We start from the raw sequence: 57,671 nt of genomic DNA on the forward strand, positions 1-57,671 counted from the left end.
AATGACTAGGCTACTTCCCCCTCGCCGCGATTAAAACGCTTTTATCTCGAACAAAGTTTAACCGCGAAAGGTCAACACGCCCTAAACAAGTGTTCCTTATTGCTGACCTCTTCGTAATGTCAGTTTTAAGTAAAGACGCTTGCGATCACACTCCGTAGGCCCAATAGTAATAATATTCACCATAACTGGAATGCTCTTATGTTTAACTCACTTACCTCGTTATTTAAACAATTAGTTGACGGCTCTGATTTAGGCAAAACGCCCACTGCCTCACCTAACTTAGCCATCGCCAGCTTGTTATGCGAAGTCGCTGGTGCAGACCACGCGATCAACGAATCAGAGCAACAAGCCAAACTGCACTTACTTCAGCGTTTACTGAACATAACCGAAGAAGAATCAAAAGCTTTATTAACACAAGCTGAGCCTCAAGTTGAACAATCTGTTTCTCTGTACGATTTCACTTCTCAACTGCGAGAGCTTTCGCAGCCGGTTCGCATAGAATTAATCAAAGCTATGTGGGAAGTCGCGCATGCGGATGGAGAGATTGACCCACTTGAAGATTCAGTGATCCGTAAAACCGCAGAACTGCTCTACGTTGACCACAGTGACTTTATCAAAACTAAGCTGAACGTCATCGGTAAAAGCTAACCAAAGGCTCGATACTCACGTTAAGTGACTGGATCAACGTAAACGGTCGCCATGCATGATGCCTTTGAGCTCTAACGGCGTGCCCTTCTTAGTGACATAAAGGCCGCGCTGATTTGATACCAACACACTGCGCTTGCCTTGTGTTTGTTGAATGTATAAGTGCTTGATATTAAATGTCTGCTTATCTTGGGCCTGATCTTGATCCAATTGATAAAAGTAGTAATGATTCCCCCAGCGCAAGAACACGCCAAACATCTGCTTAGTTTGAGCGATATTCCCATCGATATCGTAACCAATGTACTGCATTTTGACTCGACCATTTTCCAATCGAAGTGATATTTTTTCCCAGCCTACCATCGGGTATTCTGCGGAAAATTTATAAGTACTTTTGGTTGCGAGCCCAGAAATTAAGCCTACATTTAGAATCACAAAAAACGTGAGTAAGATAGGCATCCAAAACTTACGATTCATATCACTCACCCTCGCTCATCGTCATTATCGTCATCGCAAGACAAAGATTTAAACTGGTGACTCATCTCTTTCCAGCGCCCGTTTATCAATGCGACGGCTTGGATATTCTGGCACCCAACTCCGATGCGATGCAGATAAAGCGAATCAACACCGAGTTCTGAGACGGTATTGAGTTCGGTTAATAATTCTTGATCAAAATTCAAACTGTCGTGATAAACATCCATGCCACGATAGCTCGTTTTATCCATAAAAAAAACGAACTGATAAAACAGCACGAGAAGAAGCGCGCTGACGACCATCCCTACGATACGAGATTGGTGACGAGTGAGAAAACTCTTAACCCTTCGCTGTTTATGAAGTTCCCGTTGTTGGGGTAATACAGACTCGCTTTTACTGTCATCACTGCGATCACTGTCAGTATTAAAAACCTCTAGCTCAACGGTTTCATTAGGAACATTAACTTGAGCTACTTGAGTTTGAATAGCAGAAATGGGTGTTGATAGATAACCACCAAGCTGTTGAGGCCTGCTAAAACTGTACCCTTGCTTCTGAACCGTTAAAATTTTGCACTCACAGTTCAGTTCATTCAACGCTGTACGAATGTTCTTTATCGCTACGTTTAGCGAGCTTCCTGTCACCACCCGCCCAGGCCAGCAATGTTCAAGAAGGAAGTCTCGGCCAATCGCTTTCGGGCTATTCATCACCAAATGTTCAAGGATCAAACTTTCGGATGAAGACAAGGTGACCTGCTTGTTAGAGCTCGAATTAATGAGAGTATTGTTATTCAATTCGATACCCGAAGCGTCTAAGGTGATCTTATCAGGGCTATTGGCGTTCATTTCGGCGAGGCGTTCATAAATAAAAGGTCATCAAAAAGGTGTTTATTTGGTCGAGCTAATACCAAACCATACATGGAAAAGAAGAGTAATAAGTTTAGTCAATAATTAAGCCAAATATAAGCTCAGCAAGTAACAAGATAAAATAACAACAAGGTGAGCCAGTCACGAAAACTCACTCACCTATGAACATAGCCAAGTTTAACTCTAAACTTGTCATGGTCCTATATTAAGACCTCGTCGTTACGCAATCTGAAAACGAGGTCACAATTCTGTTCTAGCGAAATTATAGTTCCAGTTTGAATCCAAGTTCACTAATCATAACTTCAGCGAAGCCTAACTTTACTGCATTCAACTGACTGGCAACTCCGCGAGCTTGTTCTTCGTTTTTAGCCAATATTGCCATTGAGTAAATGGGTCTGATCATCGCTTTTTGGTTTGGCTTCTCTTGAGCTATTTCTTGATGTTTTAAGTAAGCAGAAGTAATCACGCCTTGAGCGCTCCAATCGACAACCATTTGTAAATCTTGGCTGATAATCTCATCGACAATGAATTGATTCTCAGGCTCTGTCCAAGCGAGTTCGACTGCGTAGTTTTTGAAAGCGACGTCAGTGTTTAACCACTTATTACCGATGTCTCTGATTTCAGTCACCTCGACAAGCTCTTTAAATTGGAATGGTAGGTTACCAATCAACTCTCGAACGTGCTGTTCACTGTCCGCTTCAATCACAAACTTAATCATCGGAAATTTCTTGTCTCCGATAAAGCTTTCCGATACGAACATATCGTGTACCAAGCCCGCGTCAATTAAGTTAGCAAATGCTTTTTTCTGATGAGGCATCGCCTCAAATACCGCTTGAGCATCGTCGGTTTTCCAAGCGACTGACACACCGTATGCCGCAGCATGGGCATGGGTTGAAAAAAGAGTCGCTGAAAGTAGAAAGCTAAAAATAGCTAAAAAGGTTCCTAGAGTTGTTTTCATTATGTGGTTTCCTGATTAGTCGCGAATAATTTCATACAAGTTAGGGTCAGCAGAAACCCCTTCGATTTTTAAAGGTGGTAGCTCTTTTCTCATCACTTGTATTGCATCATGGAATTGCTTCTTACTCTCCCATTCAGCGACATTGATAAAGCGGTATGTCGCGTCCGAGCTTAAAGAGCGGTGCAGTTTGGTCGATAGGTATCCGGGTTGCTTCATCAATACGTCTCGCGCATTTTCCCAATACGTTAATGTAGCGGCCTCATGGGCCGGCTCGACTGAAAAGGTATTTATCAATACAACGGGTTGTGCCGAAACCAACGCACTTACGCTTAGCGCCCCCAGTGCCAATCCATACTTAATAATGTTCTTCATCCTATTCTCCTTGTTTTGGGTGAGCTAACGCTACCACCTAGCCCTACCCAATCAAGGTCGAGACCTGCGATTTAATATTAATTAAAAAGCTAAATTTCAAACCAATATTATTCACTCGTAAAATAAGCGATGTAGCCATTCACTATTGATAAACCACTTGTTGAAATTAGGTTTCTTGGGATAGTCATTGCCCTTAACGTGAATAGTCATTACCCTCAATTTGGATCGTCATTACCCTCAAATAACAGGCACAAAAAAACCACCTAATAAGTAGGTGGCTCTTCATTTTAATAACTCACAAGATTCAGGCTAACTTTAAGTGTTTAACCTTTCAGTATTTAACCAAGCGCCTCTCTGAAATACAAACGATTACAACATAGTCAGCGCAAGCTTTGCCAAGTTATAAGCGTCAACATAACCTGAGTGCTGACGACCTTCCCACTCAATGTTTTTCGCTTCTTGAGCAGCACGGTGACCAATACGTTTTTCTTTCAATCGATTCTGAACTCGATAAAGCGTGGCGATATTCAAGAACTCGCTGAACGGAGGTTCGATGCCTTTCTCAATACACTCTTTGTGTAAGATAAGGTCGTCACGTCCCCACGCTGCATAGATTTTTTTTGGTCCACCGAAGTTCTTAATCATCGACTTGATGACCGATTCTAATGGACGACCTTGCTTTTCGATTTTACGAGGTGTTATGCCCGTTAGCTCGGCGCAGAACAGAGAGACTTCATCTTTCTCTGGCTTAACGTAGTATTGTGCTCGCTTGACGATAGTGCCAGATGCTAGATCAATTTCAGCAAGACCAACTTCAATGATCTCGCCTGTTGTTCCCACACCGTCTTCGCTCCAACAGCACATTTCCAAATCGAAACATACCACTCGATTGTGATTCATACGTCGCCTAATTCTCTCGTCAAAAATTTTGTCAAATTGTACATGAGCCCAATACAGAACTCGACCCTAGTTGCATCAAGTGCTCATTTAGCCTGCAATTGTAACGCGATTTCGGCCATTTGACTTACTTAGGTAAAGCATACTATCGGTTTTTTGAAGGAGCTCTTCGATGTCTTCTTTACTGCGGATGGTAGCACCGATACTTAGAGTACAACTCAATAGTTGACCTTTATGCTCACAGTGAGACTCGCTCACCGTATCTAAAATACATTCTAAATAACGTGCCAGCGCGTCGTGTTCAATGACGCTCGAAATGATACCAAACTCATCTCCTCCCATACGGAAGACATGATCGCCCTCTTTCAAACTGCCTGAAATCAACTGAATTACATGAACCAGTAAGGCATCACCAGCCGGGTGGCCAAATTGATCATTAATCCCTTTAAATTTATCGACATCAAATCCAATCAAGCTAAACGGCTTGTCACCTTGTATCGCTTTATCGAGCACCTTATTAAAGGCTCGTCGATTATAAATCTCTGTGAGGCTGTCATGATTGGCAAGAAAACGGAGTTCTTCCGTTCTTTCATCAATCATTTTATACAGGCGTACTTTTTCTTGGACTTGCAGTTTAACGATATAAGAAAGCAACAGTGAAATAGTCGTGCCCACGAGGGCAATCCCGGCCAACACCAGGTAACCATTAAACGAAATGCATGAGTCTATCTTGAAGTCGACAACCCATTCACGGTTAGTGAGTGTGATTTTCTTGGTGATATGTTGTCCAGTCACACCCTCATAACCTTTCGTTTCGAACAAGACAGGTGCATCTTCGGCTTCAAAACCGACATCACTAACGCGGACATAAACATTCATATCCCCAACCGTCGAAGCCAGCAAGTTCTCAAAATAGTATGTGGTGCGAACCACACCAATTACAACGCCGAGTAAGTTGTCACTCTCTCCCTCAAAGACAGGGTGATACACCAACATGCCACTCTTTTTTGTGTCTTTATCTAGCCCATCTTGTATCAAGCGAACTTTGTCTGAAATATTCGCCTTACGTGTCTGTTTGATATTATCTAGAACGAGATCAAATCGCTCTCTAGAAGAGTAAAAGCCAAGAACTTTGTTGTTTGGTTCTGTGTTGGGGAAAATATCGCTAGCAACGAAAGCTGGCTGACCATCCAAAATGTAGCCATAGGTTTTTGCTTGGTTCTTAGGAATGGTATACAGCTTAAAGAATGGGTACTTTTCTTTCATTTTCGCCGTGTGCTCAGCTATCTCGTCTGCGGGCACTTTTTGCATCCACTGCAAGGCAATTAAACTCTTTGAATCATCTATGGTTTGCTTAGCAAAGCGATCAAACTTATCCCAATTTTCAGGGTCATTTGCGTAGAAAAAATTAGCACCAGACCCAATATATGCAACATCATTATCTATAAAGGCTTCCAAGCTCAATGTCTGGTGAGTAGCAAAACTATCCAAATTCATATTCAGCGCACGCTTTTGATTAAGCATGACTAATACAAAGCACAAAACAGTAATCAAAAAACTGACCGAAAATACGACCAACGGGAGAGTTTGTCTCTTCAACCCTGTTAGTGGGGCAGTAGTTTGGGGCATGCGGGTTCCAAATAGGCTCTATTGAATGAAAAGTATATAACGGACGGAAATAATGCTCCATTCATGTTTAGTCCTAAATGTCACATTAAACGGGCATTTTGTAAATTTTACTGACCCCCATGACCAATAACCAGACAAATCTCGACTAAATTTCAAGCTAACACACTAAAAAGCCACTTGTTTGAAAACATTAAATACACCTCTTAAGCCTTGAATATGCTAGTATCCACCCATATTTATAGCTTGAAAGCGACCGTTTCAGTCTCGTGCTACCGAGTTTCTTTCCAATCTGTATATTCCTTTAAACCGACGAATATACCGTTAAATCAATTTTAAAGAGAAATCACTATGATCGTTGATTTGAACCTAATCCCACAAACGTTTGATATGCTTCACGCAGGCCTAACTGCATCAAGCGTTTTACTACTGCTTATTGCCGTTTCTCGTAAAACCCAAGTGGTTGAGAAAGTCGTAGAAAAACCAGTAGAAAAGATCGTTGAAGTTGAAAAGCCAGTTGAGAAAATTGTCGAAGTAGAGAAAGTTGTTGAAGTTGAACGTGTGATCGAAAAAGTAGTAGAAGTTGAATCTAAGCTGGCAACAGCACCAACAGATTCTGCAATGCAGCTACTGTCTATCATGCAGCAAGAAGCTCGTTTAATTGACTTCCTAAAAGAAGACCTAACGTCATTCTCTGATGAGGAAGTTGGCGCGGCAGCTCGTGTTATTCACACTGGCGGTCAAAAAGTATTAGCCGATTACGTAACGCTGTCTCACATCCGCACTGAAGATGAAGAAACACGTATCACGGTTGTTGAAGGTTTCAACCCTCAAGAAATTCGCCTAACAGGCAACGTAACGGGTAATGCGCCATTCAACGGCACACTGGTTCACAAAGGTTGGAAAGCAACTGACATGAACCTGCCTAAGCTTGCTGAAAACTACGATGCATCTGTAATTGCACCGGCAGAGGTGGAGCTATAATGGAACACCAAACTCAGCCATCATCACACGAGTCATCTGCACAGACGCATTCACAAGAGCTATCTTCTCAAGAGCAACAGCAAGCGCCTAAGTTCAGTGTCGGTATCGATTTAGGTACTACACACTGCGTTTTGTCTTACATCGACACAAGCAATGAAGATGCTCGTGTAGAGGTGATGCCAATCCCTCAATTGACGGCTCCAGGTACCGTAGAAACTCGCAGCCAACTTGGCTCGTTCCTATACCAGCCGCACGAACATGAAATGAATGCGGGCTCTCGCGTTCTTCCTTGGTGTTCTGAACCTAAAGCGCTAGTCGGTGCGATTGCTCGTAACCTAGGTTCGAAAACCCCTATCCGTTTGGTCGCAAGTGCAAAATCTTGGCTATGCCACGGTGGTGTTAACCGTCGTGATGCGTTCCTTCCAGCAGGCAGCCCTGAAGAAGTTGAAAAGGTATCTCCGCTTAAGACAACTGAGTTGTACCTTGAGCACCTTAAAGATGCTTGGAACCACGCTAACCCAGAACACAAACTGGCAGACCAAGATGTAACGATCACCGTTCCAGCTTCGTTCGATCCTGCGGCTCGAGACCTAACGGCTGAAGCTGCGCGTAATGTTGGTTTTACTCACCTAACGCTTCTTGAAGAGCCACAAGCAGCTCTTTACAGCTGGATTGATAACAGCAACGATACTTGGCGCGATGAAGTGAACGTTGGCGACATCGTTCTTGTTGTCGATATCGGTGGTGGTACAACCGACCTTTCGTTAGTTGAAGTAACACAAGACGAAGGCAACCTAAGTCTGAACCGCATCGCGGTAGGTGAGCATATCCTACTTGGCGGCGACAATATGGACTTAGCGTTAGCTTACCGTCTGAAAATGAAGTTAGCTCAAGAAGGTAAAGAACTGGCTCCTTGGCAGGTTCAAGCGATGACTCATGCGTGTCGTGATGCGAAAGAAGCATTGCTAAATGATGCTGAACTTCAATCTGTGCCCATCGTTGTTCCAAGCCGCGGCTCTAAGCTACTTGGCGCAACACTGAAAACAGAACTGACTCAGCAAGAAGTACAACAAACATTGGTTGATGGCTTCTTCCCACAAGTCGCTGTAACGGATCACCCGGTACAGAAAACTCGTGGTGCATTGACTCAAATGGGTCTACCTTACGCTCAAGATGCGGGTATTACTCGTCATATTGCCGCGTTCCTTTCTAAGCAAGCCAATGCGCTTTCTGGAAATAGCGAAACCGCTCAACAAGATTTCAACCCGTTTGCAAACATGCCCGGTACAGAAGCGCAAGGGTCAGAAGCGCCAGCAGCAGACTTCATCAAACCAACAGCGGTACTGTTCAATGGTGGTGTTCTAAAATCTAACCTACTTGCTGATCGTCTTTCAGACACGATCAATGAATGGCTAATTAATGCCGACGCTGAATTCGCTAAACAGCTTTCAGGCTTAGACTTAGATCTAGCGGTTGCAAGTGGCGCTTCTTACTACGGCGCAGTACGTCGTGGCCAAGGCGTTCGTATCCGCGGTGGTATCGCTTCTTCTTATTACGTAGGAATTGAAAGCGCGATGCCAGCTATCCCAGGTATGGCTCCTCCAATGGAAGCACTGTGTGTTGCACCATTTGGCATGGAAGAAGGCTCAAGCGTTCAAGTTCCGAGTCAAGAGTTTGGTCTAGTGATTGGCCAGCCAGTACACTTCCAATTCTTCGGTTCAACAACACGTCGTGAAGACCAAGCAGGTACGCACCTTGATCACTGGGCTCCAGAAGATCTTGATGAGCTTCCTGAAATCCAAGTGACACTGCCTGTTTCTGAAGGTCGTCGCGAAGGTGAAGTGGTTCCGGTGACTTTGGCGTCTCGTGTTACTGAATTAGGCACGTTATACCTAGAAGCGATAGCCACTGACAATGGTCAGAAATGGCATGTTGAGTTCGACGTTCGTGAAGACTCGAATAACGACTCAAACGTAGAAGCATAATGAATCAACGGCACCTTAGCGGGTGCCGTTACTTTATCAATGCGATTCCCTAGCCCTGTATTAAAAGCATTCCAAAGACAATAATAAGACCAAAATTATCCATTAACTGGTCATCACTTTGGCAGAATAAGGTTTTGTATGGCATCTCCTCGTTTTTTAGTCGGCATTGACTTAGGCACAACCAATACTGTTGTCGCTTACTGTGAAATCAACGACGACCTACAACATGCTCCCGTTTCTCTTTTCGATATTGACCAACTCATCGGCCCCGGTGAAGTGGTTCGCAAGCCTCTACTTCCATCATTTCGTTATCATCCCGCACAAGGTCAGATCTCCCCTTCCGATCTCACCATGCCTTGGGAACCGAGCTTAGTTGAAGGCGATATTCAAAATGTCATCGTTGGTGAATGGGCTCGCGAACTGGGCGCAAAAGTCGAAGGCCGCCAAGTATCCAGTGCTAAGAGCTGGTTATCTCACCAAGCGGTTGATCGTAACTCCGACATTCTGCCTTGGGCAGGCGCAACTGACGTCGATAAGGTGTCTCCTGTTGTCGCAAGCGCAAGCTACCTTAACCACATCCGTCAAGCATGGAACTACCGTAACCCAAGCAATAAGCTTGAAGACCAAGACGTTGTAGTCACCGTTCCTGCTTCATTCGATGAGACAGCACGTAAGCTGACACTCGAAGCGGCAGCACTTGCTGGTTTAGGTAAGATTCTATTGCTCGAAGAGCCGCAAGCCGTTTGTTATGACTGGTATGCCCGTCACCAACAAACCGCTACAGACGAACTTCAACAGATCCCGCTGATTCTAGTGTGTGATGTTGGTGGCGGTACTACCGATTTAAGTTTGATCGAAGCGAGCTTCAAATCGGATAACGGTGGCAATCAAGAGCTCGCACTCGACCGTATCGGCGTTGGCGAACACTTGATGCTCGGGGGTGATAACCTCGATTTAGCTCTTGCCCACCTTGCAGAGCAGCGCTTCAATCAAAACAAAAAATTGAATGCTTCGAGCCTAACCAAGCTTATTCAGCAGACTCGCGCCGCAAAAGAGAGCCTGCTTTCTGCTAATGCGCCAGACGATGTGAAGATCACCATGCTGGGCAGCGGTTCAAAACTGCTTGGCGGTACCAAGAGTATTGGTTTAACCAAACAAGAAGTTCATCAGATTGCACTAGAAGGTTTCTTCCCGCTTTCAGAGTTTACGGAAGTACCCGACAAACGACGTAGCGCGGTTGTAGAGTTCGGTCTACCCTACGCAGCAGATCCTGCTGTAAGTAAGCACGTTGCCGAATTCCTAGCGACACATCAGCAAGTATCTAAAGCCGCATTGGAAAAGTCAGACTCTGTTAAGTTTGATGATACCAAACCTGCAATTCCTGTTGGTGTGCTACTCAATGGTGGTGTGTTCAACAGTGAACTGGTAACAGAGCGAATTACTCAGTTACTTGGCAATTGGAACGGTGCACCAATCACCGTCTTAGATAACCCTCACCCTGACTGGTCTGTAGCCCTTGGTGCTGTAGCTTTTGGTAAAGCACGCCGTGGTGCACAACTGAAAATCGGTGGTGGTGCCGCTCGTTCTTACTTTTTGCATCTACAAGAGAAGAACAAGATGGGCAAAGCGCTTTGTTTGCTTGCCAGAGGGACAGAAGAAGGCCAAGAGATACGCTTGAACAGCCGTCGTTTCTCACTGACTTTAGGCGAACCGGTACGATTTAATCTTCTGACTTCAACACACGATCAAATTGCTCATGACACCGCTATTCAAAATGGTGTGATGGTCAATGTCGACGCTGACTTGTTCTCCCCTCTTCCGCCGTACATTTCTACACTGGAAGGTTCAGGTACTGCAGAGCTCCAAGCCAACCAAAAAGAACGCGTCGAAGTATTGCTCGCGTGTCAATTAACAGAAGTCGGCACACTGAAAATGGAGTGTGTGAGTACAGAAGATGACTCTAAACGTTGGTTGCTCGAGTTTGAAGTCAGAAACAAGCAAGGCGATGAGTCCGATAACTCTAAACTTCATCCAAGACTGGACGAATGTAAGGAGTTGATTTCTCGCCTGTACAGCGGCAACAAGAAAAGTGCGGAATCTAAAGAGATCAAAACGCTGGCCAAAGATCTTGAGAAACGACTTGGTAAGCGCGAAGAGTGGGACTTTACTACTCTCCGTCACCTGTTTGATTCGTTCTCATTAGGTCGTAAACGACGTCGTCGCTCTGAAGCACACGAGAAAAACTGGCTCCGTTTAGCGGGTTACTCTATGCGACCTGGCTTTGGTGATCCAACCGACTCATGGCGTATCGAACAAATTTGGGGCCTCTACCAACAAAATATCCAATTCCAGAACCATCAAGGTTGGACAGATTGGTGGGTATTCTGGCGTCGAGTTGCGGGTGGCCTGAATCAAGAGCAGCAAGAGACCATCTTGGCTGATATCGCGAAATACCTTCACCCCGGTGCAATGAAGAACCCTAAAACGGCTAAAGATGCACAAGACAATGGTTATGAAGCCATGGTGAGATTGGCAGCGTCCCTTGAGCAACTCGAGGTGGAAGATAAAGTTCTATTGGCTACATGGTTCTTGAGCAAAGCAATTAACCATAATCAGTTCGAACAGGCTCACTGGTGGGCTCTGGGTCGCTTAGCGTCTCGTACACCTTTATACGGAAGCCAACACAGCGTCATTCCAAGAGAGCAAGCAGAACAGTGGTTACCAAAGCTGCTTGACCAGAATCGGCAGAAAGAGCAAATGATAGCTTTCGCGGCAGTGATGATTTGCCGCAAGACAGGTGACCGACAGTTCGATATCTCTGATGACTACCGTGCTCAAGTTCTTGATAAATTAAAGCAAAGCAAGGTACCTGATTCATGGCTAACGCTAGTGAGTGAAGTCACTGAACTTTCTGAGAGCGAGTCTAAACGCGTATTTGGTGATGCATTACCAAGCGGGTTAAGCCTGATTAATAACTAGGTTTAAAAACGATTAGCTTTAGTTGTTAATGAGTAAAGAAGCTAACGAGAAAAGAAAAAGCCACTTTCGATTCGTTGAAAGTGGCTTTTTTATTGGTGGCTTAAGGCTGGTATGTTTAGTCGACTTATCGCATCTTGGTTAAGAGCCTTAGCCGTATTGCAGTTCATCATTGTTAATGTTTCGTACCTGTTGGGTTGATAGGAAAATCCGTATTTTCATAAATATCAGATAACTTTTTCGGTTTCTTCTCTTTAGCTCCTTGGTTCAATTGATTATGAGTTTCGCTTAAAAGCCATTCCTCATGCATTTTTGCTGAATCCAAAAACTCTGGATCTTCCATTGCTTCCTTGCGAAGTTTATTTACACGTTCGAGAGTATCCCAAATCATAATACTTCACCTCCACTAAGGCAGTAATATTAAGATAGCTCAAACACACAAAACTTCAACTAACCCAATGAGATAGCGATCTCAATTTCGTAATTTGCCCACTTTAAAAAAGTGGAAGCGCTCATTTTCAATTGAGCTCAGACAGTGGGTATTCCCCATGATCTTCAAAGATCATCAGGTATAAAAAAAGCGAGCTTAATGCTCGCTTCTTGTCTGTCTATCTGTTGATCGGATCGCCAACACTCGCACGATTAAATCAAACCAACTTAAGCACGGTTACCAATTTTAACCGTACCATTTGTAGCAAACCAAAGTGCTTCTGAACGACGGCGACCGAGTAAGATAGGGCCATCATCGTAGAACAAAAAGTTTTTCCAATGCTTCTTGAAAACCGACCATTTGGTTTCAAGAACATTATATTTTTCGTAGCAAAAATAAACAGTTACGTCATCTTGCCAATCAATGAAGTTAAGGATTTCTTCTGGCATTTCAGGCTCATCGGCTTCCCAATTTGCCATCCAGCTGATCTCTTCATTCCAGTTCGACGCTTTGCTTGGCCAATCTTGCGAACTTAGTCTTTCTGCATCCGGGCTTTGAGGGCTTACGTTCTCTTTCCAAAACTGAGATGCTCTCGCCTGTGTCATTGGTTTTATCTTTTCCAAATCTTCAGCGGGTAGTGGCATTGACTGGTGAGTGAAAATCCATTTTCTTTGGTATTCTTCCAAAGTTGTATATGACATCAAAATTCCTCAAATATCTTCTCAGGCTTATGGGCTTACCATGCCTATATGTTCTTTCGATACAGCGATGACTTCATTTTATTTATGTTCTCCGCTGTATCTAAATTCAATGTTTGACACTCACACGGAGCGTTTATCTTGCCAGTTTGGGTTTACCAGTGCCGTCAACACGTGATCTTCCCATTTACCGTTTATCTGTAGATAATCTTTGGCAAAACCTTCTCGAACAAAACCAAGATGCTCTAATACACCCGCACTTCGTTCGTTGTGAGGCATGTAGCCCGCCATTAAGCGGTGCATGTTCTGCACGTCAAACATGTAGTCTTTAGCCATGCTCAAGCCTCTGCGCATGTAACCGTGGCCCTGTGCACTTTGCGCCAATGAGTAACCGACATTACAAGCGTAGAACGGGAAACGAGACAAATTACTGAACGATATGGTACCTAACATTTCATTTGAATCAGCATTAATCAACAAGCAATAATAGCCTAGCCCCAATTTATGGAGTTCGTTTAACTTAATCAGCCGTTGAGCCCAATCCGCTCTGTCAAAGAACGCATCCTCTCGGGTAGGTTCCCAAGGCTTAAGGTACTCTCTGTTCACCTGAAAGTACTCACTAATCATGCTCGCATCATAGATCTCAGCCGTTCGTAAAATTAGGTTGCCATCACGTTTATCAATACGTTGCTGCGTACTCGAATCTTCCATAGTCTTGTTCTTATTCTTTTGTCTCTTTTTCGTTACCGCCTCACTCTTACCGAATTTAGCAGTCTAATATCATCAGTTCTTTCTGATACCGTAATCACGAAGCTTATTCGCAATTGAGGTGTGAGATACATTCAAACGTTTAGCAAGCTTACGGCTTGATGGGAATGACTGATAAAGCTTCTCTAAAATCTGAGATTCATAGTCTTTCATGATCTCGTCTAGCGAGCCGTCTAAGCTTAAATTCGCCATTCCAGCAGTCATAGTGTCAAGCTGTGGCAGGTGGAATTGCTCAACCGTTAACGTATCTGAATCCAACTCTGTTAGTGCACGTAGAACCATGTTGTCTAACTGACGAATATTGCCTGGCCATTGGTAGTTACCTAATTGGTCGATTAGTTCTTGAGTCAACTTTGGTTTTAACATACCTAACTGCTGTGCGTACTTTGCAACGAATAGCTCCAGTAATGGCGCAACATCGTTTGAACGTTCACGCAAAGCAGGAATCGACAAAGTCAGTACGTTCAAGCGGTAGAACAGATCTTCACGAAACGAGCCCGAGTCGGCTAATTCAGAAAGGCGATGGCGCGTTGATGCGATAATACGAACATCCGCGTGCATCTCTTCTTCTTCACCAACACGACGGAATGAACCATCTTGTAGGAAACGCAGCAGTTTGATTTGTAGATGCGGGCTCATTTCGCCGATTTCATCTAAGAATACCGTACCGCCATTCGCTTGTTCAAAGATGCCTTTATGACCTTGCTCATGGTTGAATGAGCCCGGTGCATGTCCAAACAATTCCGTTTCTGCTACGTCATCAGGCATTGATGCACAGCTTAGAATCAAAAATGGAAAAGAAGATCGATTTGAACGGTTATGACACGATTTCGCCAGCATCTCTTTACCCGTACCTGTATCCCCTTCAATAAGCAGAGGTTGATCTAGCATGGCCAGTTTCTTAGCTTGACTGATCAAGGCTTTATGGCGATTAGAGACACCAACAAAGTGTTCAAAACCTAGGTTATTCTGTTCAGGGATGGCGTCTGGCGCGTTCATTTCTTGGTTACAAGAACGAATCGTCATTACTGCACTCGCCAGTACCGCCTCGTTGACATCACCACCTAGATAAATAGGCAGAATTTCAATAGAGAAATCTAGACCATCTAGCACCACGACTTCACGGTGACGCGTTACATCGCCTTCAATCCAACGAGCGAAGTTGAAGCTAGGAACGAACGTCGCTAGTGGCTCACCGATCACTTCTTCTTCTTGTTTGTTGAAAAGGTTCAATGCAGCGTGGTTTGCCATGTCGACTGAGCCTTTAAGGTCAATCGCAATCACAGGATCAGGTAGGTTTGCCAGCAGGGCAATCAGTTCTGTGTTATGCCTTTCGCTTGGCATAAACTGGATTTTACGTACATCCTTCACACCTGAAATTCGGCGAATTTCAGCCATAAGTTCACTAAAAGCATCAAAATTAATATCCGGGCAATTTAGGTAAATAATACCTTTAACATCAATTTCGATTCCTCTTAAATCAATGCTTTTTGAGGCCAAGATATCGAGCAACTCACGCGTTAAGCCGAGTCTGTCTTCACACAATACTTCAAGACGCACAAATAGTCCTATTATAGGTGTCAGGATAAGTTGACAGTAGTGTGAATTAAGCTCTAAGTTCAGTCAAGAAGAAGAGTAAACATATGTTTACTCTTCGCTCGCAAATCACTCAACTTCCTTGTGTATATAGACTTTATAGGAAGGTAATTCGCTTTATTTCCTACATTTCAATTTTAAGCACTTCGCTTTACTTTAAGGTAATGCGCTTTATTTCAGAAAGAACGGCTTTGCGAAGGTCGGAGAGTTTTACTTTTCGCTCATTATGCCAAGGCATAGGACGCAGCAATGTCATGGCTTTTAAGCCCAGTCTCGCAGTGAGGATGCCGACACCGAGCCCCTGCCCAGCTCGAGCTGAGACTTTGCCTGCAAGATCCATCGAGACGAGGTCCATACTCGCATCAATCGCGAGTTCACTGGCTCCTGCAGCGGCCATGTTGATTAACACCAGTTTAAATAGCTTTATACGAGACCAGTAGCCAAGCTCAATGCCATACACATCAGCAAGCTTGTCTATCATGGTGAAATTACGCCACGCCACCAGCAACATATCAGCAGCAGCCAATGGACTCACTGCAACCAAAGCCGCCGATTCGGTCGAGAACTTAGTGACGATTTGAGTCGCCACTTTATCTTGCTGAGCAACAACCAACGCATCGTACATATCCAACACTTCTGCATCACTGTGTGCTGGGTTAATGCTGTTTCGCCACTTATCGTACGAAGGTGACTCAGCAATAATACCGCCCTGCTTGGCAATGTTTTCACAGAATGCTTTGCCTTTACCAACACTCTGGCTTTGTAACAGCTCTTCACTCTGCTCTTGTACACTGAAATGATCTTTCAGCGAACGCAGCTTCCACAACTCTTTGCCTATTGCGCCTAAACCTAATGAAGCAATGGCAGCGATGAAACCTGCCCAACCTAAAGCTAGCCAGTCAGCGGTTTGAATAGCTGTAATGACAGAGTCAATCGCCTGCCATCCGACTAGGCCAGAGAAAGCGACAAGTAAGCCCGTTCCAAACCACTTCTTCTTTTTGCTCGGTCGAATCACTTGTTCCAATTGCAGCTCAGCGTCTCCATCAAGGTCGGTTTCCACTTGTGGTGCAACGGGCACAAACTTCTCTTGTTCCGTGAATAACTTTTGAGCACCCAAATCTGGGGTAACTTCATTCTTATCCGGCTCATCGAACGAGGTCTTTAAAGGTTCATCAAAGACCTGTTTCGTTTTTAATTCACTCATTTTGATTACCTCAATTACTTCAACTTGTCGCCAATGAGATACTCTAAAACCTTGTCGACTCTCAGATGCTGACAAGGCTCGTCAGAGTGCTGCTCCATCGGCCTAAAGCTTGTGAAATCAAACTGGTTGGTTTCCCAATACTGTTTATTGGGCAGTTTACGCGGCACCTCTCCCGGATACATGGTTTGAGGGACATTATCCAAAGTCACACCTTGCAACGCCGGAACATTGTCTGAGCCCGACGAGATATAACCCGCGCTGGTCGCTTGAATAGACGCAATGCTCATACAACTCATGTCGATGTGTTCAAACGCCGCCTGTTGCCAAGCCGGATGCACCATCTGTTGTAACAATGACACCAAGTTCGGATGTTGATCCGGTGTCACATGGTCAGCCTTGGTGGCTGCAAACAAGATCTTGTCGATCTTCGGCGCGAATAAACGTCTTAAGATATTGCTTCGACCGTACTTAAAGCTCTTAAGTAACTGTTCTAATGCGCCACGCATGTCCATGAAAGAATCATAGCCCGCATTAAGTGGCTGTAAGCAATCCACTAACACGATTTGTCTGTCGAACGTCGCGAAGTGATTCTTATAGAACGCTTTCACGACCTTCTGTTGATACTCTTCATAACGCGCTTTTAAAACCGCATAGTTGCTGGTTTTTGAGAACTTACCCTCGGGAGCAGCGCACGGGAAAAATTGCAGCACAGGCGCGCCTTCAAGCTCACCCGGCAATACGAATCGACCCGGTTGTACCCAGTGCAATCCGTTATCCTTACAAGTATGAAGGTACTGAGTATAGCTATCGGCAATCGCGACCAGTTTCTTTTCTTCTGCTTCGGCTAGCAAGTCAATGTCGCCACGTATTGTGTTCCACTGTTGCGAATAGGTTTCTCTATCGCCTTTCAACGCGGCAAATTGAGATTGACTCCAAGTATCAAAATCCATGTCCAACAAAGGTAAATCAAGCAGCCATTCGCCCGGATAATCAACAATATCGAGATAAAGGGTGCTGTTTTTGCTCAGCAGCTTCTTTGCGCCTTTAGCTGGCTTATATTTAATTGCTAGACGAATCTCACTAACATCTCGCGTTGGCACTGGCCATTCTGGTGGTTGTGCATTCAACGACTCCATCGCTTCATCATAAGAGAAACGTGGGATCATCATGTTTTGTTGCGGGATGCGCTTTGCGCCAATAATTCTGCCATCTCTCGCCGATGCAAGTAGAGGCAGATTTTTGTGGGTAGACGTATGAAGAAGCTGATTAACCAGCGAAGTAATGAATGCTGTCTTACCCGCACGAGAAAGCCCCGTGACCGCTACTCGAATGTGAGAATCCGTTCCTCTGCTTATAAAGTCACTCATTTCTTGAGTTAGGTGTTTCATTTGAACGACTCCGTGATAATTAGGCCAGTCGGTTATGATAATAGATAGGCTAGCCTATGTTCTTTCCCTATTAGGGTTGTTTGTATGCTTTTGCTTTTTCTTTTGCTTGTTCTTTTACTAATAGTGGTGAGTATGCAATACCCATTCTTAATGCTAGATGAATAAAAACCCCTGACTACATTCATAATCAGGGGCTTTAGAATTTGTCTGCGATATCTGACTCTTAATCGTCTTCAATCAACTTGTAGATAACAAACAGTGCAATCTCTGCGATTAGCCAAAGTGCACAAGTAATCGTCACGTATTTATTATCAAAGATACTGATCCCTTTCAAGATCAGGTCGTAACCAACAAAAGCACCAATCACCACTGCCAAGATAATCTGTAGGATCTGAATAAAACGAGGCATTCCTCTCTCCTATGTTCTTATATCAAACTATGTGTTTATCACTATATCATTGATAATAAGACAAAAGTGCAAATAATGCTGCACTTTTGTCTTCAACTTTCTGTCAAGATTTGCAATTCAAACGCTGAAGTTAGCGACAATTACAATTTTTTGGCGTCGGTTAATTATGCTTTTTCAGCTTCAGCAATTTTCACTTTCCACGTGTCAGGGCCGATCTGGTGCGCGTTCACGCCATTAGAGTCAACCGCAACCGTTACCGGCATATCTTCAACTTCAAACTCGTAGATCGCTTCCATACCGAGATCTTCAAACGCAACCACACGTGCTTTCTTAATTGCTTTTGCAACAAGATAAGCGGCGCCGCCAACAGCCATTAGGTAAACTGACTTATGTTGTTTGATTGATTCAACGGTCGCAGGGCCACGTTCTGCTTTACCAATCATGCCCATAATGCCAGTTTCTTCTAGCATCATGTCGGTGAACTTATCCATACGAGTAGACGTTGTCGGGCCAGCAGGACCTACCGCTTCATCACCCACAGCATCAACAGGGCCAACGTAGTAAATGAACTTACCTTTCAGGTCGACGCCTTCTGGTAAACCTTCACCACTTTCAAGCATGCCTTGAATACGCTTATGCGCTGCATCACGACCCGTTAAGATCTTTCCTGATAGAAGAACCGTTTCGCCGGTCTTCCAATCTTGAACGTCTTCTTTAGTAATTTCATCAAGGTTAACACGGCGTGTATTTGCGCCTGCTTCCCAAGTTATATCTGGCCACTCTTCTAACTTAGGTGGTGTTAGCTCTGCAGGGCCGCTGCCGTCTAGAGTGAAGTGTACGTGACGCGTTGCCGCACAGTTCGGGATCAAGCAAACAGGCTTAGAGGCTGCGTGCGTTGGTGCTGTTTTGATTTTCACGTCAACCACAGTCGTTAGACCGCCAAGACCTTGTGCGCCAATGCCCAGTTTGTTTACACGGTTGAAGATATCTAAACGAAGCTCTTCTTCTGCGTTCTCTGGGCCTTTGTCGATAAGCTCTTGGATATCGATGTGTTCCATCAGAGATTCTTTAGCGAGTACCGCGGCTTTCTCAGCCGTACCACCAATGCCTATGCCTAGCATGCCCGGTGGACACCAGCCTGCCCCCATTGTTGGTAGCGTCTTCTCTACCCACTCTGCAATATCATCAGAAGGGTTCAGCATAACCATCTTGGTTTTGTTCTCAGAACCGCCGCCTTTTGCCGCGATTTGAATTTCAACTTTGTTGCCTGGAACCATATTAATGTGAACAACCGCTGGTGTGTTGTCTTTGGTATTAATACGCTTACCTGCAGGGTCCATTAGGACAGATGCACGCAATGGGTTATCTGGATTGTTGTAAGCTTGACGAACGCCTTCATCAACCATCTGTTGTACTGTTTGATCCGTTTCCCACCTAACATCCATACCGATGTTCACGAAACAAGTAACAATACCCGTATCCTGACAAATTGGACGATGGCCTTCCGCAGACATACGCGAGTTGATAAGAATCTGAGCAATAGCATCTTTAGCTGCTTGGCTCTCTTCCTTCTCGTACGCTTTTTCTAGGGCTTGGACAAAGTCTAAAGGGTGATAATAAGAAATGTACTGAAGTGCGTCAGCGACACTGCTGATCACATCTTGCTTACGAATAACCGTCATTGCATGCCTCTTTATTGTTCTGGTTCCATGTGGGTTCATCGTTTGGCTATGTGTGCCGAATCGGATTAGATGGTTTAGCTTTTTATTGTGTTGAGCTGTATTTAGTTGCTTTAGCAATCGCTTGCATAGCTGTAAACTAAACCACTTAGATTACTCCGTTCTAATCAAGAACCCATTTTATTTTCAATTTATGATACTCTTGCTTCCTCTCACACGCCATGCAGTGATCGAACTCTTTGTCACAAATTAAACAAATGAATAACAACGAATTTCGCTCTATCCAAATCAAGCCGCTTGAATATCAATCAACTTTAGCTAAACAGCTGTTTTCTCATATTGAAAGCGTGCCGTGGGCAATGCTATTACGGTCGGCCTCAGAAAGCCACGTTGATAGTCGATACGACATTTTAGTTGCTCAACCCATCGCCACCTTCGAGACAATCGGTGCAAAAACGACCGTCAATGTTAATGAGACGTGCGAGGTTTCAGAGTCAGACCCTTTCGAACTACTCGACCAATATCAGCAGCAATTACTACCCGCAATCAGTGAGCACCCTGAACTGCCTTTCGTTGGTGGTGCTTTAGGGTATTTTAGTTACGATTTAGGGCGACGAGTAGAAGCTCTTCCCTCTCTTGCTAAGCGTGATATTTCTGCACCAGACATGGCGGTTGGATTGTATGAATGGGCTGTGATTGTTGATCATAAGCTTAAAGCTGCGTTCCTTGTTGGGCAAAACATTGATACCCATTGGGATTGGTTAACTCAACAACAATCGCCAAGCCAACAAGAAGAACAAGCAGAACGAACTCATCAGAAGTTTGGATTAACCACCCCATGGCAATCCAATATGACTGAACAAAGTTATGCCAATAAATTCGATAGCGTTCAAGAGTACTTGTTGTCGGGTGACTGTTATCAGATAAACCTTGCTCAGCGCTTCAATGCCCAATACCAAGGCAGTGAATGGCTCGCTTATGAAAAGTTAGAGCAGTACAACTCAGCTCCATTCTCTGGTTTTATCCGTTTAGCAGGCTGCACCATTCTCAGTGTCTCACCTGAGCGTTTTTTAGAGCTCAATAGTGGCACCATTGAAACCAAGCCAATCAAAGGGACACGTCCTCGTTCTGAAAATTCCATGATTGATGACGCCAATGCTCAAGACCTGTTGAATGCTGAGAAAGATCAGGCAGAAAACCTGATGATCGTCGACCTGCTTCGTAATGATATTGGCCGAGTCGCAAAGCCGGGATCGGTTCATGTACCAAAGCTATTCGATATAGAGAGTTTCCCTGCTGTGCACCACTTGGTGAGCACGATAAGGGCAGAGCTTGATGTCCATCATTCAGCACATGACCTATTAAGGGCTTGCTTTCCCGGGGGGTCGATTACCGGCGCTCCAAAAGTTCGCGCGATGCAGATCATTGAGGAGCTAGAGCCTCATCGTCGCTCGGCGTATTGCGGTAGCATTGGTTATATCAGCCGTAATGGCAGAATGGACACCAGCATTACGATTCGTACGTTAGTGGCAGAAAACAATACGCTTTATGCTTGGGCTGGAGGAGGTGTAGTATTTGATAGTGATTGTGCTTCTGAGTACCAAGAGACTCTTGATAAGCTGAGTAGAATATTGCCTGTACTGGCTGATAGATAAATTTAATCTAGATTTATTAAAACGGGTTATTAAAAACAGCTAAAAAGCCAATCTGGAAAGTACTTTAATATTAAAAAAGCTAAGTGGGCAATCACCTACTTAGCTTTTCAATAACACTAGCCTAGAAGGTGTATGTTGTAGCCAAATAGAATGAGCCTAGTGTGTGAACGTTAGATAACTCTTTGTTCTTTTCATCTTTCACTTTGATATCAGCTGCTTCCCAATCAATACCTGCACGTAATGCTAGAGCTGGTGCAGCAGGAATTGCATACTCTACGCCCACCCCCATTTTTATACCAGATACGGTTGATGACTTAGTCGCAAAGTATTTATTATTACCACTGTTTTCAATTTCTGAATTTAAAAAGCTATAACCTAAAAGTGCATAAGGTCGAAGACCAATATCGAACGTATAACCAACATTCGCAGCAACGCTAATTGAACTAAAATCTGTTGTGAATGCTTTTGAACTGCCTACTTTTGTTGTAGACGTTCCATATTTAGTATATTGGCCTTCGATACCAATAATACGGTTGATCTGATAACCGGCAATGAGTTTATAAGAAGGTGATTCAGTTTCAGTTGTTGTGGTTTTGCGAGTTATGGCCTTACCAAAACCACCATCATCAAGTTCAGTTGAACCAGCTCCTACTCCGATATAGAAACCATTTGGGTCTTTTTGTGCAGCCACTGCAGATAAAGGTGCAATTAGAGCAAGCGTCACTATCATTTTTTTCATATCGAATCCATTTTTATAGTTTTTCAAACCTCCTTAATATAATTAATAAAAGCGACCAATAAAGTAAGTGAACGTATAGCATTGTCAGCTCACTTGTTACATTGACAATATACTCAAGACATTAGAGACAAATCAATAACGTTGCATATTCACTCACTACAAAGGCAATGATATTTATTAGCCCCACTTATTCAGCATTATCACTAAGTCGTTAGCGGTATAGGGTTTACTCAATATATCGTCCATACCAGATTCAATACACAACTCTCGCTCTTCTTTTGTCGTACCAGCGGTTAATGCAATAATTGGTTGGCTATATCCTGAACTTCGCAGTTTCTTCGTCGCTTCAAAACCATCCATGACTGGCATCCGGCAATCCATAAACACAATGTCATACTCATTATTCGACGCTAATTCCAAACCTTCTATACCATTACCGGCAATCGCTGGCTCTATTTCGTATTTGCGTAGCATTTGTTGGATGATGATCTGGTTCATCTTAATATCATCAACCACCAGCACTTTAAGCAATGTCAATTCAACCTCAGACTCAAAACCTTTGGCGACACTATCGCGCTCAGCCAGTGTATCGACAACTTGAAGAGGGAGTGAAATTGTAAATGTCGTACCCGAACCAACAATACTGCTTACCTTAATGTCTCCCCTCATTAACGCAGCTAGCTTGCGACAAATCGCTAAACCAAGCCCTGTCCCTTCGTAATTTCGGCTACTTGAGTTATCGGCCTGTGTAAAAGGTTCAAACAGTGTCTTAATAGCAGATTGAGCAATACCAACGCCACTATCCTCAACAGAAAAAATAAATTGGTCGTTAAGCCATTTTATCTCTACGCTCACATGGCCTTGATCGGTGAATTTAATTGCATTGCCGATTAAGTTCACGAACAATTGAGTAATACGCTCTAAGTCACCGTAGAAGTGACTGGGTACCCCATCGGTTACATTGACATCAAACTGGATCTGCTTTTCAATCGCTCGATTGGTAAAAATACTATCAATGGTATTTTTCAAATCTTGGAGTGCAAATGTTTTGGGAATTAATTCCAGCATACCCGCATTGATTTTACTGTAATCAAGAAGGTCATTAATGATGGTTCTAAGAAACTCACCGGATTGGCTCAAGTTATTCACGATCTCACGTTGAGAACTGCTCAGTTCGGTGTCGCTTATCAACTCCGCACTACCAAGAAGACCATTGAGTGGGGTTCTCAATTCATGGTTAATCATGGCGACAAAGTCACGCGTTGCCCTTTCGGACTCTTCCGCTCGTTTACGTGATTCAATATTTCGGTTAATCGCAAGTTGATGAGTTAACGCACTGCAGATAAGGTCCGTCACTAACAACAGTTGGCTTTGGATGAATTCGTAGTCTTGATCTAACAACCTGACCTGAACGATTAACGCGCCCACAATCACTTTTTCGACCTCTAATGGCACGGTAAGCAAGCAACCTTGCCAATGAGGTTCTTGAATGTCTTTCTCTATTACCTCGACTGTTTCATCACCATAGTCATGGGTTTGTAACTGAGGGATTAGATTGGGGGGTAACACCAAGCGACTGGCTTCAATTAGATAACTGTTAGTTACACTCGCCGTCAATTGGGACAACATCACGTCATCGAGATCACTCCTCAGAAACGCGCGTCCGAAATCAATCAACAGGTTGTCGATTTGTTCTTGGAATTCGATCCGTCGAATATTCGCATTTGAACGCTTTTCTAATTGGCGCAACGCAAGTTCAAGCTGTTGATTGGCCTCAAACAGTTCGAGACTCTTTTGCTCCAACAAGGCTTCAGCCGCTTTCCGTGCTGCTATTTGACGTTTCAGTTTTTTCTCTTGGGCAGATGCCAGATCCATATCACTTTTCTACTTTGAGATTAAACCTAACCACACTTTGGTCTTCATTCTGAGGTGTCATTTCTACCCCAATTGATTCACCGTGATATTCAGCACACCCCTCGATTAATCCCAAACAAACGTGAGACATACATCGTGCGCTTTTATAGTCAAAAACAAGTTGCGCTTCGGTCGTGGTGATAAAGCTAAATTGTGGAGGCTCAGCATCTGGGTAGAGCTTCTTCACTTCTACGTGAATGTAACGCTCTACGTGCTGAATAAATTGAAAAGTGGTGTTGCTATGAGCGAGGCTCGCTTTATTCGGTAATGAGGCCAGTAAGTTCTTAAAAACCGATTGTCCAAAAACACGTTGCAGGCTCGCTGCATCAATATCGGTTTTCTTACTCAAGTTTATAATCAATCGAACAAGATCTTTGTGGTCGTAACTTCCGACTGATGTGTAGATCCCTTCATCTTCTGACATCTCTAGAACTTCTTCCAAAAGCTCTAACCCAAACTTGTCTTCAACAAGCTCTGAAAATTCGGTGAATATGATTCCTTTCATTTCATACCTTTTCTTATATTTCTTTTTAGAATGGTCCACTAAGTCATTGTTATCAAATTCTTAAACAGAAAATGTACGTTTCATCACCCAATTTATGACATGGATAACGCTTACTAGTAGAAGTACACATATTCAAATATAGCAAAATCCGTCACTCTTAGAAGATTGGGAACATTTACCTTGAAAAACGCCGCTACCCAGTCCCTTCTTATTTCCAGTTATTGCCGGTACTAACGGAGGAAAGTGAAGGCAAATTCGAAATTGGTAATCAACACACGGTTATGACTATACTTAAAATCATAATAATCAATATATTGGCTTTATATGAACAAAGATAACTTCCTTCAACAATTCCAGCTCAACTCTACCGTTGGCTATCACCCAGAATCCGTTGAGCGCGTTTCACATATCAATGACGATCAATTGCGTAAAGCAGCAGTGGTAGTCGGCTTAGTGGAACGAGAGGATGGTTTACATGTTATTTTTACGAAAAGAGCCGCTCATTTAAAACATCACCCTGGTCAAATCAGCTTTCCTGGAGGGAAACACGAACTCTCCGATCCTTCTATGCAATTCACCGCACTTAGAGAACTTCACGAAGAGGTCGGAATTCGATCGGATCAGGTTAAAATTGTTGGGCAATTACCTACTTTGAGTACCATTAGTAAATTTTTAGTTACACCGATTGTTGTAGTGGTCGATTCGGACTATAAACCCATCATCGATGAGAACGAAGTTGCTTCGATTTTTGAGGTGCCCGCCACCTATGTTTTAGACCAAGCCAAGTTACACAGCCACACTGTTAACTTAAAAAAAATCAAGCATCGTGTTTTTGCCATGCCCTTCCAAGAGCACCTAATTTGGGGCGTTACGGCTCAAATCATCCAATCAATGCAGCAACACGTAGTGCAACAAATTACATAGAAACTACGTTTTGTTTAATCCTTGTTAACAAACACAGCCTTTTCCATGGAACAGATTTATTGATCCAATTTTACGCAAACGTTTCCCTGGTATAATTCTGTACAACCCCGCCTTTCGCATAAGATAAACTAATAGCATGCATGAGCATAAATCACCTGTGGCACGCTATTTTCGTGATCAAAAATCCGTTTTTCGCATATCATGTGACACGCCGTTTCATTACATGATTTAGATCTATTTTTTGTAGAAGAAAATTCTGCAGAATTAGCCCCGACTTATTTCCTGTTCCCAAAAAATGAGTAATTTAACATGAACACAACAACTTCTTCGGCAAATGCCGTTACAGATACAAGCAAGTTTAACTATAAAGATTTTACCTGGTGTCTATCACTATTCGGTACAGCAGTTGGCGCTGGTGTACTATTCCTTCCAATCAAAGCTGGTGCGGGTGGTTTTTGGCCACTAGTTATCCTAGCTTTAATCGCGGCACCAATGACTTGGTTCGCACACAAATCTCTAGCTCGTTTCGTACTGTCTTCTAAGAACCCAGAAGCAGATATTACAGACACAGTTGAAGAACACTTCGGTAAGACTGGCGCGAACCTTATTACTTTCGCTTACTTTTTCGCTATCTACCCAATCGTTCTTATCTACGGTGTTGGTATCACAAACACGGTTGACTCTTTCCTAGTAAACCAAATGGGCATGGAATCTATTCCTCGTCCTCTTCTTTCTGGTGCACTTATCCTTGCTATGACAGCAGGTGTTGTATTCGGTAAAGAACTGATGCTTAAAGCAACTTCAGCAATGGTTTACCCACTAGTATTCATCCTACTAGCATTGTCTTTCTACCTAGTTCCTGATTGGAACACTTCAATGATGGAAACAAGCCCAGAATGGTCAGCAATGCCTTCTATTATCTGGCTTGCGATTCCAATCATCGTGTTCTCTTTCAACCACAGCCCAATCATTTCACAGTTCTCTAAAGAGCAACGTCGTGTATACGGTGAAGACGCGGTTAAGAAAACTGACGCGATCACTGGCGGCGCAGCAATGATGCTGATGGGTTTTGTAATGTTCTTCGTATTCTCTGTAGTACTTTCTCTATCTCCAGAGCAACTAGCAACAGCGCAATCTCAAAACATCTCGGTTCTTTCTTACCTAGCTAACGTTCATGAGTCTCCACTTATCTCTTACATGGGTCCTCTAGTGGCGTTCGCAGCAATCACTTCTAGCTACTTCGGTCACTTCCTAGGTGCTCATGAAGGTCTTGTTGGCCTAATCAAGTCTCGCTCTGGTTCTTCAATCAGCACGATTGAGAAAGCTTCTCTAGCGTTCATCGTTGTTACAACTTGGATTGTTGCGGTAGTTAACCCAAGCATCCTAGGTATGATTGAAACAATGGGTGCTCCAATGATTGCAGCTATCCTGTTCCTAATGCCTGTATTCGCAATGAACAAAGTACCAGCTATGGCTAAGTACAAAACTTCAGCACCTGTGCAAATCTTTACAGCTTTATGTGGTCTAGCGGCTATTAGTTCTGTAATCTACGGCGCTCTTTAATCTCAAGCCCTTTTTATAAGATGACATTCATCTTATATGGCGAGGTTAGACAAAAAATATAATGATAATAAATGAGCCTCCCTACTCCCCTTGGGAGGCTCTCTTTTTGAGGTAATCGCTATGATTAGTGTATTTGATATCTATAAAATCGGTGTTGGTCCATCGAGCTCACATACAGTTGGACCAATGAAAGCGGGTAAAGAATTTATTGATGACCTACGTTCAATGGGAAAATTGCGCGACATCACTAAAATCACCGTGGACGTATATGGATCACTATCACTGACAGGGAAAGGTCACCACACAGATATCGCAATCATCATGGGTCTTGCTGGCAATACTCCTGAGCGTGTTGATATTGATTCTATTGCAGGCTTCATTGCTCGAGTAGAAGAAACTGAACGTCTACCTGTCGGTATGCACTGTCATACTGTTTCGTTCCCTCGCGACGGCGGAATGAACTTCCACACTAGCAACCTTTCTCTACACGAGAATGGCATGAGCATTCATGCTTGGGTTGATGACGAAGTCGCATATTCCAAAACGTATTACTCAATTGGTGGTGGTTTCATCGTTGACGAAGAGAACTTCGGCAAAGAAGAAGAAAACCCAATTAAAGCACCTTACGAATTCACAACAGCGGAAGAGCTGGTTAATCAGTGTAAAGAAAGTGGTCTTTCTATCAGTACACTGGTTATGAAAAACCAAGCGGCTTTCCACTCAGACGAAGAGTCTCGCACTTACTTCGCTAACATCTGGAAAACGATGCGTGAGTGTATGGATCGCGGTATGAATACTGAAGGTATCCTGCCTGGTCCACTGCGTGTACCTCGTCGTGCAGCAGCACTTCGCCAACAACTGATCACGTCAGAAAAAACAACTAACGATCCAATGACGGTTGTTGACTGGGTGAACATGTTTGCTTTCGCAGTAAACGAAGAGAACGCAGCTGGCGGTCGTGTAGTAACGGCACCAACAAACGGCGCATGTGGCATCATCCCTGCTGTATTGGCTTACTACGATAAGTTCATTCAAACAGTGACAGAGAAAGACTACATCCGTTACTTCGCAGCTTCTGGCGCGATCGGTGGTCTTTACAAGCGTAACGCTTCTATCTCTGGTGCTGAAGTTGGCTGTCAGGGTGAAGTTGGCGTGGCGTGTTCTATGGCTGCTGCTGGTCTTGCTGAGCTTATGGGTGGTAGCCCAGAGCAAGTATGTATGGCTGCAGAAATCGGCATGGAGCACAACCTAGGTCTAACGTGTGACCCAGTTGCTGGCCAAGTACAAGTTCCATGTATCGAGCGTAACGGTATTGCTGCAGTTAAAGCAATCAACTCGACTCGTATGGCACTTCGTCGTTCTTCGGCTCCTACTGTTTCTCTAGATAAAGTTATCGAAACAATGCTAGAAACCGGTAAAGACATGAACGCTAAATACCGTGAGACTTCTCAAGGTGGTTTGGCAGTTAAGGTTGTTTGTTAATCATTTCTGAATTAATAAACCGATAATAAAAAAGGAACGCCGATGCGTTCCTTTTTTTGTATCTTAAGCTTTTGTCGCTAAAGCTTGGTGACTGATTGATTCAACCACTAAATTGTTCTGCTAAATCACTTGTGAGATTAGCAAGAAGCAACCAAACAGCAATGAGAAAAGCATCATTGGTCGACCACCTTCAGCACTGTATCTGTCTTCCGCTACCTTCATAAAGCGTTGCTTATGAACCATCACTAGCGGAACAAACACGGCTAAGAAAACTAAGATGATACCTGCATAGTTCAACACTTGTAGGAACTTATCTGCAGCAAGCAGTGAACCCGCCAGAGGCAAGATGAAACTAATGCAGTAAGTGACCGCTGTATTTTGGTTGAACATGTCTTTGTTTTGGTTGAACAACGCCATCGCTACACCAAAGAAAGAAGTCAACAACGCCAAGCCGGTGAAGGTAGACAGAACGTTACCCACCCAAGGAGACTGAGCCTCAAAAGCCGCCATCAAATCTGATACGTTCTTGAAGCTTCTAAATTGCTCTTCGCTCAAGTTACCGACCACAGCAAACAACCAGCACAAGTAGCACACTAATGGAATCAGAGAACCGATAATAACCATGTTACGCAGCTGTTTGTCTGTCGCTTCGTGGTTGTAAGAAACCAAGGTTGGAATCACAACCATAAAGCCAAAGCTCGTAAACAGGATGGCACTGGTTTTGATTAGATCGACGTGGTCGTGGCTGGTTACCTGCATCAAGTTTTCTTGCGTCATACTTGGTGCCAAAAACACCATGGTTGCAAACAAGCTTGCTAGCATCACAAAGAACAATGCGCGGTTGAGCTTATCAATCACTCCGGTGCCACTTGCGACTACAGCACCAGCAAGTAAAGTAAACGTGATTTGGCTCGTCGTTGCGCTAATGTCTACACCTAAGTTAGACAGTAACTTACTCAGCAAATCACCCGCACCCAGAATGTAGGCCATCAATAGGCAAATCAATAACGCGTAAAGTAGGCCGTTGGTAATCAACTGCCCTTGTTTGCCCAAGGTTTTTCGGGCAATAGAGTTTAATCCTAGACCGCCACCCGCTTTGATGGTCGCTTCTAGAAGTAGTAATGCTGCATAAGTCGTACCGAAGCAGATCAGTACCATAAGCAGTGTGCCGTAAAGCAATCCGAATTGAGCTAATACCATTGGGATCGCAAGCATACCAGCACCGAGAGCGGTACCAGCGATAATTAGGGAGCTACCCATCATTTTAATATTCATTGTTTTTAACTTATTTGTTTAGTTTTTATAGATGTGAGTCTTCGTTCATCGAGCGGATGACAAAGGAATTCAGATAGAAATAAAGTTATAAAACGAATAACAATAGGAGCGATAAGCGGTAAAGAAGCGTGCAGAGACGTTGTCGAACAGGGCGTTCAAAGGGGAGCTTGTCTTAAAAGAGGTAAAACGAGAAGCGTGAGTTAGCATTAACTGATGTGGTGAACCTTCCGTAGGTTCAATAATCGGCGATGTAATCTTGAATTTCATGTATGTGTCCAATAATTAAGTCACATTCCATAGTATTTGAAGCAGCGTATCCATTGCTGCCCTACCTCTGTCATTAGAGGTATTTTCATCTTATCGAATGAGCTTTGAAACACAACGCTATAACCACATTTTTTGCTATTAAATTGAACAAAATAGCCATTTGGATACAAATCGACCACCAAACCGCGTAAAACAATAATCATTATTAATAAAAAGCGGAACTATAACCCCCCCACCCCATTAACAACAAAGCTTGTATAAAGAGCACCCAAACATATATGACAGCTACAAAAAAGGCGCTCTTGTAAGCGCCTTTCGTTCGATTATAGCTTTTAAGGCTATAACCTTGAAAGCTATAGTATTGAAGACTGTTGCCTTGATAGCTGTATCTTTGATAGCTGTATCTTTGAAATCTACAGCATCGAAGACTTTAGCATCACAAACTACAGCATCGAAACCTTATTCACCGCGGTAGATACAACCCGCTGTACATGTTTCTTTAATCTCAACCTTGCTCAAAAGTGGCAAGCTTGGTTTAAGTTCATTCCAGATCCACTTAGCCAATACTTCACTTGTCGGGTTTTCTAAACCTTCAATGTCGTTTAGGTAGTAGTGGTCTAAACGGTCGTAAATTGGTTTGAATACAGCTTTAATTTCAGAAAAGTCGATTACCCAACCTGTATGCGGGTCAACTTCGCCTTCTACGTACAAACGAACAAGAAAAGAGTGACCATGCAAACGACCGCACTTATGCCCTTCTGGCACGTGTGGAAGATGGTGGGCTGCTTCAAACATAAACTCTTTGTATAACTCAGTTCTCATTGTGTTTCTCAGGCTAAAAAAATGACACGCAATATTACGTAAAACCAATGCACACTACAAGTTCTATCACCACTGTACGGCCTTATTAGCGGCAAGGGGGGAGCTTGTTGCTAGCCACTCACTTGAGTCACAATAAAACACATATAAAGATGGCTTGAAAATCACCATACGCTTAACCTTCTCGCCCAACGAGAAACAAACCCGCTACATCACAGAAACATAACCACAACCGGAGTGTGGTCACACAATCGGTTATACCCCATAGGTGGTAGAGCCGCTTACACGTAAAGTATGCATGTCATTATACTTAATAAAAACAAACACCTTATGCGCTCAACAATCACCTTTAAAATCCTAGTAGCCCTCGCCATTGTGTTCACTTTCTTGCTTGCAATATCGACTTACTTTCAATATTCGCAGCAAAAGCAACTTGTAAACTCGGTGTTAAGTGAGCAGCTTCACGATAAGACAAGCAACTATTTCGATAGCCTTAATATGATGATGCTGACTGGCACCATGGCACAAAAAGAGACCCTTCGTCAGAAAGCGTTAGCGCAAGAAGGCATTGAAAATGTTCGTGTACTGCGCGCCGATGCAGTGAGCAAATTGTACGGACCTGACAATGACAACCAAACACCTATTGATGATATCGATAAACGAGCGCTAGCAGGCGAAACTGTTATCGAACCCTTTTCTGCCGATTGGGGTAAAGGCTTGGTTATTGCTCTGCCAATGAAGTCGAGCGAGAACTATCGCGGCACCAATTGTGTGGCATGTCATATGGCACCAGAAGGTGAAGTATTAGGCGCGATTCGCCTAGAATATAACCTCAGCCACGTTAACGCGCTGATCAACACTCAAACCATGGCTGCTATAGGCATTATGGCGGTTATCTCCTTCGCCGGGTTTGTTCTTACGATGGGATTAATTCGTAAGATTATCGTTCGCCCTCTTCAACAGACTTCGCGGTTTATGACCCAAGTAAGCAGCGATAAAAACCTGTCCACTCGTTTGCCCGAACAAAGTAAAGATGAGATTGGCACGCTGGCTAACGCCATCAACTCGTTCATGGGAACCGTTTCTAACAGCTTAGAAAAGGTACAAGATACTTCGCACAAACTGAATGCGTCAGCCAATCAACTGACTAGCGTTGCTCAAATTACCGAGCAAGCCGCCAGCGATCAACAAAACGAAACCACAGAAGTGCAAAACAATGTCGAAGGAATACAAGCACAACAGGTCAATGTAGAACAAGCCACTTTAACCGCGTCAGAACTCATCAATCACACCTCAGATGTGGCTTGTAAGAGTGCTAACCAAGCACATGATGCAAGTAGTGAGATTAAGAATCTAGTGAGCAGTATCGAAGAAGTGAAACACAAGATACAAACACTTAATGAGCAAACTGGAGAAGTCTCTTCAATATTGAGTGTGATTCGTGGCATTGCCGACCAAACCAACCTTCTAGCCTTGAATGCAGCGATTGAAGCGGCTCGAGCGGGAGAACAAGGTCGCGGCTTTGCGGTAGTGGCAGATGAAGTTCGTAATCTTGCATCACGAACGGCAGAGGCTACTGGCAGTATTGAGTCTATCATTCATCAGTTCCAACAAGGCAGTGAAGAGTCGCTGAATTCTGCTGACCGCGTTTGCGAACAAGCACATCAAAGCTCGACAGATATCGACGCACTGTCCGTTGAAATGAACGGTGTCGTTGAAGAAATGAAACAAGTGTTAGCTCATGCACAAAATATTCAGCAACAGACGCAATCCACCACACAAGCAACCCAAGATGTGCAACAAAAAGTTGAAACCATCACTTCTCACGCCGACAACACATCGCAGTCTGCAGCTGAAACTCGTGGAATCAGTAATGATTTGGAAGAGCTGTCGGATCACCTTGAATCTCTTATCAACCAATTCACCTTATCGAACTCAAATACCAACGATAAAGGTCAGTCATAGGCCGTTAGAACTCCCCTAGCGACATCAACAAAAAAGCGCTCAAAGATGAGCGCTTTATCTTCACAACAATGTCTAGTTCAGGCTTTAAGATTTTAAGATTTTAAGATTTTAAGAGCACCTTAAACCACGATTAGTGCGTAATGGAAACCGCGGTTAAATCTTTATGCTTGTGGTACATCGCGTGCTTAAATATCAGATTCGCACTCACGGTATCCATTCCTGCGACCTCTACATAAGCACCCTTTTTTCGGAACTTAAACACGACCTTATCAAGCGCCTCAACCGACGTGTTATCTAGGAACGATGCATCCGATATATCGATCGTCACTAAAGAGGTGGCCTTGTCATAGTCAAATAGATCGACAAACGCATCTGAAGAAGCAAAAAAGACATGGCCTTTTACTCGATGGGTGGTGTGCAGTTCGTTAGTCACCACTTCATCAGATATAAAGACCATGGATTTGCTGGCATGCGCATAAAACAGAGCCGATAACACCACGCCAACCGCAACACCTATTGCTAAGTTATGAGTAACCACCACCACCGCCACGGTTGCTAGCATGGTTACATTGGTTGGCAGTGTGTGATCTTTAAGCTCAACAATGGAACGCCATGAGAATGTGCCGATAGAAACCATGATCATCACAGACACTAAAGCGGCCATCGGTATCAGCTTCAACCAATCAGAAACAAACACCACCATTAGCAACAAAACCACCCCAGCGATCATGCTGGACAATCGGGTTAAGCCACCTGATTTGATGTTAATGATCGACTGACCGATCATTGCGCAGCCCGCCATGCCACCAAAAAGGGAAGCCACGATGTTCGCAACGCCCTGCCCTTTACACTCATTGTTTTTATTGCTTTCAGTATCGGTCAGGTCATCGACTATGGTCGCTGTCATCAAGGATTCCAACAAGCCAACCAGAGACAGAGCAATCGAATATGGCAGGATGGTTGCAAGCGTCTCAAACGTGAATGGAATATTAGGGGTCAAGAACACAGGCAGTGAATCCGGAAGCTTGCCCATATCGCCAATCGTTCTGACATCTAAACCGAATAACAAACTAATGATTGTCAGGGTAACAATCGCGACCAGTGGAGAAGGTATTGCGCGACCAAATTTGGGGAAATAAGGAAGCAGATAAATGATCGCTAAACCCAAAGCGACTAACACGTAAACGCTTGAAGGAACGTTGATCAACTCAGGAAGTTGGGCCATGAAAATGAGAATCGCGAGCGCGTTAACAAATCCAGTAATCACCGATTTGGAAACGAAATTCATCAGGTTACCAAGCTTGAGATACCCAGCTGCGATTTGAATGACGCCAGCTAAAAATGAAGCAGCGAGTAGATATTCTAATCCGTGCTCTCTCACTAAGGTGACCATTAATAGCGCCATAGCGCCTGTTGCACCGGAAATCATTCCCGGACGACTGCCAACCAAAGCAGTGACGACACAAATACAGAACGAGGCATAGAGCCCTACTTTAGGGTCAACGCCTGCAATAATTGAAAATGCGATGGCTTCAGGGATCAATGCGAGTGCAACCACAATCCCAGATAATGAATCTCCTTTAACGTTTGATAACCAGTGTTTTTTTAAATAATTAAGCATGAAATTCTCTTTTACTTGTACAGCCAGTCCTGCCTTGTTGAGACATAATTTGATCGACTGTTTTTCTTGAATGAGCGAGCGCTCGAAAAGTGCGGGTGTAGAGAGAATGCAGGGGTTAAGGCGGCGTAATTAACACGTGAACATTAAACTCCTTTAGTGGGTGATTGTTTAGTAGAACGAAATCAACACCTGTGTTTTTTTTTATCGCGTTTGTCCTACACAGGTCAGAATGGCTGACAATATAGAGTGAGTGCCACTTTAATCACACGACCAATATTGCAAACAAAGGTTTCGAATATTAACGATTTCTGAACAAACCAAAACTGTTTATGCCCTTCAGTCCCGTCGTTTGAACTACTCTAATTACAGCAGATCAACAAGTAATGAAAATCCTTAACCATTCGCACTAGTCCACTCCCCTAGTTCTCTAAAATCAACAATCACAAGGAAAAATCGAACAAAAAACACACCCTCAAACACATTTATTGTCAGTACACACAATATTTCTTTCACCAAGCAAGAATAAAGGTTGAAGCTGTCGGTATGACAGGTAATATGTTCAATCGATTTAAAAAGTTTATACAACTTAATGTTTCGGCTAATTATTGTGCAAATGTATGTTTATTTGCAGCAATGCCAGAGACTTTGAGTTGAATTTGTCCCTCAATGGAGAATGAAATCAACATGACTTACGCGCCTGTAACAGACGTACTTGGCGGCAAGCTAGCGGTAGACAGTGAAGTAACTGTTCGCGGCTGGATCCGTTCACGTCGTGATTCCAAAGCTGGAATCTCTTTCCTTGCCATTTATGACGGCTCTTGTTTCGACCCGATTCAGGCCGTGGTTCCTAATAATCTTAATAATTACGAAGACGAAGTATTAAAGCTGACAACTGGCTGCTCTGTTGAAGTAACGGGTAAGATTGTTGAGTCTCCTGCGAAAGGTCAAGACTTCGAACTAGCAGCAACTGACGTTAAAGTTGTAGGTTGGGTTGAAGACGCTGACACTTACCCAATGGCTAAGACACGTCACTCTATCGAATACCTTCGTGAAGTTGCTCACCTACGCCCACGTACAAACGTGATCGGCGCAGTAGCACGTGTACGTAACTGTCTATCTCAAGCGATTCACCGTTTCTACCACGAGCAAGGTTTCTTCTGGACTTCAGCTCCGCTTATCACTGCATCTGATGCAGAAGGCGCTGGTGAAATGTTCCGCGTATCGACGCTAGACATGGAAAACCTACCTCGCACTGACGAAGGCAAAGTTGACTTCAATGAAGATTTCTTCGGTAAAGAAACTTTCCTAACAGTATCTGGCCAACTTAATGCTGAAGCTTACGCTTGTGCACTAAGCAAGGTTTACACGTTCGGTCCTACGTTCCGTGCTGAAAACTCAAACACAAGCCGCCACCTAGCTGAGTTCTGGATGGTTGAGCCTGAAGTTGCATTTGCAGACCTTGACGATGTAGCGAAACTGGCTGAAGACATGCTTAAGTACGTTTTCGCTGCTGTTCTTGAAGAGCGCCGCGACGACCTTGAGTTCTTCGCTTCTCGCATCGACAAGCAAGCAATCACTCGTCTAGAGCAATTCGTAGACGCTGATTTCGCACAAGTTGACTACACTGACGCAATCCAAATCCTACTAGATTCTGGTAAGAAATTTGAATTCGACGTTGAGTGGGGCATCGACATGTCTTCTGAGCATGAGCGTTACCTAGCTGAAGAACACTTCAAAGCACCTGTTATCGTTAAGAACTACCCGAAAGACATCAAAGCTTTCTACATGCGCTTAAACGACGACGGCAAGACAGTTGCAGCAATGGACGTACTTGCACCAGGCATCGGTGAAATCATCGGTGGTGCACAACGTGAAGAGCGTCTAGACATTCTAGACGAGCGCATGATTGGTATGGGTATCGACCCTGAGCACATGAGCTGGTACCGCGACCTACGTAAATACGGCACAGTGCCTCACGCTGGCTTCGGTCTTGGCTTTGAGCGTCTAGTGTCTTACGTAACAGGTATGGGCAACGTTCGTGACGTTATCCCGTTCCCACGTACACCACGCTCTGCTAACTTCTAATCTCAGCTTTCTTCTTTCAGAGAAGTCAGTATAGATAGATAATTAAATAGATAAAAACCTCCGTATATACGGAGGTTTTTATTCCCCGAGATTATTTCCGTTACCCACAACCTCCCTTCCCCACCCACAAATTCTCCTGCGTATTCTCGATTCAAAAGCGGTTAGACGCGAAGATAACAAATCAACAAATCAACAAATCATATAGTTAAGCACTGTAATTTTATGTAATGAACACCTGACAAAGTCATACAGTATTGATGTCCTGTATAAATTATTCTTCTTACTAATTAATTTGTGAATATAAATTTTTAGGGACCCCAATGAAAACAAGCATTTTATCTGCAGCTCTACTAATCACTTTAACTGGATGTGGCGGAGGAGGCTCATCGACTCCCGCGAAAAAACCAACAGTTAAGCCAACGCAAAAGCCAGTGGTATTTATCTCTAAATGTTCGCAACCCTTACAAGGGGATACAGCCTTAACCTTCAAGATTAAGGGTACAATAGCGAGTGTCAATGGCGTTGCATGTAGTGGTAGCCCCAAAGCATTTGACGATATGATCAAAGCTCACCCGAATACAAAAACGCTGAACTTCATCGATATGGGTGGCTCTATGAATGATGATGCCAACATTCAACTAGCGTACAAAGTAAGAGCGAAAAAATTAGACACGTACATTAGCTCTATTGGACATGTCGCTTCGGGGGGAACTGACCTTTTCGCTGCGGGTGTGAAAAGAACGATTGAACCAGGTGCTCGATTAGGCGTTCACTCATGGGCACAAGGGTCTTTACAAGGGGCTTCATTGCCTGTTGGTCATAGTGAGCATAAACCCTACATTGATTATTATAAAAAGATGGGATTACCAGATCCGAGCGGCTTCTACTGGTTTACACTGAAAGCTGCTCCGGCTCAAGGAATGCATTATATGACTCCTGCTGAAGTATCTACGTATGGTTTGGCGTCTGTAATGACGGGTGTTACAAAAGACCTACGAGCAAATTACACTCCTAAAAACAGCCTTTTGAACAACAACCTGCTGGACGTTGTGAGCGATAGCCTGAAAGCTGTAGCGGTTGAAAACCACGTGAGAAAAAGTGTATATGCACTTGATCATGTCTCTTCACTATTATTCAAGCAATTTAATGTATCAAACCGAGATGAGTTAATAACCTACTTAAAGGGTAATGGTAAACTAGATCCTGTTACCAAATCGTATGTATTCAAAGCTACATCAACTCAGCCGACGACTGTCTATAACTCAAAAACGGACACAATATATACAGCATATAGGTCCGATGATAAGTACCGTGTCGCTCCTAAGCCCTTAATTGAAACGGGTTTGATGATCGAAAATTATGGCATTGAAACATCACACACATCTGTTCAGGTTGAATTGAACAAAAGCGCGATCCAAGTTGAGATTGCAGATGAACAATTTACCCTAGTTAAAGACCCATCAGTCAACACAATTAACTACTGTAAAAAAATCAAGTTCAAAGTCGCATCAGGGAAACTGGTCACTGTTGCTAACTGCTTAGAGAGCACTCTCAAAGGTGACCAAGTTCAACTTGTCAATTACGAAAGAACGACAAAGAGAGATATGCTAGGTAGCGTAGCTCCGACCGTAACCAAATCGGTAACCAAGACTTCGAACTTTGAATTCAATGCTAAGCAAAGTACGCTAATTACTAAGTAATTTTACAATGTGTAAAAAAGCCCTACTTAACATAAGTAGGGCTTCCTTTTTATTTATTGCGCTTAAGTTTCATTTAAGCTGTCCAGACTAAATTAGTCAGCCTTGCGTACCAAAAAGTGATCGAGTATAATTTTTTCACCTGTACTTTGAAGAGGCTTAAATTCAATGACTAACTGATCGCCTTTCTGTTCAAATGCATTCACTTTCAAAAACAGACTTTCTTTGTCCGCTTTAATGTTATGAGCGACCTGACGACCATTAACAAACACATCAAATGCAGGCGCTTTAGAATTTACAGGTATCACTGTTTCAAAAGTGTACTTTTCCCCTTCTATCGCATAAGCGGTGTTATAAATACCACCATCCGCCGTCCAGTAAGTGCCATTGAAATCCATACTATCCGCGTTCCAATAGCTGTAAAATGCATGCAGATTTTCAATATCGTTCTGAGTTGTTGACGTCCACTTTACGTCAGAGAGGTTTACTGGTTTCGTGTAACTAAAGCCATGATCTCTCATATCTTTATTTAACGAATCTAATCTTCCCAAAACATCATCGAAGGTATCTTGCCAACCAAGCTCACCATAATATTGAAGCCCTATCTCCCCAATAATATAAAACTCACCATCTCTCTCAATCGTAATACCAGAGCCTGAATCCCCATGGATAATTAACCACTGCAAGTTACTTTGAGGCATGATCACTGGGGCATATTTGTACTCAGCTAACCATTTTTTGTCTGTGTCGTTGTACTTAACAAACTTTTTGCCGCCATTACGTCCGTTATAGTTGCCAAAGCCAACGCTATTTACTTCATAGACTTCTGAATGATCAAACATCCCTTTCTCGGGCAACTTCGCCGGCTTGATACCGGTGATTGGCGTATCTAAGCGCACCAAAGCAAAGTCGTAAATACCATCGGTAAATTCATACTCCCCCCACTCACCATCAGGGTCAGTAGTCGCACGTGACGTATGAACAACATTGTACTTGCCATTCTTATCTTTTTCATAAGAAGAACAAGTTACCGCATTTTCATATCCTTCACTTTTTGAACCTGACACATGATTTGCTGTGATAACCCAATACGGGTCGATTAAAGTGGCCGACCCTGCATTCATGTGGCAAGCAAAATCAAATTGAGTTTGTAAGGCAAACGCTTTGTGTTGAGTAACCGAGCGATCCATCTTGCCTATGCCCGCCTGCGCTGAAAAAGTAGCAACGATCGCTGATGCCAAAATAATTTTTTTCATGTTACTGAGCCTCTCTCAATTGGATAGCTTCAATAGCGTGGTAACCCTGTCTAGCTTCAAAGTCGAACTGTCTATGTTGACGTGTATAAGTGATTTCGACGATATCATCAGGAGATTGGGATTCGAAAACTATCGTATTTTTGACGCTGGTCATGTGAAAGGAAATATCATTTTTAATAGTGATACATTGCTTTTTAACACATGCGGTTACATCAGCAGAAGAGAGCCAGTTGTGTGTATAAAGCTCTACAGAAAATCGCCCGCCTTTACCTGGCTGAACGTCAAAAGAGAAACCACTAGTGCCGACAAGTAAACCAGAGAAAGCTAGCTCTTGGTTGTAATCTGTAGAATCACCACCCTGCCAGTAATAACGGTTACCAATTGCGTTTTTGGTCTCTGAATTAGAAACTTGTCGTAATTCACCAATAACGTTTACGTCACCAATTAAAGCACTATTGGGTTTATCTTTTCTTTGATGCTCTCCATACAAGAAAACCCAATCTAAACCGTTCAAGTCAACGTCTCTTGCGTAACGATACTTGCCATCATTAAGTTCATAACCGATGAACTCACTAGCGATCGACAAAGTATCTGTACCAATTTCTGAAACATTACTTAATTTATTTAAATCGACGTCAATCTCACTGGCCGCTGCATTAGTTGTTAGCAATGCCAACATGCAGAGGTTCAATTTTGCACATTTTAATCTCATATTTTTGCCTCAGTATTAGTTCCAAGTAATTGTAGGCTAAAGATAAGTTGAAAATGTAAGGTGCTGTAAGGGCTTTGTTAATCACGATTCAAACCTCACCGACTGATAGTTGGCACGAATAACTACAAACCCAACCATACCAATAGTTAATGATGATAAATGGCGTTTGCCAAGCTTTTGACTAAAGGTGATTTACTTTCCAAGTAGTGACTCGACGCTCCTTACATATGCTTACAATAGGTATGGATAGTAATTGTATGTCATTAAGAATTTTTATTTCACGACGATAACAGCGATACCTATGCAAGTTCGTTTCATGTATACAACGAAAAAGCCCCACCAAATCATGGAGGGGCTCTGAAAGATCATTTTTGTGTACTCAAAAACTTAGTCGACATCTTGGTCGATAGCGTATTTTATCGCGAGACCGCAGATTGCCATCATAACGAATGGGATGGCGGCAGTCGTGTATTCTGCCCATGCCATATCAGCGAATGCTTTTGCCAGTAGTACGTGGCCGAGGATTAACAGAAGTGCACACACAATAGCAACGATAATCAACTTAACTTCGTTACCCATAGTCATTTTCAACATAACGGTATCTCCAATATTTGGTCTATCGATATTGAATCACAACTCGTTGGTCAAGAAGGCGTACAGTTGCATCGGAATCAGTCCGTACAGTTGGAATCATTGTCTTTTTTATGAGTGACTTACGGTTTTACGAGTGCGTAAGTTGATGCGCAAGTTTACCAAGTAAGAGCAGCGCTTGCTCTTTCTCTGCTGTGAGTTCATAAGAGAAGTTCAATCTGATCGCGTTATCTACTCTGCCCTGCTCACTAAACAGATCGCCTGAAGCGACGCTGATCCCCTGAGCAATTGCGAGTTGATGGAATTGTTGGCTATCGAAGTGAGGAGAGAACCGTACCCACACGAAGTAACCACCAGCAGGGTCTTCTATCTCGATGGAATGTGGGAAATATTGCTTAATGACCTCTATAAATCGCTTTTTTCTCATTAGAAGATTTTTACGCAATTTACGAAGGTGATTGTCGTAGCTTTCGTGTGTCAAGAAGTGCGCGACGCCAAGCTGCACAGGAGCACTACTCGACAGCGTAGAAAGAAGCTGAAGTTTTTGAATCGCATCGTTAAAACGCGAACTCACCACCCAACCAACACGATAGCCAGGACATAAACTCTTAGAGTAAGAGCCGCATAGCAACACTAAGTCTGTTTTATCAAATGCTTTTAGCGGTTTAGGTTTATGCCCTTCGAAATATAGGTCGCCGTAAACATCATCTTCGATAATATAAGTCTTGTATTGTTCAGCAACCTCAACCACTCGGCGCTTCGCATCTTCAGACAAACTTGTCCCTGTCGGGTTTTGAAACGTCGTCATCAGCCAACACGCTTTCACATCCTGGTTTTGTAGTGCGCTTTCAAACTGCTCAATATTCAATCCATTGATTGGACAAACATCCACTTCGATAGGGTTGAGTCCTAACCTCTCGACAGCTTGCAGAGCACCATAGAAAGCGGGAGATTCAATCACAACGTAGTCACCGGGCTTGGTTACAGTTTGAAGGCTCAAGTTAAGCGCTTCCATCGCACCAGAAGTAATCACGATATCTTGATGGTTGACGGTAATACCTTGCTGCAGGTAACGTTGAGCGATTTGTCTTCTTAGGGACTCACTGCCCGGTGGCAGATTATTGATCACACTAGCACCTGTCATCTTCCTTCCCGCACTGGCGAGGTTTCGAGTCAAGGTAGGCAAAGGAAAAAGGTCTGGATCTGGGAATGCTGATCCAAAAGGAATAACCCCCTCTGCCGAACTCGATTTCAAAAAGTCGAATAAGCGATCATTAATGGCTTTCTTTTTGTGTACTAACGGCAGTTCATAATCAACGCCGTCCACACGTGGTGCAACAAAGTAGCCCGACTGAGGCTTAGCGATGATCCACCCTTCGCTTTCTAACAATTGGTAGGCTTGTAAGACAGTACTATTGCTGACGCTGTAATTGCGACAACTCATGCGGACGGAAGGGATCTTTTCTCCTGAACGCCACGTGTTGTTCGCTATCTGAGTTCGAATATCCTTTGCAAGCTCTTCATAACGCGCCATCTAATTGTACTACCTAGAGAAATTCTAATAAGCCTGAGATTTTATCACTAACGTTAACAACTATTGCTGCTATCCATATGATTGAGCCTAATTTCTATAATAGTGTGAATTGGTTCACAGATAACTTTGTATGCTTTGCTAAGTTTGTAACCAAGGCGAGAGCCAAGTTCGTTCTACGCCTCTATAATTTGATGTAATCCAAAAAACATGCGAGATAAAAATGAAAAAAATAGAAGCAGACCAGTTAAGTTATAAAGGAGAGTCAAACGGTGTTCATAGTTGGACAACACCGAGTGGCCAGCCATATTACTGGCACCCAGACTGGCTCCATATCGCTGAAGATGCAACAGGCTCACATCCAAAGCAGGAGATCGATGTCGATCAAGACCAAGCACCAACTGAGAAACACGCGGTGTCTGCTATTCTGAAACACCTAAACCAATGGGCATCAGACAAACTAGCATCTCACCCAGACATTGAAACCAACTCAATTGAATCTGAAATCAATCTGAAAAAGTAATTTGATTAGAGGTAAGTAGTCGTCAATCACTCTCGACTTTACTCAAATATATCGACTGAATAGTCTCGTATTTCAACCGGGACTATTCAAGTGTCTTCATAAAAACTGCCGTAATAACACCCATATAGCTAACAATTATCTAACACAAACCAATTTTTTGTATCATTCAACAAAAGCTATCGATAGAATCCCCGACCTTATTCACACTCGCTATACTAGCCATACATACCTACCAACCTCGTGAATTAATGCACAAAATACGTATTCGTAAACTTAGGAATAGTTGCGAGACCTTAAGATGAAAATGAACAAAGGCTTATCGATGGATACTTCAAATTACAATCAATCGCTAACGACTCAATTATACGTCATCGCTGGCGTGCTATTTGGCACCTACGGCAGTCGGGTATGCCCGATGCTCGAAAGCTTAACGACGTTAGAAATTTTCACCCAAGTCAGTAGTGTCTTTATCTTATTGTGGCTAGCGCGTCATTATTTGCTATCGCAACACACCTTAGTCAAACAAGGTCGATTTGCACAACTCGATACTATGTTGTTCTTTGCCGCGAGTATTCCTTTCGCGCTCTACTACAACCTAAGCTACGAATTCACGATAGACAGTAACTTGAAAGTTCTGTTTGGTATGAGTCTATTCGGTTTCTTTACCGGAACCATTCTTCAATTGAAAGCGAAGCTTAGCCAAATAGATGAAATGGAGATGACTGGGCAATTTGACTTCCACCTGATAGGTGAAAGAAGTTCACTGGTTAAACAAATGATTGGTTTGGTCATCGTGCTTCTGGTAACACTGACCACCATGCTGACTATGGTGGCCGTCAAAGACATCTTCTGGCTAGAACACAACCCCAGCCGTTTGCTAGATGGTACGGGCAAGATCAGCGTGATCAAAGAGTTCATTTATTTGGCGGTTGTACTAGGTGGATACGCGATAACCATCATGACTCTATGGAGCCAGCTGATTAGACGTATTCTTCTAAGCCAAGAGCACGCATTAAGTAAAGTAACTAATGGTGAGCCAGGCGTTCGCTTACCTATATTTAGCTACAACGAGCTTGGGTCAATAGCATCTATGACCAATACCATGCTTGATAGCCTCGAAAACGCTCAAGACGAAGTAAAAACCACACGTGACGTCGCGATTGTTAGCTTATCTGCACTAGCTGAATCTCGAGACAATGAAACTGGCGCCCATATTTTACGAACTCAAGAATACGTAAAGGTACTCGCACTGGAGCTCAGCAAATCTGAAGCTCACGCGACCTTATTAACACCCAACTATATCGAGCTGCTTTATAAATCTGCCCCACTGCATGATGTAGGTAAGGTTGGAGTACCTGACAGTGTGCTGCTAAAACCGGGCAAACTGACGGATGAAGAGTTTGAGATAATGAAAGGTCACCCTGCTATTGGCGCCGAAGCGTTATCTATTGCAGAAAAGCAATTGGGAAGCAGTTCTTTCTTAAGAGTCGCGAAAGAGATTTCTCTCACTCACCACGAGAAATGGAACGGCAGCGGTTATCCCAACCAGCTGTCTGGGGAAGATATTCCTCTGTCCGGCCGCTTAATGGCATTGGCCGATGTTTATGACGCATTAATATCGAAGCGAGTCTACAAGCCAGCCTTTACTCATGAGCAAGCGAAACAGATTATCTTGGAAGGTAATGGGACCCATTTTGATCCGCAAGTTGTCCAAGCTTTTCTGGCCGTCGAACAAGAGTTCGTTTCAATTGCCGCGACCTACAAGGATGGAAAAAACATGCAAAGTGAACTTGAACGAGAAAGCTTTGTTGCTCAACCTACTTAGTCTTTTCGAAAACCACTAACTATACAGGCTATACCGGTTACAGTAAGTTATTGGGTGCTACACAGCCGACAATAGTTATATAGGTTAGATCGCAGAGTGATTTTTTGAGTCAGCTTCATTCGAGTGTTAAGTTAAGCGAAACAGGAAGAGTGACTGAGTAAGATTCTATAAAAAACCAGCATATATATGCTGGTTTTTTTGGTTTAGAAGAAACACTATCTTAGTAGTTGCACACCACCAAGAGCTACACCTGGGTTCTTCCCTTTACTATCCAGATTTTCTACTTCATATACCCATTTTAGGGTCGTGGTATCGTCTGGTAAATCAACTTGGTGAATACCGTAGCGGCCTACCTTAGTGCCTCTAGGTACGCTGACTGAAGAAGAACCGATAGAAGGTAAGCTAGACCACTGATTCCCTGATTTTGCTAACGCGCCATCAATAATATTGTCACCAACGCTATATGCCTTCCATACTTCAGTGCCATTCGCGAATAATTTAAGCGTACCTTTTGGTACGTCTTGAGCACCAGTCCAGCCTTTTCCAATAACAGCGGCTCTAAAACGAATGGCCTTCCAGCTTTGTCCGCTTTCAGCTGTAACTGACACTTCAGGCTTTTTATCTTCACCACCAAGGTAGAGGTGACCTTCCCAGTTAGTGATATCGGCAGGGTTTTGTGTCCAACTATGATTAAATTGGTCAGTTGTATTGCCATCATCCCAACCAAACAGACAATCCCCATTCTTAGTGACTGTACATTGAGGGTAATTAGCACCAGAGTTTGCTTCAGCATAACTGAAAGATAAGTTCTGAATACCCGTTTTGAGTGAGTTACGAACAGACCATACTTTTCCGGTTTTACCATCAAAATCAATGCGCCAATATAAAACATCGCTTGCTGGGTCTAGATTGACAGTGTGCGAACCTGAAGCAGCAGAACTAGCACCTGATTGAACTTCTAACCAAGTGCTATTATCTGTACTGGTATACACTTTGTAAGCACTTGATTTAGATACTTTCCAAGTGAACTTATGGTTACCCTTGAATGGGAACGATTGTCCATTATATGGTCGCGGTGTATACGCATACTTTAAGCTATCATTAGCAAGCGCCACCATGTCACCATCAGACAAAGCAAATGAGCGCATCTCGATATTATCAACCAAGATATTACCTGCTTTTTGCTCAGACTTTATATTAGCTGTAGCATCTTTGCCTGCATCCATCCAAGGCTTAGAAATGATCAACCCTTGGCTTGTGCCCGCAGACAAACGGCTACCCGCCCCCCAAACACCCGCATAACCATCAGCCAACTCCATATCATCGCTTTCTTCTTTACTGCGACTGTAGTTGTTAACTAGCGTAGCTTGCTTTCCATTAACCCAAATAGAAACTTTTTGAGTGGTACGATCAACACGCACTGCGACAGTATTCCATTGACTGAGGTTAAGTGCCTCTTTGGTTGTAACAGACACCTTTCTAAGGTCACTTCCACCCGCATAAGCAGCAAGTTGACGCGAAATCATGAACCACTCTAGTGTTCCTTCGTTCGTTAACTTAAGTTGGAACCCATCAACCCAAATGCCCTTACTAACGAGATCAATTGGATGTTCTAGCTTGACTTTAGGTTTCACTTTGAGTGACAAAGTAAAATCGTCTTCACCGAAATCGAAATCATGTCCGTAGTGGAACTTATACTTATAAGATTCCTGAACATCGTTCTCTAGTAAGTTAGATTTTACTGACTCGTAAGCACCTAGTTTTAGTGTTTTCGAATTCGCGTAACCTTGGTTAACCCAAACTTCAGAAACTTCCTGCTTACTCGACTCTTTTACAACAGCAACTTGTCCTGCCAATCCTGTTTGAGCGTTCACCATCCATAAGTCATCAACAGGTGCGTCTTCAAAATCGAAACGAGCATATAGATCTGGAGTCGTAACCTTGACATGAACAACGTCACGATCGAACAGTTTCTTGCCATCAGTAATGATGTAGTGGAACTCATCCTCACCAATAAAGCCTTTTGGTGCTTTATAGGTGACTTTCCCATTTGTGATACTGAGCTCAGCACCTTGTGCCGAGTATTTATCAACGTTGTGGATAGAAATCTTATCGCCATTAGCATCTACGTCATTTTTCATGACATCTAATGCCGTCGTGCTATCACGTTTTACACTAAAGTGGTCAATTTTAGCCGAAGGAGGCAGAGGGTAATCCGCAGGTCCAACAAGATTTCTTCTTAGACGGTTATTTTTATAAATATTGAAATTGATATCGTCAACGTGCGCTTCACCACCTTGAATTCCGTGGCCTTCAGCAGAAGTACTATGCCCTGTGCCTAAGTAGTGCGCGGTTTCATGCAATACAACGCCATCAGCACCAATGATGTCACCTGGAGAGCGAACAATACTTCCGAAGTTTACACCTAGAATCCAGTTACCTTTCAGCCACAACATTCTATGTTTAAGGTCCCAACCTCGCGTTTTTCTTTGTTCATCCCACCATTTTATAGCAGCGACTCTAATGGGTTCATTCTCGTGTTGGTACCCCCAAGTCTTACAAGCGTCATGAGAAGCGCTTTTTTTACAAGTTTGGTAATGGTCGTCCAGATAGCCCCAAGTTTCTATCAACACATCATTGACAGAGAAACGTAACAAAGCATCTCGACTCAAAACATAATCAACCAAGTTAATGTAGTAGTCGACGAGCACCATCGCATCATCCAAGTTGCTATCCGCTTCTTGAACAAACGCTTGGTAAGAGACATGAACTGCCACTTTTACTTTGTGCAGCTGAACTTGCGTTCTGTCTTTAGCAATTAAGTTATCTAAACCCGATGTTGGTGCACTCGGGTGCTCATCTACGGTTTTAATTGCTTTTTGCATGTTGTCTAAAATTGCAGACTGCGGCGTAACCGAAGCTAAGTTTTGAGCTGTTGCTGTTAGCTTCTTAGCGGAAAGACCGCTTATGATGTCCGCTTTTTCAATTGTCCATACTCTTTGACTACCACGGAACGCTGTCACATAGAGTTTATTTTTACTGGTCAGTGCGGCAATAACTTGCGTATTCTCATCACTGGTATCAACACCACGATAAACACGAATCGCTGGCGTATTAATAGTACTGGATGGTGCATTCCCATTAATACGGTGATCCCAAAGATATACTTTCATATCGGGCTCTCTGATCGAGTAACGATGGAGCTCTAACGTACGCTTTTTACCATTAACCGTAATTGCCACTGAAAGATCTGGGGGTGATGCTTTCGTAGGGTTGTAGACCATAGGTTTATGGCCTTCGTTTTTGCTATCTTTGCACCCACCAGCCATGACTACCGCTAGTACCACAAAACATAGACTCAGTATTTTATTCATTCTATGTGGTTCCCTTATATCGACCAGTCTAAAGATGAATAAAAACCATAGTAATAGCAATGAATTACGTTGAACAAAACAACGCCAACGTACAGCCTATCAAAGGACTGTCTTTCAAAAGGGAGCGTGATTTAACTATGTAAATAAAAAAGCCCAGCGTACAAATACGCTGGGCTATTAAAGTTTAAAAGAAAAGTACTACCTTATTAGTTGTACGCCTCCTATAACGGCTCCGGGGGTCATTCCTTTGCTATCTAAGCGTGAGCTTTCATATTCCCATTTGAGCTGTGTGACATTTGCAGGGAGATCAATAAAGTGAACGCCATACATATCAGATTTCACTTTACGAGGTACACTTACTGCATAGGTACCGATAGAGGGGAGTGACGCCCACTCTGTACCTGCTTTAGTCCAAACCTCATCACCGATATTATAAGCTTTCCATACTTCCTTCCCATTTGCATACAGCTTCAGTGTACCTGAAGGGTAATCGTCCGCACCGGTCCAACCTTTGCCCGCCGCAGCTGCTCGAAAACGAACACCAGACCACTCACCGGTTGGAGTATCAACTTGTAAGCTCAACGTTTTTTGTTTACCACCAAGATATATATGGCCTTCCCAGTTAGTAGTCCCGCCGTTGTCAATTGTCCAAGTATTACCATATAAGTCGTTATAACCATTTTGCGTTGCTGGCCAACCAAATAAGCAGGTTACACCTGATTTGACTTCACAATCAGGTATTGCGGCACCGTTACTAATTTCAGAGTGACTGAATGCGACTTCTTGACGACCATTAACTAGATTATTTCGAACCGACCACACTTCGCCGACAGAACCGTTCACGTCGACACGCCAATAAAGCGCCTCATCGGAGGCATTGAGCGCGACAGTATGTGAACCCGAACTACCATTACCAATTTTTTCAGTAGACCAAGACTTTCCATCACGGCTAATCATTAACTTGTAAGCCGATGACTTAGACAATTTCCAGCTCAGTGTTTTGCTTCCTGAGAAAGCAATGCCTTCACCATTATATGGACGCGGTGCATAAGGATACACATAATTGTTGTTGGTCAATTTTGATATCTGATCATCTGTAAGTGCAAATGACCTCAACTCTACGTTATCGATACGCAAATAGCGGCTCTGGCTTTTTTGTAACTCCTGCTTGTGTACTTCGTCCGTATCCCACCATGCTTGCCCGATAGTCAAACCTTGACTGATACTTGACGCTCTTCGGCTACCTCCGCCCCATAAACCAGCATAACCTTTAGGAAAATTAACCTCATTTTGCGCTTCATCGACAAGCGACTGTTTAACCCCATCAACCCATAAGCTTGCTTGATTCGTTGTTCGGTCAACTCGCACAGCAATTGCATGCCATGCGCTATCAGCAGGTAAAGGTGACTCCGTCGTCATTGTTACAATGCGGTAATCAGTACCGCCTTTATGCATAGCGTATTGACGAGACTTCATGTACCACTTTAGTTTTCCATCTTTCAGTAGTCGTAAGTGGTAGCCTTCTCTCTCCATTCCACGGTTAACCAAATTAATGTCATGAGGAAGTCTAGTTCCAACTTTCACTTTCAATGAAACCGTGAAGCTATCATCACCGAGATCAAATGCATGACCGTAATGAGTATTATATTTAAACGACTCAGGTACATCGTATTTGCTTTTGATTGACCTTACCGCTTCATGAGCGCCCAGCGTTAATGTCTTTCCATAGGAATCGTTAGTCACTGATTGTGAGTAATCAACCCAAACATCCTTCCCTGAACGCCAATCACGACTAACATGAAGCTGACTTGCTAGTCCGGTCTGTTCATTAGGAATCCAAAAATCTTCAATCGCGCTTTCAAATCCGAATCTAGCGTACAAACCAGGGCTTGTTACTCTTAAATGAACCTCTTCACGATCATACAATTGTTTTCCATGATGCTTAGTTGAGTCAGTGATTTGATAAAAGAACGAATCTTCTCCCACAAACCCTTTCGGTGGGGTATAGACCAGTTTATCTCCGACGATCTTAACTTGACCGCCTTGAACGGTAAGCGAGTCCACTTTATTTATCGATATCGAATCACCATTTGCATCAAAGTCATTTTTCAACACATCTAATGTTTTCGCTGTATCACGCAACACACCAAAGTGATCAATTTTAGCCGATGGGGGTAACGGGTAATCAGCAGGGCCAACAATCGCTCGTCTGGCTACACGGTTTTTGTAACCGACAAAACCAATATCTCCCACGTGCGCTTCACCACCTTGTGAGGTTTCTTCCTCGCCACCAGTATGGTGCCCCGTACCTAAATAGTGTGAGGTTTCGTGTAAAACAACACCATCCGCTTGAATCAATTGACCCATCGAGCGAACATAAGATCCCCAGTTCACACCAACAACCCCACTGCCTACCAAATCAATCATGCGATGTCGAACATCCCAATGGCGCGTTTTTCTTTGGGCATCCACCCAACGTCGTGTTGCGTTTTTAATTGAGGTATTCTCATTTTGGTAACCCCAGTCTTTACATCTATCGTGACTGCTACTCTTTATACAGTTATTGTAGTGACTCCTTAAATGCCCCCATGTTTCAATAAGAACATCTTGCATAGAGAATCGAATTAACGCATCACGACTATACACATAGTCCACTAAGTTTATGTAGTAATCAGCTAAAACCATAGCATCATCAAAGTTACCGTCAGCTTGCTCTTTAAAAGTCTGGTAACTAATTTGAACAAATGCATTTATCTTACTCAGTTTAATGTCTGACATATTTGTTGGTAAGATATTGTCTAGACCCGAAACTGGGTTATCCGGATTTTTGTCTATTGGCTTAATCGACTTCTGAACCGCATCTAATATACTGTTTTGTCGAGACACAGAAGAAAAGCTAGACTTCAGCGGTTGGATAGTACCCGCTGATTTACCACCAGTTACCGCTGCATCCTTGATCGACCAAACTCGGTGGCTACCACGAAAAGCAGTTACATATAATTTATTTTTAGTGGTAAGAGCCGCTATAACTTGAGTATTCTCATCACTCGTATCAACGCCTCGGTAAACACGAATGTCCGGAGTTTTAATAGTACTCGAAGGGGCGTTCCCGTTAATACGATGATCCCATAGATATACTTTCATATCGGGCTCACGAATAGAGTAACGATTCAGCTCTAACGTACGCTTTTTTCCATTAACAATAATTTCAACAGAAAGCTCTGACGGTGATGCTTTCGTTGGCTTATAGACCATAGGTTTATGGCCTTCATTTTTGCTATCTTTACAGCCCCCAGCAGTGACCACTGCTAAAGCCACGAAAAACAGACTCAGTGTTTTCTTCATTCTAAAGAGTTCCTTCATGTTTACCGCCCTAAACATGAACAAAAACAACATTGTTAGCAATGAATTACGTTAAACAAAACCGCATCGACGCACAGTCATTTCAAATGGAAATGCCGAAAAATTCCATAAATCAAATTTTCGAAGCTGTTGGTTATAAATCGTTTTAATAAATTCTAGGTTTTGAGTTGTAACAACCTTGTATGAAAGGTATAAATACCGGAGTTATTATTACCTCCCTCTCAATTGACATGGATGAAGATTATGTTTGAAAAAGTGTTAGCAGCTCCCGCCGATCCTATTCTCGGCCTTACTGAAGAATTTAAAAAAGACTCTCGTGAAGAGAAAATTAACCTTGGTGTTGGCATCTACAAAAATGAAGCTGGTCAAACACCTGTACTTAAAACAGTAAAGAAAGCAGAAGCTGCACTTCTTGAAAGCGAAAAAACCAAATCTTACCTGACAATTGAAGGTACAGCTGAGTACGGCCTAGCGGTTCAGAAGCTTCTTTTCGGTTCAGACGCAGAGATCGTAACGTCTCAACGCGCGAAAACTGCACAAGCTCCTGGTGGTACTGGTGCACTTCGCGTTGCTGGCGAATTCATTAAGCGCCAACTAGGCGATGCTAAAATCTGGGTCAGTAACCCAACTTGGGCAAACCACAACGGCGTTTTCGCTGCTGCGGGTATCGAAACAGCTCAATACAGCTACTACAACGCTGAAACAAAAGACAAAGACTTCGCAGGCATGGTTGCTGACCTAGAGAAAGCTTCTGAAGGCGACATCGTTCTTCTTCACGGCTGCTGTCATAACCCAACAGGCATCGACCCAACAACTGAAGAGTGGGAAGTACTTGCTAAGCTAGTTGCTGAGAAGAAACTGCTTCCTCTATTCGATTTTGCCTACCAAGGTTTTGCTAAAGGTGTTGAAGAAGATGCAGCTGGCCTGCGCATTTTTGCTCAATACAACAAAGAGATTCTTGTTGCTAGCTCGTTCTCTAAGAACTTCGGCTTGTACAACGAGCGTGTGGGTGCATTCACTCTGGTTGCAGAATCTGCAGACGTAGCAACAACAGCGTTCTCTCAAGTTAAGAGCATCATCCGCTCTATCTACTCTAACCCACCAGCGCACGGCAGTGCTGTCGTTACTCACATCCTTGGTGATGCTGATCTACGTGCTGAATGGGAAGCAGAAGTAGCAGAAATGCGTGACCGTATCCAAGAGATGCGCGAGCTATTCGTAACGACACTGAAATCTGAAGGTGTTGATGCAGACTTCACATTCATCGAGCGCCAAAACGGCATGTTCTCTTTCTCTGGTTTAAGCAAAGAGCAAGTAACTCGCCTGAAAGACGAATTCGCTATCTACATTGTCGGTTCTGGCCGTATCAGCGTAGCGGGCATGACGAAGTCAAATATGGGTCCTCTATGTAAAGGTATCGCTGCGGTTCTTTAATCGAAAAAGAAACCTGCACTTGCAGACCAATAGATATGCAAAAGCCAGCTATTAAGCTGGCTTTTTTGTGTCTGTCTCCTTTATATGTCAGTTTTTAAGACGCTTAGTCTATATATCGCTAACTAATACTCTAGGAAGAACTCTACACCTAGCTCGTTAGTGCGTTCACTACGAATCTTACCTTCGCCATTTCTGTGTTGATAAGAGCCACCAATCGCAAACTTGTTGGTCACGAGATAACGTAAACCCACGTGGTAAATTTCTTCATCAAACAAGTCACTTCGGTTCACTTGCACACTACCGTTAGCAATCCAACGTTTCGCAAAGCCATAGTTGAGTTCGGCTTTTATCCCTTGGATAAACTCCGTGTCTGACGAGCGAGTAATGTTAGTTCCATTATCTTCGACTTCCCCCTTAGTAATACCAAGCAGGTAGTAAGCCACTATATCTAGATCTCGCTTAATACTGTAACGGTACCCAATGCCCGGCATAAGGGTATCCATTCGAGTTGTTGATTCATCTGGGTGAATGAAACGAGCACTGTAGTCACCCAACAATAGCCAATCATCCGTTATCGCATAGCTAATACCTAATCCATAAGATGATGCATTGTTATTGCTGCCTGCATCTTCATTCAAACTTCCCGAATGAGCGGTGGCGTATATATGGTCATAATCCAGAATATCCACACGGTGAGTTTCGGCCCACGAACTTGAAGAAAACATAAAAATTGCAGACACTAAACTAAGTTTCCACTTCGGCATTCCTATCATCCTTTAACTGTCACCCTATTATTTGAAAGATTAGTCTATCCCTAAGACTTTAAAAAGGTTTTAGCTCACAGATTGATTTGTGACGGCAAAATATTATCAAATGTTGTACCATGAAATCATACAAACCAATGGATGATCATTATGGATGCTGAGTTATTAGAGATTCAAAACTTTCTGGCACAATACCCCCCTTTCACAGAACTCCCAGAGGAGATGTTGGCGAAAGTGACCAGTAGCGTCGAAATTTCTTATTACCGCCAAGATACCCCTATCATTCACTTTGGTGATCAGATTAACGACCTTTACATTGTTCGAAGCGGCGAAGTAGAAGTCTATCGTCGTAAAGGTGAGCTCTATAACCGGCTGGATGAGGGACACTTATTTGGCCAAATGGGGCTACTCACCAACAATAAAGTTCGCTTCCCGGTAAAAGCAACAGAAGACACCCTACTCTACTGTATCCCTGAACCTATTTTCCAAGAACTCTACGACAACTATGATTCATTCGCTGACTTTGTCGAAGTAGAAGATAATGCGCGACTGCGTCAGGCTAACTCAGACAGCAACGACGCTAACGATCTAACCACGTCAAAGGTAAAGACGCTGCTGACTAGCGAAGCGCCAATGATCGAAAAAACACGAACCATCCAACAAGCTGCTACCATGATGGCACACGATAATGTTTCATCTTTGCTGATCATCGACCCGGATATTGTTGAAGATGATGAAGACGATTCGACGCCCGTTATTGGCATCATTACCGACCGTGATCTGTGTACCCGAGTTTTAGCAGAAGGACTCGATCCATCGGATGAAGTATCAAGTGTAATGACAGCAGAGGTTATCTCGCTCGATCATAATGCCTATGTCTACGAAGCCATGATGACCATGCTTCGCTACAACGTGCATCACCTACCAGTACTAAAAGATAAGAAGCCTATTGGTATTATTGAAGCGACCGATATTGTACGTTACGAGTCTCAAAACTCGCTGTTATTGGTAAGCAGCATCTTCCAACAGCAAAGCATCGAAGATCTTAAAGTCCTTTCTGAGCAAGTAAAAGACAGCTTTGTGCGCTTGGTTAACGAAGACGCCAACGCCCACATGGTGGGTACCGCAATGTCGGTAATTGGCCGTAGCTTTAAACAACGAATTATTGAACTAGCCGAAGATAAACTCGGTAAAGCGCCGATCCCTTATTGTTTCCTCGCGCTCGGCTCGATGGGGCGTGATGAGCAGCTGCTCGTTACTGACCAAGATAACGCCATTATTCTTGATGATACCTACGATGAGAAAAAGCACGGTAAGTACTTTGAAGAGCTGTCGACCTTCATTTGTGATGGCTTAGACCAATGTGGCTATGTGTACTGTACCGGTGACATCATGGCCACTAACCCAACTTGGCGTATGACACGTCGACAATGGGAAGAATGCTTCGCTGATTGGATTGATGATCCAAACCCGAAAGCACTACTGAACGCCTCTATCTTCTTTGATTTAGATGGTGTTTATGGCCGCTTAAAATGGGCAGAACAGTTAAATAGTTTTATTGTAAGACGTGCGCGTAAGAACAACCGTTTCTTGGCGTGTCTTGCTCGTAACGCACTCAACCGAACACCGCCTCTGGGTTTCTTTAAAGATTTCGTAATGGAGAAAGATGGTCGTCATAACAACTCGATCAATCTTAAACGTCGTGGTACCGCACCACTTGCCGATCTAATCCGTGTTCACTCTTTAGCAGTCGCATCTCGCTCTAAGAACTCATTCGAACGTTTAGATGACATTATCGACGCAGGTATTTTGCCAAAAGGTCGAGCTCAAGACTTGAAAGATGCGATGGAATTTATCTCTTTAGTTCGTATTCGCCACCAAGCACACGATGTCGACAACAACATCGAACCGGATAACAACATCGAACCAGAGAACCTTTCTGACTTCGAGCGACGTAATCTAAAGGATGCATTCCAAATATTAAGCAATGCACAGAACTTTCTTAAGTTCCGTTATCAAGCCAGCAATAAGTTTAAGTAGGCGCTATGAACAAACTATTCAGATCCCCAGCGGTTGATTGGCCATTTAAGTTTGCTCAGAAGCTCGAACGAGCGAGAGATGAACGCTTGAAGCAATTTTATAGCCAGCCTCTTCCTGCACCTGATACGCCATTATCAGAAGTGACTTTCTTAGCTGTCGACTTTGAGACAACGGGTTTAAACCCAAACAAAGATGGCATCATTACCATTGGTCTAGTTCCGTTTACGCTAAATCGAATCTACCTAAGACAAGCCAAGCACTGGACCCTGAGACCAAAGCAGAAATTGGAAGAAGACTCGGTTGTTATCCATGGCATCACTCACAACGACATCATTGATGCGCCAGACTTAAGTGAAGTATTAGATGAGATCTTAGAATCAATGGGCGGCCATATCCCAGTCGTTCATTATCGCCGCATCGAGCGTGATTTCTTGGATAACGCGTTGAAGGTCAGATTAGGTGAAGGAATTGAGTTTCCAGTCCTCGACACGCTCGAGATTGAATCTCAAATCCAAAACAAACTGGCCGGCGGTCTATGGAATAAGCTAAAAGGTAAGAAGCCTGCGTCAGTAAGGCTTGGTCAGAGCCGTCGTAGATACCACTTGCCTGACTATACTCCGCATCATGCGTTAACTGATGCGATTGCGACAGCGGAGCTTCTACAAGCACAGATTGCGCACCATTTTAGCCCTGATATGCCTGTTAAAGATTTCTGGTTATAGCTAGATAAACTAGTCGCTGTTAGTTACTGACTAATAAGTGCTCACCTCAGAACTAAAAACGCTCACATCTTCTAGATAGTGAGCGTTTTGTTTTGCGCATGATTGTCTTTTAAGCATGAATAGAAAGTCTACTCGGCTGTCGGGCCAACCAATCTCATTTCCCAACCTTCAACTTCGCCAGTTTGAAGTCGACGTTCTACGAGCGAGCCCCAAGATTCCACTAGAGGCAGCTCCGCCAATTCTCTAAGCTCTTGTTTATCCAAACAACCCGTGAACACCGCACCCATAACCCGGCTTAACGGCCATTCTGGGTAAGGTCTTTCACACAGGATAATCTCGTCGCCGGAGCCGATATCACCCTCTTCCAAAACACGGAAGTACCAGCCAGTTCGAAGGGTGTCTTGTAGCCTTTTCGCCATATCATTTTGATCGAATCGTACATTGAGCTTCCAACAAGGCATACGACCTTGTGAAACTTCCAGCAAGGTTGAACCAATTCGAATCTTATCTTTTAAACAAATGGAAGCTTCAGTCACCCCACTTGAACTTATGTTCTCACCAAATGCACCTTCAGATTGGAAGATTGCTTTGTCGCCCAACTCCTCCTGCCAAATTAAGTAGTGCTCGCTTGGGTAGATATGAAGGGCTTTCCGAATACCACCATGAAAGCGAGGGTCGCCTTGCTCATCGTTAATAAATCCAAGCTCAGTGGTGTATTGGCGCTCAGATAAAACCTGCTTATTGATAGCACTCTGTGTACCGTGAGCAAAAGCAACAACCTTACCGCCCAAAACACTGTTTACTGTACCTAACTTCTTCATACCCTTCCTTTTCAGCAAGTAAAAAAAGAGGAGCTTTCGCTCCTCTTATTGTGAAATACGCCTTAATTAAGCGTACTTCTCTTCGAAATCTTTCATGAAGCTAACCAGTGCTTGAACGCCTTCCAGAGACATTGCGTTGTAAAGTGAAGCTCTCATTCCACCTACTGCTCTATGACCTTTTAGCGATTTCAGACCTGCGGCATCAGCCAATTCTAGGAACTTGCCATCTAACTCAGGTTTCGCCAGTTGGAACGG

46 protein-coding genes (1 of these 46 running past the window's edge) are annotated in these 57,671 nt (G+C 43.4%); 16 read left to right on the forward strand and 30 right to left on the reverse strand.

Going from position 1 to position 57,671, the window contains the following annotated elements:
• The first annotated feature begins 198 nt into the window (after nt 1-198).
• Nucleotides 199-648 (forward strand): TerB family tellurite resistance protein, encoded by a 450-nt coding sequence (locus AB6C75_RS08145; protein WP_009847013.1) that lies wholly within the window; start codon nt 199-201, stop codon nt 646-648.
• Between the two features lie 33 nt (nt 649-681).
• Here AB6C75_RS08145 and AB6C75_RS08150 read toward each other — a convergent pair whose 3' ends face one another.
• The 6 genes from AB6C75_RS08150 to AB6C75_RS08175 form a co-directional block, all read right to left on the reverse strand.
• Entirely contained in the window at nt 682-1,119 is a 438-nt protein-coding gene (locus AB6C75_RS08150; RefSeq protein ID WP_029222865.1) for a hypothetical protein, read from the reverse strand.
• A 5-nt stretch (nt 1,120-1,124) separates the two neighbouring features.
• The gene (locus AB6C75_RS08155) at nt 1,125-1,823 is read right to left on the reverse strand and encodes a helix-turn-helix domain-containing protein (RefSeq protein WP_032499115.1); all 699 of its coding nucleotides are present in this window, start codon (nt 1,821-1,823) and stop codon (nt 1,125-1,127) included.
• Between the two features lie 418 nt (nt 1,824-2,241).
• Nucleotides 2,242-2,937 (reverse strand): hypothetical protein, encoded by a 696-nt coding sequence (locus tag AB6C75_RS08160; RefSeq protein WP_017102684.1) that lies wholly within the window; start codon nt 2,935-2,937, stop codon nt 2,242-2,244.
• 15 nt (nt 2,938-2,952) lie between these two features.
• Entirely contained in the window at nt 2,953-3,309 is a 357-nt protein-coding gene (locus AB6C75_RS08165) for an antibiotic biosynthesis monooxygenase (protein WP_012604199.1), read from the reverse strand.
• 369 nt (nt 3,310-3,678) lie between these two features.
• A complete protein-coding gene (locus AB6C75_RS08170; RefSeq protein ID WP_009847018.1) occupies nt 3,679-4,209 on the reverse strand; it encodes a 3'-5' exonuclease in 531 nt (176 codons plus the stop codon).
• A gap of 87 nt (nt 4,210-4,296) precedes the next feature.
• On the reverse strand, nt 4,297-5,835 hold the full coding sequence (locus AB6C75_RS08175; protein ID WP_372107529.1) for a diguanylate cyclase domain-containing protein: 1,539 nt from the start codon (nt 5,833-5,835) through the stop codon (nt 4,297-4,299).
• A 348-nt stretch (nt 5,836-6,183) separates the two neighbouring features.
• Between AB6C75_RS08175 and AB6C75_RS08180 the strand changes: the two genes are divergently transcribed.
• The 3 genes from AB6C75_RS08180 (at nt 6,184) to AB6C75_RS08190 (ending at nt 11,780) form a co-directional block, all read left to right on the forward strand.
• Nucleotides 6,184-6,816: a DUF2760 domain-containing protein gene (locus AB6C75_RS08180; protein ID WP_372107530.1), complete on the forward strand. Its 633-nt coding sequence runs from the start codon at nt 6,184-6,186 to the stop codon at nt 6,814-6,816.
• Nucleotides 6,816-8,801 carry an Hsp70 family protein gene (locus tag AB6C75_RS08185; protein WP_372107531.1) on the forward strand — a complete coding sequence of 662 codons (1,986 nt, stop codon included), beginning with the start codon at nt 6,816-6,818 and terminating at the stop codon, nt 8,799-8,801. Before AB6C75_RS08180 ends, AB6C75_RS08185 begins: the two co-directional genes overlap by 1 nt.
• A gap of 138 nt (nt 8,802-8,939) precedes the next feature.
• On the forward strand, nt 8,940-11,780 hold the full coding sequence (locus tag AB6C75_RS08190) for an Hsp70 family protein (protein WP_372107532.1): 2,841 nt from the start codon (nt 8,940-8,942) through the stop codon (nt 11,778-11,780).
• Nucleotides 11,781-11,952: 172 nt separating this feature from the next.
• Here the strand turns inward: AB6C75_RS08190 and AB6C75_RS08195 are convergent, their stop codons facing one another.
• The 8 genes from AB6C75_RS08195 to AB6C75_RS08230 all read right to left on the reverse strand — a co-directional run bounded on the left by AB6C75_RS08195 (nt 11,953) and on the right by AB6C75_RS08230 (nt 19,952).
• Nucleotides 11,953-12,168 (reverse strand): hypothetical protein, encoded by a 216-nt coding sequence (locus tag AB6C75_RS08195; protein WP_009847023.1) that lies wholly within the window; start codon nt 12,166-12,168, stop codon nt 11,953-11,955.
• A gap of 266 nt (nt 12,169-12,434) precedes the next feature.
• Nucleotides 12,435-12,908, reverse strand: coding sequence for a DUF2947 domain-containing protein (locus tag AB6C75_RS08200; protein ID WP_029223788.1), 474 nt, complete (start codon nt 12,906-12,908; stop codon nt 12,435-12,437).
• A gap of 120 nt (nt 12,909-13,028) precedes the next feature.
• Nucleotides 13,029-13,616, reverse strand: a complete 588-nt coding sequence (gene rimJ / locus AB6C75_RS08205; protein ID WP_009847025.1) for a ribosomal protein S5-alanine N-acetyltransferase — start codon at nt 13,614-13,616, stop codon at nt 13,029-13,031.
• A gap of 72 nt (nt 13,617-13,688) precedes the next feature.
• Nucleotides 13,689-15,233, reverse strand: coding sequence for a transcriptional regulator TyrR (gene tyrR / locus AB6C75_RS08210; RefSeq protein WP_372107533.1), 1,545 nt, complete (start codon nt 15,231-15,233; stop codon nt 13,689-13,691).
• Between the two features lie 187 nt (nt 15,234-15,420).
• Nucleotides 15,421-16,473 carry a YcjF family protein gene (locus AB6C75_RS08215; RefSeq protein WP_372107534.1) on the reverse strand — a complete coding sequence of 351 codons (1,053 nt, stop codon included), beginning with the start codon at nt 16,471-16,473 and terminating at the stop codon, nt 15,421-15,423.
• A 14-nt stretch (nt 16,474-16,487) separates the two neighbouring features.
• Complete coding sequence (locus tag AB6C75_RS08220; RefSeq protein WP_372107535.1) at nt 16,488-17,861, reverse strand: YcjX family protein; 1,374 nt, start codon at nt 17,859-17,861, stop codon at nt 16,488-16,490.
• 223 nt (nt 17,862-18,084) lie between these two features.
• Nucleotides 18,085-18,270, reverse strand: a complete 186-nt coding sequence (locus tag AB6C75_RS08225; RefSeq protein ID WP_004734731.1) for a hypothetical protein — start codon at nt 18,268-18,270, stop codon at nt 18,085-18,087.
• 164 nt (nt 18,271-18,434) lie between these two features.
• Nucleotides 18,435-19,952 (reverse strand): fumarate hydratase, encoded by a 1,518-nt coding sequence (locus AB6C75_RS08230; RefSeq protein WP_029222862.1) that lies wholly within the window; start codon nt 19,950-19,952, stop codon nt 18,435-18,437.
• Between the two features lie 254 nt (nt 19,953-20,206).
• On the opposite strand from AB6C75_RS08230, the gene pabB reads away from it, so the two are divergent.
• Nucleotides 20,207-21,604 carry an aminodeoxychorismate synthase component I gene (pabB, locus tag AB6C75_RS08235; protein ID WP_372107550.1) on the forward strand — a complete coding sequence of 466 codons (1,398 nt, stop codon included), beginning with the start codon at nt 20,207-20,209 and terminating at the stop codon, nt 21,602-21,604.
• Between the two features lie 121 nt (nt 21,605-21,725).
• On the opposite strand, the gene AB6C75_RS08240 is transcribed toward pabB, so the two are convergent.
• The 3 genes from AB6C75_RS08240 to AB6C75_RS08250 all read right to left on the reverse strand — a co-directional run bounded on the left by AB6C75_RS08240 (nt 21,726) and on the right by AB6C75_RS08250 (nt 24,762).
• Complete coding sequence (locus tag AB6C75_RS08240; RefSeq protein WP_009847031.1) at nt 21,726-22,343, reverse strand: porin family protein; 618 nt, start codon at nt 22,341-22,343, stop codon at nt 21,726-21,728.
• 177 nt (nt 22,344-22,520) lie between these two features.
• The gene (locus AB6C75_RS08245) at nt 22,521-24,218 is read right to left on the reverse strand and encodes an ATP-binding protein (RefSeq protein ID WP_102249791.1); all 1,698 of its coding nucleotides are present in this window, start codon (nt 24,216-24,218) and stop codon (nt 22,521-22,523) included.
• A 1-nt stretch (nt 24,219) separates the two neighbouring features.
• Complete coding sequence (locus AB6C75_RS08250; protein ID WP_372107536.1) at nt 24,220-24,762, reverse strand: heme NO-binding domain-containing protein; 543 nt, start codon at nt 24,760-24,762, stop codon at nt 24,220-24,222.
• A 324-nt stretch (nt 24,763-25,086) separates the two neighbouring features.
• On the opposite strand from AB6C75_RS08250, the gene AB6C75_RS08255 reads away from it, so the two are divergent.
• The 3 genes from AB6C75_RS08255 (at nt 25,087) to AB6C75_RS08265 (ending at nt 28,731) form a co-directional block, all read left to right on the forward strand.
• Nucleotides 25,087-25,686, forward strand: a complete 600-nt coding sequence (locus AB6C75_RS08255; RefSeq protein ID WP_065678725.1) for a CoA pyrophosphatase — start codon at nt 25,087-25,089, stop codon at nt 25,684-25,686.
• 309 nt (nt 25,687-25,995) lie between these two features.
• Entirely contained in the window at nt 25,996-27,249 is a 1,254-nt protein-coding gene (locus tag AB6C75_RS08260) for an aromatic amino acid transport family protein (protein ID WP_009847035.1), read from the forward strand.
• 120 nt (nt 27,250-27,369) lie between these two features.
• Nucleotides 27,370-28,731: an L-serine ammonia-lyase gene (locus AB6C75_RS08265; protein WP_009847036.1), complete on the forward strand. Its 1,362-nt coding sequence runs from the start codon at nt 27,370-27,372 to the stop codon at nt 28,729-28,731.
• A gap of 120 nt (nt 28,732-28,851) precedes the next feature.
• On the opposite strand, the gene AB6C75_RS08270 is transcribed toward AB6C75_RS08265, so the two are convergent.
• The 3 genes from AB6C75_RS08270 to queD all read right to left on the reverse strand — a co-directional run bounded on the left by AB6C75_RS08270 (nt 28,852) and on the right by queD (nt 31,095).
• Nucleotides 28,852-29,994, reverse strand: coding sequence for an amino acid permease (locus tag AB6C75_RS08270; RefSeq protein WP_372049476.1), 1,143 nt, complete (start codon nt 29,992-29,994; stop codon nt 28,852-28,854).
• Nucleotides 29,995-30,075: 81 nt separating this feature from the next.
• The gene (locus AB6C75_RS08275) at nt 30,076-30,273 is read right to left on the reverse strand and encodes a hypothetical protein (RefSeq protein ID WP_048611631.1); all 198 of its coding nucleotides are present in this window, start codon (nt 30,271-30,273) and stop codon (nt 30,076-30,078) included.
• 459 nt (nt 30,274-30,732) lie between these two features.
• Nucleotides 30,733-31,095: a 6-carboxytetrahydropterin synthase QueD gene (gene queD / locus AB6C75_RS08280; protein ID WP_009847038.1), complete on the reverse strand. Its 363-nt coding sequence runs from the start codon at nt 31,093-31,095 to the stop codon at nt 30,733-30,735.
• A gap of 327 nt (nt 31,096-31,422) precedes the next feature.
• Here queD and AB6C75_RS08285 point away from each other — a divergent pair, with 327 nt between their 5' ends.
• Complete coding sequence (locus AB6C75_RS08285; RefSeq protein WP_372107537.1) at nt 31,423-33,057, forward strand: methyl-accepting chemotaxis protein; 1,635 nt, start codon at nt 31,423-31,425, stop codon at nt 33,055-33,057.
• A 130-nt stretch (nt 33,058-33,187) separates the two neighbouring features.
• Here AB6C75_RS08285 and AB6C75_RS08290 read toward each other — a convergent pair whose 3' ends face one another.
• Nucleotides 33,188-34,678: a SulP family inorganic anion transporter gene (locus tag AB6C75_RS08290; RefSeq protein WP_372107538.1), complete on the reverse strand. Its 1,491-nt coding sequence runs from the start codon at nt 34,676-34,678 to the stop codon at nt 33,188-33,190.
• Between the two features lie 684 nt (nt 34,679-35,362).
• On the opposite strand from AB6C75_RS08290, the gene asnS reads away from it, so the two are divergent.
• Nucleotides 35,363-36,763 (forward strand): asparagine--tRNA ligase, encoded by a 1,401-nt coding sequence (asnS, locus tag AB6C75_RS08295; RefSeq protein WP_065678729.1) that lies wholly within the window; start codon nt 35,363-35,365, stop codon nt 36,761-36,763.
• A gap of 320 nt (nt 36,764-37,083) precedes the next feature.
• The gene (locus tag AB6C75_RS08300) at nt 37,084-38,463 is read left to right on the forward strand and encodes a hypothetical protein (RefSeq protein WP_372107539.1); all 1,380 of its coding nucleotides are present in this window, start codon (nt 37,084-37,086) and stop codon (nt 38,461-38,463) included.
• 92 nt (nt 38,464-38,555) lie between these two features.
• Here the strand turns inward: AB6C75_RS08300 and AB6C75_RS08305 are convergent, their stop codons facing one another.
• The 4 genes from AB6C75_RS08305 to AB6C75_RS08320 all read right to left on the reverse strand — a co-directional run bounded on the left by AB6C75_RS08305 (nt 38,556) and on the right by AB6C75_RS08320 (nt 42,553).
• Nucleotides 38,556-39,716, reverse strand: coding sequence for a serine protease (locus AB6C75_RS08305; protein WP_372107540.1), 1,161 nt, complete (start codon nt 39,714-39,716; stop codon nt 38,556-38,558).
• Between the two features lies 1 nt (nt 39,717).
• Nucleotides 39,718-40,395 carry a hypothetical protein gene (locus AB6C75_RS08310; RefSeq protein WP_371694741.1) on the reverse strand — a complete coding sequence of 226 codons (678 nt, stop codon included), beginning with the start codon at nt 40,393-40,395 and terminating at the stop codon, nt 39,718-39,720.
• 420 nt (nt 40,396-40,815) lie between these two features.
• Complete coding sequence (locus AB6C75_RS08315) at nt 40,816-41,022, reverse strand: hypothetical protein (protein WP_004734707.1); 207 nt, start codon at nt 41,020-41,022, stop codon at nt 40,816-40,818.
• A gap of 127 nt (nt 41,023-41,149) precedes the next feature.
• Nucleotides 41,150-42,553, reverse strand: coding sequence for a PLP-dependent aminotransferase family protein (locus AB6C75_RS08320; protein WP_372049768.1), 1,404 nt, complete (start codon nt 42,551-42,553; stop codon nt 41,150-41,152).
• 220 nt (nt 42,554-42,773) lie between these two features.
• Here AB6C75_RS08320 and AB6C75_RS08325 point away from each other — a divergent pair, with 220 nt between their 5' ends.
• Together AB6C75_RS08325 and AB6C75_RS08330 are read left to right on the forward strand one after the other, a co-directional pair.
• Nucleotides 42,774-43,073 (forward strand): hypothetical protein, encoded by a 300-nt coding sequence (locus tag AB6C75_RS08325; protein ID WP_009847048.1) that lies wholly within the window; start codon nt 42,774-42,776, stop codon nt 43,071-43,073.
• Between the two features lie 298 nt (nt 43,074-43,371).
• On the forward strand, nt 43,372-44,898 hold the full coding sequence (locus AB6C75_RS08330; RefSeq protein WP_372107541.1) for an HD-GYP domain-containing protein: 1,527 nt from the start codon (nt 43,372-43,374) through the stop codon (nt 44,896-44,898).
• A 215-nt stretch (nt 44,899-45,113) separates the two neighbouring features.
• Here AB6C75_RS08330 and AB6C75_RS08335 read toward each other — a convergent pair whose 3' ends face one another.
• On the reverse strand, nt 45,114-48,272 hold the full coding sequence (locus AB6C75_RS08335) for an Ig-like domain-containing protein (protein WP_372107542.1): 3,159 nt from the start codon (nt 48,270-48,272) through the stop codon (nt 45,114-45,116).
• A gap of 198 nt (nt 48,273-48,470) precedes the next feature.
• Nucleotides 48,471-51,617, reverse strand: coding sequence for an Ig-like domain-containing protein (locus tag AB6C75_RS08340; RefSeq protein ID WP_372107543.1), 3,147 nt, complete (start codon nt 51,615-51,617; stop codon nt 48,471-48,473).
• 261 nt (nt 51,618-51,878) lie between these two features.
• Here AB6C75_RS08340 and AB6C75_RS08345 point away from each other — a divergent pair, with 261 nt between their 5' ends.
• Nucleotides 51,879-53,069, forward strand: coding sequence for an amino acid aminotransferase (locus AB6C75_RS08345; protein WP_372107544.1), 1,191 nt, complete (start codon nt 51,879-51,881; stop codon nt 53,067-53,069).
• Nucleotides 53,070-53,191: 122 nt separating this feature from the next.
• Here AB6C75_RS08345 and AB6C75_RS08350 read toward each other — a convergent pair whose 3' ends face one another.
• Nucleotides 53,192-53,833, reverse strand: coding sequence for an outer membrane beta-barrel protein (locus AB6C75_RS08350; protein WP_009847052.1), 642 nt, complete (start codon nt 53,831-53,833; stop codon nt 53,192-53,194).
• A gap of 150 nt (nt 53,834-53,983) precedes the next feature.
• On the opposite strand from AB6C75_RS08350, the gene AB6C75_RS08355 reads away from it, so the two are divergent.
• Both AB6C75_RS08355 and AB6C75_RS08360 read left to right on the forward strand, forming a co-directional pair.
• Nucleotides 53,984-55,873, forward strand: coding sequence for a DUF294 nucleotidyltransferase-like domain-containing protein (locus AB6C75_RS08355; RefSeq protein WP_372107545.1), 1,890 nt, complete (start codon nt 53,984-53,986; stop codon nt 55,871-55,873).
• A 5-nt stretch (nt 55,874-55,878) separates the two neighbouring features.
• Nucleotides 55,879-56,595 carry a 3'-5' exonuclease gene (locus AB6C75_RS08360; protein ID WP_012604226.1) on the forward strand — a complete coding sequence of 239 codons (717 nt, stop codon included), beginning with the start codon at nt 55,879-55,881 and terminating at the stop codon, nt 56,593-56,595.
• A 128-nt stretch (nt 56,596-56,723) separates the two neighbouring features.
• Here the strand turns inward: AB6C75_RS08360 and AB6C75_RS08365 are convergent, their stop codons facing one another.
• Together AB6C75_RS08365 and serC are read right to left on the reverse strand one after the other, a co-directional pair.
• Nucleotides 56,724-57,416, reverse strand: a complete 693-nt coding sequence (locus AB6C75_RS08365) for an MOSC domain-containing protein (protein ID WP_372107546.1) — start codon at nt 57,414-57,416, stop codon at nt 56,724-56,726.
• Nucleotides 57,417-57,482: 66 nt separating this feature from the next.
• Nucleotides 57,483-57,671, reverse strand: the 3' portion of a protein-coding gene (gene serC, locus AB6C75_RS08370; protein ID WP_048611612.1) for a 3-phosphoserine/phosphohydroxythreonine transaminase. It continues 906 nt past the right edge of the window; the window shows 189 of its 1,095 coding nt (coding positions 907-1,095); its start codon lies beyond the right edge, outside the window; its stop codon occupies nt 57,483-57,485.

It is taken from the genome of Vibrio sp. 10N.237.312.B06 (assembly GCF_041464685.1).
Classification (GTDB): Bacteria; Pseudomonadota; Gammaproteobacteria; order Enterobacterales; family Vibrionaceae; genus Vibrio; species Vibrio tasmaniensis_A.

Coding starts and splice junctions, on each gene's coding strand:
- AB6C75_RS08145 (WP_009847013.1), top strand. CDS start 199: ATGTTTAACTCACTTACCTCGTTATTTAAACAATTAGTTGACGGCTCT.
- AB6C75_RS08150 (WP_029222865.1), bottom strand. CDS start 1,119: ATGAATCGTAAGTTTTGGATGCCTATCTTACTCACGTTTTTTGTGATT.
- AB6C75_RS08160 (WP_017102684.1), bottom strand. CDS start 2,937: ATGAAAACAACTCTAGGAACCTTTTTAGCTATTTTTAGCTTTCTACTT.
- AB6C75_RS08165 (WP_012604199.1), bottom strand. CDS start 3,309: ATGAAGAACATTATTAAGTATGGATTGGCACTGGGGGCGCTAAGCGTA.
- AB6C75_RS08170 (WP_009847018.1), bottom strand. CDS start 4,209: ATGAATCACAATCGAGTGGTATGTTTCGATTTGGAAATGTGCTGTTGG.
- AB6C75_RS08175 (WP_372107529.1), bottom strand. CDS start 5,835: ATGCCCCAAACTACTGCCCCACTAACAGGGTTGAAGAGACAAACTCTC.
- AB6C75_RS08180 (WP_372107530.1), top strand. CDS start 6,184: ATGATCGTTGATTTGAACCTAATCCCACAAACGTTTGATATGCTTCAC.
- AB6C75_RS08185 (WP_372107531.1), top strand. CDS start 6,816: ATGGAACACCAAACTCAGCCATCATCACACGAGTCATCTGCACAGACG.
- AB6C75_RS08190 (WP_372107532.1), top strand. CDS start 8,940: ATGGCATCTCCTCGTTTTTTAGTCGGCATTGACTTAGGCACAACCAAT.
- AB6C75_RS08195 (WP_009847023.1), bottom strand. CDS start 12,168: ATGATTTGGGATACTCTCGAACGTGTAAATAAACTTCGCAAGGAAGCA.
- AB6C75_RS08200 (WP_029223788.1), bottom strand. CDS start 12,908: ATGTCATATACAACTTTGGAAGAATACCAAAGAAAATGGATTTTCACT.
- rimJ (WP_009847025.1), bottom strand. CDS start 13,616: ATGGAAGATTCGAGTACGCAGCAACGTATTGATAAACGTGATGGCAAC.
- AB6C75_RS08215 (WP_372107534.1), bottom strand. CDS start 16,473: ATGAGTGAATTAAAAACGAAACAGGTCTTTGATGAACCTTTAAAGACC.
- AB6C75_RS08220 (WP_372107535.1), bottom strand. CDS start 17,861: ATGAAACACCTAACTCAAGAAATGAGTGACTTTATAAGCAGAGGAACG.
- AB6C75_RS08225 (WP_004734731.1), bottom strand. CDS start 18,270: ATGCCTCGTTTTATTCAGATCCTACAGATTATCTTGGCAGTGGTGATT.
- AB6C75_RS08230 (WP_029222862.1), bottom strand. CDS start 19,952: ATGACGGTTATTCGTAAGCAAGATGTGATCAGCAGTGTCGCTGACGCA.
- pabB (WP_372107550.1), top strand. CDS start 20,207: ATGAATAACAACGAATTTCGCTCTATCCAAATCAAGCCGCTTGAATAT.
- AB6C75_RS08240 (WP_009847031.1), bottom strand. CDS start 22,343: ATGAAAAAAATGATAGTGACGCTTGCTCTAATTGCACCTTTATCTGCA.
- AB6C75_RS08245 (WP_102249791.1), bottom strand. CDS start 24,218: ATGGATCTGGCATCTGCCCAAGAGAAAAAACTGAAACGTCAAATAGCA.
- AB6C75_RS08250 (WP_372107536.1), bottom strand. CDS start 24,762: ATGAAAGGAATCATATTCACCGAATTTTCAGAGCTTGTTGAAGACAAG.
- AB6C75_RS08255 (WP_065678725.1), top strand. CDS start 25,087: ATGAACAAAGATAACTTCCTTCAACAATTCCAGCTCAACTCTACCGTT.
- AB6C75_RS08260 (WP_009847035.1), top strand. CDS start 25,996: ATGAACACAACAACTTCTTCGGCAAATGCCGTTACAGATACAAGCAAG.
- AB6C75_RS08265 (WP_009847036.1), top strand. CDS start 27,370: ATGATTAGTGTATTTGATATCTATAAAATCGGTGTTGGTCCATCGAGC.
- AB6C75_RS08270 (WP_372049476.1), bottom strand. CDS start 29,994: ATGATGGGTAGCTCCCTAATTATCGCTGGTACCGCTCTCGGTGCTGGT.
- AB6C75_RS08275 (WP_048611631.1), bottom strand. CDS start 30,273: ATGAAATTCAAGATTACATCGCCGATTATTGAACCTACGGAAGGTTCA.
- queD (WP_009847038.1), bottom strand. CDS start 31,095: ATGAGAACTGAGTTATACAAAGAGTTTATGTTTGAAGCAGCCCACCAT.
- AB6C75_RS08285 (WP_372107537.1), top strand. CDS start 31,423: ATGCGCTCAACAATCACCTTTAAAATCCTAGTAGCCCTCGCCATTGTG.
- AB6C75_RS08290 (WP_372107538.1), bottom strand. CDS start 34,678: ATGCTTAATTATTTAAAAAAACACTGGTTATCAAACGTTAAAGGAGAT.
- asnS (WP_065678729.1), top strand. CDS start 35,363: ATGACTTACGCGCCTGTAACAGACGTACTTGGCGGCAAGCTAGCGGTA.
- AB6C75_RS08300 (WP_372107539.1), top strand. CDS start 37,084: ATGAAAACAAGCATTTTATCTGCAGCTCTACTAATCACTTTAACTGGA.
- AB6C75_RS08305 (WP_372107540.1), bottom strand. CDS start 39,716: ATGAAAAAAATTATTTTGGCATCAGCGATCGTTGCTACTTTTTCAGCG.
- AB6C75_RS08310 (WP_371694741.1), bottom strand. CDS start 40,395: ATGTTGGCATTGCTAACAACTAATGCAGCGGCCAGTGAGATTGACGTC.
- AB6C75_RS08315 (WP_004734707.1), bottom strand. CDS start 41,022: ATGTTGAAAATGACTATGGGTAACGAAGTTAAGTTGATTATCGTTGCT.
- AB6C75_RS08320 (WP_372049768.1), bottom strand. CDS start 42,553: ATGGCGCGTTATGAAGAGCTTGCAAAGGATATTCGAACTCAGATAGCG.
- AB6C75_RS08325 (WP_009847048.1), top strand. CDS start 42,774: ATGAAAAAAATAGAAGCAGACCAGTTAAGTTATAAAGGAGAGTCAAAC.
- AB6C75_RS08330 (WP_372107541.1), top strand. CDS start 43,372: ATGAAAATGAACAAAGGCTTATCGATGGATACTTCAAATTACAATCAA.
- AB6C75_RS08335 (WP_372107542.1), bottom strand. CDS start 48,272: ATGAATAAAATACTGAGTCTATGTTTTGTGGTACTAGCGGTAGTCATG.
- AB6C75_RS08340 (WP_372107543.1), bottom strand. CDS start 51,617: ATGAAGAAAACACTGAGTCTGTTTTTCGTGGCTTTAGCAGTGGTCACT.
- AB6C75_RS08345 (WP_372107544.1), top strand. CDS start 51,879: ATGTTTGAAAAAGTGTTAGCAGCTCCCGCCGATCCTATTCTCGGCCTT.
- AB6C75_RS08350 (WP_009847052.1), bottom strand. CDS start 53,833: ATGCCGAAGTGGAAACTTAGTTTAGTGTCTGCAATTTTTATGTTTTCT.
- AB6C75_RS08355 (WP_372107545.1), top strand. CDS start 53,984: ATGGATGCTGAGTTATTAGAGATTCAAAACTTTCTGGCACAATACCCC.
- AB6C75_RS08360 (WP_012604226.1), top strand. CDS start 55,879: ATGAACAAACTATTCAGATCCCCAGCGGTTGATTGGCCATTTAAGTTT.
- AB6C75_RS08365 (WP_372107546.1), bottom strand. CDS start 57,416: ATGAAGAAGTTAGGTACAGTAAACAGTGTTTTGGGCGGTAAGGTTGTT.